This is a genomic window from Flavobacterium sp. XS2P24 (assembly GCF_030010285.1).
GTDB lineage: Bacteria > Bacteroidota > Bacteroidia > Flavobacteriales > Flavobacteriaceae > Flavobacterium > Flavobacterium algoritolerans.
Map to the genome: position 1 here is coordinate 57,672 of NZ_JASCRU010000005.1, position 57,671 is coordinate 115,342.

A 57,671-nucleotide genomic window follows, 5' to 3' on the forward strand; every position below is an offset into this window, starting at 1 on the left:
GAACTATAATAACAGGTGAAGGAGGTAAATCTGCTTCGAGATTTAAGCATGTTGTAAATACCAAAAAGGGGTTAAGAAGGCTTACACCTGTTGAATTAGAAAGGTTGAATATGTTCCCAGATAATCATACTAAATTAGATGGCATTACAGATACTAAAAGAGCCTTTTTTATGGGAAATGCATTAGTAGTTGGGGTTATTGAAAAAATTGGAAAAGTACTTAATAATCAAATAAACAGTAAAAATGAGTAACAACATTTTGCCATATGATGACAGTAGTATTGATTCAATTGTAGGATATGCTTCATTGTTGCTAAATAAATCATTGTCAATTGTTTTGCCAATTACTGATAATGGCATTTTTAAGGGAAAAGGAGGATTCGGTCAAAAAGTGGAAAAACTGTACTTTAAATACGAACCTAATTCAAAGCCAGAACCTGATTTTTACAAGGTTGGGATGGAGTTAAAAACCACTCCTTTAAAAAAAATAAAAAAGGGTTTTGTATCAAAAGAAAGACTTGTTTTCAATATTATAGATTTTGAAAAAGAGTATAAAGAAAACTTTAATACAAGTAGTTTTTGGAGGAAGAACCAACTTTTGTTGTTAATGTTTTATCTGCATGAACAAGAAAAATTAGATATTGATTATATATTCAAAATTATAAGACTTTGGCAATTCCCAGCTACAGATTTAAAAATAATAAAAGATGATTGGACTAATATTGTTCTAAAGATTAAAAATGGAAAGGCGCATGAAATTTCTGAAGGAGATACTCTTTATTTAGGAGCTTGTACAAAAGGAGCTAATAATACTTCTTTGAGATCTCAGCCTTTTTCTGGTGAAATGGCAATGCAAAGAGCCTTTTCATTGAAATCTAAATATCTTAATTTCATTATTGAAAAAAGTTTAACCAATGAAGAAATTTTAATTGACTACGACGAGTATGATAAAATTTTAAATGAGGATAACTCTCTATCTGAACCTAAAGCGGAGTATAAAAGAATAAATTTAAAAGAAGTTGAACCTATTGTAAAATCAATAGATGAATATAAAGAAGGAGAAACTTTTGAAGATTTAGTAATCAAAAAATTTAACCCTTTTATAGGGTTTTCAACAGACGAAATAATTGAAAAACTTAAAATTGATAAACCAACTGCAAAAAATATTTTAAATATTCTCTCAAAATTCATAATGGGAGTTACAAATAAAAAGATTGAAGAATTTGAGAAAGCGGATGTTTTAATGAAAACTATTAAGCTTGAAAATTCAGGGGCATTGAAAGAAAGTATGTCTTTTGGACAAATTCAATATAAAGAAATTGTTAATGAAGAATGGGAAGATTCCTATTGGTACAATACAATAATAAAAAGATTTTTCTTTATTATTTTCCAGAAGGATTTTGAAGGTGTTTTAAGGCTTAAGGGAGTCTTTTTTTGGACAATGCCTGTAAACGACATAGAGGTTTCAAGACTTTTTTGGGAAGACACAAAGGGGAAAATAACTTCTAATGATTTTAATCATTTTATTAAAATATCAGATAAGAGAATTTGCCATGTAAGGCCAAAAGCTATAAATAGTTTTGATTTAATGGAAACACCTTTCGGATCAATGGAAAAGAAAAAAAGTTATTGGTTAAACTCTTCGTACATTAAAGAAGTTATTAAAAACCATTCTTAAATCATCATATGTTAAATTCATAGTTGCTTTTTTTGGATAATTAAAATTCAAAACTAGAAATTGAAACTTGGGTTGATAAACTAACTTCTCGATTTGTAATAAAATTTGATTCAGAGTTTGAAACCGAGAACGACTTCATATATAATTATTTAGAAAATGGATAATCCATTCCCTTCCTTAAATTCGATTTTTCTGCTATTTATTTTCCCAATGTTTTATTAATTGGTTCGGTTTTTTATACTGCAATCGGTAAATTTGAGAATAGAACATTAAATAAATAAAAACATGACAGTACAAATCAACACAGACAACAATGTAGAGGGACACGCACGTTTGAAAGCGTATATAGCGGAGGAATTAGGAACAGCTTTGGCGCGTTTTGAAGATAAAGTTACCCGTTTAGAAGTGCATCTTGCAGACGAAAACAGTGATAAATTCGGAATCAACGACAAACGATGCCTTATCGAAGCCCGTCCAGTAAATATGCAACCTGTAGCGGTTACCAATCATGCCGATACTACAGAGAAAGCATTTCACGGAGCCTTAGACAAAATAAAAAAAGTGTTGGACACAGCTTTCGAAAAACAGAAAGCGTATTAAATAGTTGCCTTTTGGCAAACAAAAAATGACACTGTCTTTATAGGATAGTGTCATTTTTTTTTTGGTTGTTATTCTCTGTAGGAAGAGGGTGTGCTTTTATTTGTCAAACAATAAGGTTGCTAATGCTTCGTCTCTTTTATAGACATCTTCATAGAAATGAACCACGCCGTCCGCATCTACCCAAGCAGTGAAATAACCAATGTATACCGGAATTTTGTTTTTGAGCGTGTACCAATATTCTTCTCCGCCGTTCATCGCGCTTTCTATCTTTTCAGGATTCCATTTCTTGTCATCTTTCATAATCGCGGCGGCTAGTTCTTTTGGCTTGGCGACACGAATGCAACCGTGGCTAAAAGCGCGGTCCTCTTTACCAAATAAACTTTTGGATGGTGTATCATGTAAATAAATCGCATTCGAATTTGGGAATAAAAATTTCACTAATCCCAATGAGTTTTCAGGCCCTGGTCTTTGTCTTACATTGCTGTCTTTCCATTCCATGTTGTGCTCGGCGAGGTAATTTGGATTTTTTTCAATAGCAGGAAGAATCTCTTTCTTTAAAATACTGGTCGGTACATTCCAATAGGGTCTGAATACGATGTACTTCATAGGAGCACTAAAAATAACGGTTTTGTGCATCGCTTTTCCCACCACAACTTTAGAGCGTAATTCTGGTTTTCCGTCTCTGAAAAAAGTCAGTTCATATGCTGGAATATTCACCACGATTAATTCCTTGGATTTGGTGATGTCATTCGAAATCCATCGGCAACGTTCCATATTGACCATTAGGGTTTTAATGCGTTCCGCAACCGTTACATTCATATAATTGATGTGTTCCGGCAGAATCGTTTTGTTCAGCAAATTGCCACTTCTCTTTTTGAATTTCAAAATCCCGGTTGCTAATTCATCATCATAAACGGCACTTTTAGAATCTCGGGAAATATCATCCGTGATAAACAGGCGCGTTCTGATTTGTGCAATGGCTGCGGCACTGTCTCCGGGTTTATAGGATTTGACCGTTGTGTCTATAGCGATGGCTTTCCATCCGCCCTTTTTTTCTATTTTGCGGTATTCCTGCAAGACATCTTTCAGCAGGTAATACTGTTTCAATACACCTTTTTCTTCTTTGTTGATTAAAGAAGGATTGATTAACAATGAATCTAAATAATTGACATACGATTGTCTTTTTCGAGGCAAAAACCATCCTAAATCCTTTGATTTTTGAGTGCTGATTCCATCGTATACTTTTTTCGTGTAGAAAAAGTACAGTGCGGAGCTCAATAACTCGGTGTCAATACTTGCTTTTTGATTGTCCTCCGGATTATCATAAATGTCATCTAATTTTTCCTTGTACGGAATCTCAGTTTCAATTCCTTCCTGACTCAAATTATTCACTTTGTTGTATAGCAAACCTGCAAATTCATTGAGTCCGTCCTTGTCAAACCAGATGTAATGAAATTGATGTTTGCGGTATAATTTTTCTACATCAGCTTGGTAATTTTTCAGTTTTGGATATTTTTCAAAAAAAGTAGTAAGCTGTGTGCTGTCAAAAGCAATTTCAACGGTATTTAAACTGGTTTGATTCTTAGAGGAATCGGGATTATTTTTCTTTTTACAGGAAACAATAGTCAACAGCATTGTAAAAGCAATAATCAGTATTGGGGAACATAACTTTCTCATAGGTTGAATTTTAACGGGTAAAAGAATTCTTTTAAGGCATTACAAAAATACGTCAAATCCCGTATCGTACTACCAGTGCTGCAGAGGCTGTGTTTTTTAAGATTAAAACAGTATCTTTACTTTTAGAGTAAAATTCAATCTTTTACGGGATTTAAGTAGCTGTAAATTAGCTGTTTAATTTTTTTATTTTATTTTTAAACCAAATTTTTTTATCCAATAAATTTCTGAAAATCCAAAAATTATGAAAAAAATAATGTTGTTCTCTTTAAGTATTTTGCTGTTTTCCTCCTTTATTTCTACAGATCAAGACAATACTAAAGAAAAAGCAAACATCAATTCCACTCTTGATGCTTGGCATAAAGCCGCAGCAGAAGCTAATTATAATGCTTATTTTAGTTTGATGACAGAGGATGCTATTTTCATTGGTACCGATGCGACCGAGAATTGGAATAAAAAGGATTTTCAGGCGTATGCAAAACCGCATTTTGATAAAGGGAAAGCGTGGAGTTTTACTGCTTTGGAGCGCCACATTTATTTTGATAAAACGGGTAAAACTGCTTGGTTTGATGAATTGTTGAATACCCAAATGAAGATTTGCCGTGGCTCGGGTGTTTTGGTAAAAATAGGCAAGGAGTGGAAAATAAAACACTACGTTTTGTCTATGACGATTCCAAATGACAACTCGAGTGAAGTCATAAAAGTTAAGGCTTCTATCGAAGATGCCATGATAAAAAGATTGAAATCGAAACAATAAATCCTTTTACGATTTCTGGTAGGATTTCTTTTTTACATAAAAAAACCTCTGCTTTTTAGCAGAGGTTTTTTATTATGAATACATCGTATGATTACCAGATTTTGACTCTTTTCTCAGGAGCCAGATACAAGGAATCGGTAGGTTGTATGTTGAAAGCGGTATAAAACTCAGGAATATTGCGCACTACACCATTAACTCTGAATTTTGCCGGCGAATGTGGATCAGTAGCGATTTGATTTCGCAAAGCTTCATCACGAGTATTATCTAACCAACATTGTCCCCAGCTTAATAACACGCGTTGTTCACCGGTGAAACCTTCTAAAACAGGCGATTCTTTTCCTTCGAGACTCATTTTGTAGGCTTTTATAGCAATGGATAATCCGCCTAAATCGCCTATGTTTTCCCCTTGGGTAAATTCACCATTCACATTAAGATCTGGAAATACTTTAAAAGCATTGTACTGCGCAACTAATGCGCCTGTTTTTTGTTTGAAAGCAGTTAAATCTTCAGGTGTCCACCAATTGCGCAACACTCCGTCACCATCAAAGGTGCTTCCTTGATCATCAAAACCATGACCAATTTCATGCCCTATTACCGCGCCAATTCCGCCATAGTTTGCAGCACCTTCCACTTTTACATCAAAGAAAGGTGGCTGTAGTATGGCTGCAGGAAATACGATTTCATTAAGTGGAGGATTGTAGTAAGCGTTTACGGTTTGTGGAGTCATTCCCCATTCGGTTCTGTCTACAGGTTTTCCTAATTTATTAATTTGTCTGTTGTATTCAAAAGCGGTGGCTTTTTGTTGGTTGCCGTACAAGTCGCCTTTTACGACTTTCAAGGTAGAATAATCTCTCCATTTGTCAGGATAACCAATTTTTGGAGTGAATTTAGAGAGTTTGTCTAAGGCTTGTTTTTTAGTTTCAGGACTCATCCAATCCAGATTTTTTATGCTTTCCCCGTAAGCTTTAAGAAGATTTTTAACCAAAAGTGTTACTTGTTCTTTGGCTTCAGGAGAGAAGTGTTTTTTTACATAAACCTTTCCAACAATTTCACCAAGGCTATTGTTTACTCTGTCAACACCTCTTCTCCATAACGGTTGTTTTACTTGTATCCCGTTAAGGGTTTTGCCATAGAAATCAAAATTTTCATTGTCTAAAGCGGTGTTCAATGATGTTGCCGATCCATGAATGGCATTCCATTTCAGGTAGGCTTTCCAAGTGGTTAAAGGTGTTGTTTTTATGATTGTGTTGAGCGATTTGATGTAATCAACTTGTGCAACGACGATGTTTTGTTGGTTCAGGATTCCGGCGTTCTGTAACATGCTGGCCCAATTAAAATCAGGCATAAGTTGGCTCAAATCTTTAATAGCATATTTGTTGTACAGTTTTACAATGTCACGGGTTTGTTCTTTTTTCATGTGTTGGGCAGCCAAAACAGTTTCTAATGCCATGATTTTTTTAGATAAATCAGGTGCATTGGCTATTCCACCAAGTTGCAACATCTTCTCAATATGGGTTACATATTTTTTTTGAATTTCTTTAGATTTGGCATCTTCAAGCGAGTAATATTCTCTATCGGGCAATCCTAAACCACCTTGCCAAGAAATAAGCATGTATTGGGTTGGATCTTTTAAATCTTCCATTACCGAAACGGAAAAAGGAATGTTGCTTCCGGATTTATTCGCATATCCAAAATAAGCAGCCAGATCAGTATAGTTGTTTATTGCATCAATTTTTTTGTATTCCGGAAGTAAGGGTGTAATTCCTTTTTGATCCCTCGTTTTAGTATCCATGAAGGCTTCATAAAAGTCCCCAATTTTTTGTTCATCGGAACCGGCTGCAAAATCACCTTTGGAAGAAGCTTCAATAATGGCTTTAACGTCTTCTTGTGATTTTTCATAAACCATATAGCCAGCACCATAAGAGGCTTTGTCATCTGGTATTTTTGTATTTTTTTTCCAGGTTCCGTTGACATAGGCATCAAAATTATCACCTGGTTTAGCAGATGTGTCCATGTTTTCCTTGTTAATCCCGGAAAGGAGCAGATCTGATTTTTCAGAAGTGTTAAAAGCACCTAGCAACAAAATGGAAGATACCAACACGAGTTGTGTTTTAATTGGGTATGGTTTTAGTTTCATAAGTTGGATTTTAGAATATAAATGTAATTAAAAAAAGAAACGTTTTTATAATAAATTGATTATTAAATACTTAAAACTAAATTATTTTTAATCTAGAGACTTTAACCATTGGTTTTACTGATTTGTATCGTTTTTTAGATGAAATAGATAAATGTTAAAGCGCTACTACATTGGCACTATATAGAAGTAAAAGTGAATTGTGATGTCTATTTCAATGAAAGTAAAATAGGGTGATAAAACGAGGCAGTCCAAACAATAAGTTTATTTAGAATCATCGGAGAAAAGGAGTTCTGCTAGACGTTCGTCTCTTATGTAGATGTCGTTATAAAAATTAATTTCTCCCGAATCGTTTACCCAAGCGGTGAAATAGCCAATGTGAATTGGAATTTTCTTTTTCAGGATGTAAGGCGTTTCTTTTTCGCCTTTCATGGCCTCATTGATGCGTTCGATTGGCCAATCCGGATCGTCTTTTAAAATCAACAACGCTAGTTCTTTGGCTTTTTCAATGTTAATGCAACCATGACTGTAAGCTCGGTATTCGTATTGAAATAAATCTTTGGAAGGTGTATCGTGTAAATAAATATCATCCGAGTTTGGAAAGACAAACTTAACGAGTCCCAAAGAGTTTCTAGGGCCGGGTTTTTGTCTGGGATTCCCATTGTTCCATTCGATATTATGGGTAGTCATATAGTCTTCGTTTAAAGTCATTAAATCCTTTAATTCATTTTCGACGATACTTTTAGGAATATTCCAATAAGGGCTGAATACTATTTTGGTTATGTTGCTGCTGAGAACAACTGTTTCAGTCATGTTTTTCCCTACAAGTATTTTTGATTCTAATATATTTACGCCATCTTTTTTGTAAAAGAGTTTATAGGATGGGATGTTTATAATGATGTGTTCGTCTGCTATTGTGAGCTTTGGGTCAATCCATCGGCAGCGTTCCATATTTGCTATAATGGTCTTAATGTATTTCTCGATGGGGATATTCATGCGTTGAATGTGCTTGGATGCAATGAGATAATCTGTTTTGTAGCCATTTCGCTTTTTATAATTCAAGATGCCCGCCATTAATTCGGCATCGTACACATTGCTTTTAGAGTCCAGTTTTAAATCACCTGTAACGGCAAGTCGCTGTCTGATTTGTCCAATGGTTTTTGAGCTGTCTTTTGGTTTGAATACTCTTTCCAATGAATCTATTGCTATGGGATTCCATTCGCCTTTTTTCTCTATTTGACGGTATCTTTTTAATACTTCGCGCAGTTTGTAATATTGTCCAAACAGTTGTTCATTCTTGCTTAATAATTTGGGATCAACTAATAAAGAGTCTAAAAGATTTTCATAGGACAGATTCTTTCTGGGTAAAAACCATCCCATTTCATCTGTTTTTTCAATGTCAATTCCTTTGTATACTTTTTTAGCATAAAAAACATACATGGAAGACAGCATGAGTTCTGTTTCAATTTGGGATAAATCATCTGAATTAGTATCATTAAAAACAGCATCAATTTTTTCTTTGTATGCAATTTGGGATTTTAAACCTTCTTCCTCCAGCTTATTTACTTTGGAGTATAACAAATTGGCAAACTCAATGAGCCCTTTTTTATCAAACCAAATAGAAGTGTAATTTCGTTTTTTGTACAAAGCATTAACGTCTGACTGGTGTTTTTTTAAATTGGGATATTTTTTGAAAAAACGGACAACATCAGTGCTGTCAATGGATTTGTCATCAGTAGATTCCTGAAAGACATACAGGGCAAAAGCAATCATCTTAGCCGTCAGATTTTCATTTCTGTTATGGTAAACAGTGACAAGCGAAAAGCCAAATAATATAACTGCTATGGATAAAACATATTTTCTCATGGCATAATTATTTATATAAAGGTAAAGAAATATATTCTTGGTGTAAAGTGAATTAACAATGTGTTTGCTTTCAAATCGCTTATTTTTAGTGTATTATGTTAATTTTCTGATTTTATTTGTTTCAGGAAAATTGAGAAAATGATGAAAAAACAATTGTGTTTATGGAAGACTTTCTTATAAATACGATGCAACCGAAAAAATAATTTTACAATTGCGAAGATTTTCGGAATGATTTTCTTTATTTTTTCTCTGGCAAACCATTCGGTCTTATATATTTCCTTAATTTTGCCGAAATATTCTGAAAAAGTGGGAAGCAAAAATAAATTAAAAAGGTTCAAGGAAAACGAAACATTCAATAACGTTTTTCAGCCAACGAGAGAAGAGGTAGTAGGAGATTTGTTTCCGCTTAAAGGTAAATGGAATTCGGAATTCTTCAAAAATGATAATCCATTAGTGCTGGAATTAGGCTGTGGAAAAGGAGAATATTCAGTAGGTCTTGCCGAAAGATATCCAAATAAAAATTTCGTGGGAATCGATATCAAAGGAGCACGTTTCTGGCGTGGTGCCAAAACTGCTGTTGAAACCGGATTGCATAATGTGGCTTTCATCAGAACTCAAATTGAATTAATCAACCACATTTTTGCCGAAAATGAAGTGGACGAAATCTGGATTACTTTTCCGGATCCACAAATCAAATACAAACGCACAAAACACAGAATGACCAATTCGGAGTTTTTGCAATTGTATAAAAAAATCCTTAAAAAAGAAGGTGTCGTAAACTTAAAAACCGACAGCGAGTTCATGCACGGATACACTCTTGGGTTATTGCACGGTGAAGGACACGAAGTTTTATATGCCAATCATAATGTGTATGTAAATGAGGGAAGTCCGGAAGAAGTGACTGCATTTCAAACTTTTTATGAAAAACAATATTTGGAAATTAACAAAGCAATTACGTATATTCGATTTAAAATTAAAGAATAATTTTGCTTTTTTGATCCTCGTATCTTGCCTATGAATTTAATTACTTCCTTGTTTTTGGGTTTTGTTACTGCTTTTGTAGGGATTACACCTCCTGGATTAATCAATATGACAGCCGCCAAAGTGAATCTGAGAGAAGGAAAGATAAGCGCGTATTGGTTTGTTTTAGGAGCGGTAATTGTAATTTTTTTCCAAGCGACACTGGCCATATTATTTGCCAGGTACATTGAAGGCAGACCGGATGTGATTGTTTTACTGCGAGAAGTAGGATTTGTTATCTTTTCAGTATTAACCATTTATTTCTTGCTGATTGCCAAAAAGCCAAAAGCGAAGAAAGGGAAAATCAAAAAGAAGAGTACTTCTACTCGTTTTTTTCTTGGAATGTTACTCTCTGCACTTAATTTTTTCCCCATTCCATATTATGTTTTTGTAAGTATCACTTTAGCTTCTTATAATTTGTTTGTGTTTGATATTTCACATGTTTTTATTTTTGTAACGGGTGTGGTATTGGGTTCTTTTCTAGTTTTTTATTTATATATCACTTTCTTCCAGAAAATAGAAGATAAAACGAATTATATGATGAAAAACATGAATACTATCATAGGAAGTATAACAGGATTGATAGCTTTAATTACCTTGATTAATATTATTCGATATTATTTGAGGTAGTTTTAAACAGCATAAAAATACCGTTTTATCTGATTTTATAAATATGTCAAACGACAACTTTTTTGAACGTGTGTACGCCATCGCCAGACAAATTCCTTACGGAAAAGTCACTTCTTATGGTGCTATTGCAAAAGCTTTAGGAACTGCTCGTTCTGCTCGAATGGTGGGCTGGGCAATGAATGCTTCGCATAATCTTGAAGATGTTCCGGCGCATCGCGTGGTCAATCGAAAAGGATTGCTCACAGGTAAACTTCATTTTGACGGAACCAATTTGATGCAGCAATTATTGGAAAACGAAGGCATAGAAGTTGTTGATAACCAAATTGTGGATTTCGAAAAACATTTCTGGCAACCGGAAGTTAGGATTGAGTAATCGGTAAGAGTGAATACATCAGGTTTGTAGTGGTCCAAAAGCGATATTTTCTCGAATAACCGCCCTCAATTTCTTCATCAATAAATGCAATACAAATTCTTTATAATAAGAACTTTTCATAGTATCTTTGTAATCTGAAATCAGTTTAAATAAAGATAATATTCTGGCGCTAAAATGCCAATATAAAACAGTAAACTAAAAATGAAATTAGATAGAAAAGACATTCTTAAAGCTTTAGAAACGATTACTATAGCTGGAGAAGGGAAAAATATGGTTGAAAGTGGTGCAATAGCAAATGTGATTACTTTTGGTGATGAGGTTGTAGTGGATTTAGTATTGCACACACCGGCGATGCACATTAAAAAACGTGCAGAAGACGATATCAAAAAAACAATTCTTGAATTAGTATCTCCGGATGCAAAAATCAAAATCAATAGTAAAGTTGAGGTTCCGGACAAACCAGAAATCAAAGGAAAATCAATACCGGGAATAAAAAATATTATCGGAGTTGCGTCTGGTAAAGGTGGAGTAGGAAAATCTACTGTTACTGCAAATCTAGCGGTATCATTAGCAAAAATGGGTTTTTCGGTAGGAATTCTGGATGCCGATATTTACGGACCATCCATGCCAATCATGTTTGACGTAGAAAATGAAAAACCAATCTCTGTAACAGTTGATGGGAAATCAAAAATGAAACCGGTTGAAAGTTATGAAGTAAAAATTCTTTCAATTGGATTTTTCACAGCACCAAGTCAAGCGGTAATTTGGAGAGGACCAATGGCTTCCAAAGCGTTGAACCAAATGATATTTGATGCGGACTGGGGAGAATTGGATTTCATGTTAGTCGATTTGCCACCGGGAACAGGAGATATTCACCTTTCAATCGTGCAATCATTGCCAATTACGGGTGTTGTAATAGTAAGTACTCCACAAGCAGTAGCTTTGGCCGATGCTAAAAAAGGAGTTTCGATGTTCATGTCTGAAGCTATAAATGTTCCTGTTTTAGGAATTATTGAAAACATGGCATACTTCACACCGGAAGAATTACCTGAAAATAAATACTATATCTTTGGAAAAGAAGGTGCCAGAAATCTTTCAGAAGACTTAGGCGTACCATTCCTTGGCGAAGTGCCAATTGTGCAATCTATTCGTGAAGCAGGAGATTACGGTCGTCCGGCTGCGATGCAAACAGGTTCAGTAATCGAAACTGTTTTCGAAGAAATCACTAGAAACGTAGTACAGGAAGTAGTAAGTAGAAACGAAAGTTTACCTGCGACTGAGGCTGTTAAAATTACAACTATGGCCGGTTGTTCCGCAGTAAAAAAATAGAAATTAGAATGGTTGAAATGATTTTTAATCTTTCAATTTTCTAATCTTTCAATCTTTAAATAAAGAAAATGACAACAGAAGAATTATTAGTAGAAGTTCAAAAAGCACTGGAAGAAATCAGACCTTTTTTGAATTCTGACGGCGGTGATATCACACTGATTTCTATCGAAGACGACAAACATGTAAAAGTACGTCTCGAAGGAGCATGCACCAGTTGCAGTGTAAACCAAATGACATTGAGAGCCGGCGTGGAAACCACCATCAAAAAGTTTGCACCACAAATAGAAACTGTTGTAAATATTCTATAATATTTTTGGGCGTGACCCTTTTAAGAAAAAAGGCTACTCGATATAATGGGTAGTTGCCTTTTTTCTTAAAAGCGTCGGGCTATCCGCGCTACTTCGGTAGCTGGCTATTATCCCTCACGCACAAACAATCCCCATTCCAAAAGTATACAATTGATTAACAAACCAATTCCAAATTTAAAAAAATGGATGTATTAATAAAAATTAAAGATAGAGAAGGAGTAGTGCATGAATTACAGGCTCCTACGGATATGGCCATGAACATCATGGAATTATGTAAAGCTTATGAGCTTCCTGTAGAGGGAACTTGTGGCGGAATGGCCATGTGTGCTTCTTGTCAATGTTATGTTCTTAATGATGTGCCTTTACCGGAAATGGGCGATGATGAAGAAGCGATGCTTTCAGAAGCATTTTACGTAAAATCAAACAGTCGTTTAGGCTGTCAAATACCAATCACGGAAAGCCTCGAAGGATTAGAACTGGAGCTGGCTCCGGAAAATTAAAAAAAATGCATCTCGTTTCTATAACAAGATGCATTTTTTAGTTTTGCAAAATAGTAGTCGCTTTTGGTAAAATTCGTTCTACAAATAAAGAATACGCTAATTCCGAAGGATGTAATCCGTCTTGAGCTACTAGATTTTTATTGGTCAAACCTTGTCTGGTGATGTCAGTTATATTTATAAATAGTATCGTATTGTCATCGCAGTATTTTTTTGCAAAAGTATTATACTGATCTATTGCTGTAGAAATTGTTGTTTGATTTCCTGATGCTTGACCAAAAGGAGTATAAGCATAATCTGGAATAGAAACTACAATTACATTCGTTTTATCCCCTTTTGCAAGAGCAATAGCCTTGTTTACTAATTCAGGAAATTCTTTTTCATATAACGAAAAAGGCTTGTTTTGATATTGATTGTTTACACCTATAAGCAGTGTGACTAAATCATAATTAGAAGTTGGATTCTGAGTATTTATAGCCGAAATTAAGTTGGTGGTAGTCCAACCGGTTTGTGCAATAATTTTTAAAGAATAGGTATTGTTCGAATTTAAATTGCCTAAGCTTTTTGATAATTGTGCGGGGAATCTACACGTTTCACAAACACTTTGTCCAATGGTGTAACTGTCTCCAATAGCTAAATAATTATAGGATTTGGTCTGTGTTTGTGGAGCTGTAATTACTGGTGTGGGAGTTGTTTCGGGAATTGGACTTTCAGTGCTGCAACTCACGATAAAAAGCAGTGAAAAGAACGCAACTATTACTTGGAATTGTTTTTTCATTATTTTGAAATTTGATAGAATTCATTTCTAAATAATAGTTACGTTTATTTGAAAGTATTGGTTTTATGCCAATTCAACATTCATCATAATTGTTTCTTCTATAGCATCCCAAAGTCCGATGCGTTTCTCTAAGGCTAAAATGGAAATTTCTTCTACATCAGACCATTTTTGAGCATCCGTTCCACAAAGTTCTGTTATCATTTTCATTGCCATTGGACCGTGATCATCAGCATCTAATTCGATATGTCTTTCGAAATAATAAATGAGTTTGCTCAAATCAGTTTGCGGGAAATTTTCTTGAAAATTTTTCAAAATAGCGGTAAACATACTTGGGATTAAATCTTCTCTTCCAAAGGTAAAAGCAGCCGCAATTTCATGAGATTTTCCTTCGTCAATAACTCTGAAAGTAAAGTCTAAGAAGGCTTTAATATTAGGGTGTAAATTGCTTTTTTTGATGGCGACAAATATGTTTTTAAGCGAATTTACTTCGGATAAAAAATGTTCAATTCCGGCAGTATTTGCTCCACAGGCTTCCATCGCTTCAATATACATTTCATAATGACTTTGGCGACGACCGTCAATTGTCAAATCAGATTCTTCGGCAAGGACTATTTCGTTTATCAAATATCTGGTTTCAGGATTTTCAGTGGCGAACCAAGGAGTTGTTGTACACGTTAATTTAGATTGTAATGCTTTTAATAAAGACATGAAATCCCAAACTGCATACACGTGATTTTCTAGAAAACACTGTAAGTCCTCAATTGTTTTTACTTTTTTATATAAAGAATGTTGTAACAATAGTTCTTTTTGGGGCTGAATGCTATTGTTGATTGTTTCAATATTCATAAGTGGTATTTTTATGTAAATATAAAAAAGCTTCTCGTTTCCAAGAAGCTTTTTCTATCAATTTTATAAATACTTTAATAGTTGTTTATTACTATTTAAATGCCGGAATTCCAGTGATATCCATTCCGGTAATTAACAAATGAATGTCATGGGTTCCTTCATAAGTAATCACAGATTCAAGATTCATCATGTGTCGCATGATAGAATACTCTCCTGTAATTCCCATTCCGCCTAGCATTTGTCTGGCTTCACGAGCAATATGGATTGCCATATCCACATTATTTCTTTTAGCCATTGAGATTTGAGCTGTTGTAGCTCTTCCTTCATTTCTCAAAACACCTAATCTCCAAGTCAATAATTGTGCTTTGGTGATTTCAGTAATCATTTCGGCTAATTTCTTTTGTTGCAATTGAGTTCCTGCAATAGGTTTGTCAAACTGGATTCTTTCTTTTGCGTAACGCAGTGCCGTATCATAACAGTCCATAGCAGCACCAATAGCGCCCCAGGCAATTCCGTAACGCGCTGAATCAAGACAGCCAAGTGGCGCTCCTAATCCAGATTTATTTGGTAATAAATTTTCTTTAGGTACTTTGACATTATCAAAAATTAACTCTCCGGTTGATGAGGCACGAAGAGACCATTTGTTGTGTGTTTCTGGAGTAGAAAAACCTTCCATTCCACGTTCTACGATTAAACCGTGAATCCTTCCTTCTTCATTTTTTGCCCAAACAATAGCAATATCAGCAAATGGTGCATTTGAAATCCACATTTTGGCACCATTCAATAGATAATGATCGCCCATATCTTTAAAGTTGGTTATCATACTTCCTGGATCTGAACCGTAATTAGGTTCCGTTAATCCAAAACATCCCATGTATTCTCCTGTAGCTAACTTAGGCAAGTATTTTTGGCGTTGTTCTTCATTTCCGTATTTCCAAATTGGATACATCACTAAAGAAGATTGTACAGATGAAGTGGAACGAACACCAGAATCACCGCGTTCAATTTCTTGCATAATTAAACCGTATGAAATCTGGTCTAAACCTGCACCACCATATTCTTCTGGAATGTAAGGTCCAAAACCACCAATTTCACCCAAACCTTTAATGATTTGTTTTGGAAATTCTGCTTTTTGAGCATATTCTTCTATAATAGGAGATACTTCACGTTTTACCCATGCACGGGCAGAATCACGTACTAATTTGTGTTCTTCTGTTAGTAAATCGTCTAAGTTATAGTAATCTGGAGCTTGAAATAAGTCTGGTCTCATGGTTAGGTAATTTTTATGTGATGCAAATTTACGTAAAGAAATATAACAAAAGCATCAACAAATGTGATATTTTTTTATTTTTATTGAAAATAACGAATTCCTTAATCAAATAAGTTGTTTTTCAAAACATGATTTTAATGAAAAAAACATTGTCTACTAATTTACAATAAAATCGTTGATTGGTGTTTGGAATTTGTTTAAAATAAGGAGGTTGACCTATTTAGGGAAGATTCTGAATTACATTTTCAAATAAAAATCCTTTGTCAGTTCAATATATTCTGTTGTGTATTGGTGTCTTGAAGTTTCGATAATCAATTCACTAGGAGTAATGATGGCATTTTCATTTCGGCTAAAAGCCAATAAACTGCGCTTGATTTCGGTAGTTGGAGTTCCTTTTACACGAGTGATTTTCAAAGGATATAATTCGTATGCTGCTGCTAAAGCCAAGAAGTTTTCTTCTTCTTTAAAGGGAATTATGACGGAGAAAATACCGTTTTCAGAAAGTAGTAAAGCGGCGGCTTCGATTAAATCTTCAAAAGGCATTGCATCTGCAAAACGGGCTAAATCGCGTTGTTCGTTTTCAGATTTGTAATCGTCAGTATAGAATGGAGGATTGGAAACAATTAAGTCGTATTCGTCTTCTGGTTCTTCTACAAATTCGTCTAAACCGGCATGAAAACAAAATAAACGATCACTCCATGGAGAGTTTTCAAAATTATCTACGGATTGTTCGTAGGCTTCTTCGTCGATTTCCAAAGCGTCAATTTGTTTCGCGTTACTTCTTTGCGCAAGCATTAAAGCGATTACGCCTGTTCCAGCTCCAATGTCTAAAATACTAAATGGATTGTTTTCAATGGGTGTCCAAGCGCCAAGTAAAACGCCATCGGTTCCAATTTTCATGGCACAACGATCTTGTTGGATTGAAAATTGTTTAAAGTGGAATTCGGACATGGAGATTTCAGATTAATGATTAACGATTTTTGACCCGAACGATAGCGAACTGGCGAAGCATTGCAGATTTTAGCAACTGAATACTTTGATTTAGAGTAACGATTTTTTCGATTAACCGAATAAACAAATAACCGATTAAACTTTTCTAAAGATACATTTCAATAAGTCCTTCCGGTAGATCCATGATAACTTTTTTGTTTTCCCTGTCAATTTTTACAAGAAAATGGTCAATCATAGGGATAAGAATTTCTACATCGCCGTTTAAAACTTCAAAAAGGGGTTGGGCGGTAGTGTCATTTATGGATTCAATTTTTCCAACAACGCCAAGGCGCTTGTCTTCAACTTCAAAACCAATTACTTCATGGAAGTAGAATTTATTGCCAGTAAGTTTTGGCAACATATTTAAGGGAAGATATAAATCGTTACCTATGACAGCATCGGCATCTTCTTCGGTATTCATGTCTTCAAAACGAATTCTAAGGAAGTCGTTTTTGTGTAGTGAACTGCTTTCAATAAAAAAAGGAACCAAGTGTTTGTTGCATTCAACAAACACTGATTCCAAGTTTTCGTATAACTCAGGTTCGTCCGTGTCTAAATAGGCAAGAACTTCCCCTTTGAAACTAAATTTTTTAGCGATTTTACCTAAGTAGAAACAATCTTCTTTACGCATCTTCGCCTTCTAAAATTATGCTTCAGTTGTTTCGTTATTTTCTTCTGCAGCTGTAGCTTCTTCAGTTTCAACTTCAGCAACTTCTTCTTCAACAGCAGGAGTTGCAGCAGCAATAGCATCAGCTTCTGCTTGTGCAGCGGCAGCTAAACGTTTTGCGTTAACTTCTTGTTCTGCTTTGAAAGCTTTTGCTCTATCAGCAGCTTGAGCTTTAGTCAAACCTTCTTTTTTAGCATCAACTTTTCCAGCTTTAGCTTCTAACCAAGCAGCTAATTTTGCATCAGCTTGTTCTTGAGTTAAAGCTCCTTTACGGATACCTCCATCAAGGTGGTGTTTCAATAAAGCACCTTTGTAAGAAAGAATTGCTTTAGCAGTATCAGTAGGTTGAGCACCATTGTGCAACCATTTTACTGCGCTATCAAGGTTTAACTCGATAGTTGCTGGGTTAGTGTTTGGATTGTAAGTACCGATTTTCTCTAAGTATTTACCATCTCTTTTTGAGCGAGCATCTGCTGCTACAACCCAGTAAAAAGGTTTTTGTTTTTTACCGTGTCTTTGTAATCTAATTTTTACTGACATAATCTTGTGATTAAATTTTGAGGTACTCGACCTCGATTAATTAAGGGTGCAAAGATACATTTTTTCTCGATAAATACTAATTCGATTGGTATTTTAATGAATAGTAATGTTTTAGGTGTAGCTATTGTTTTTATTTTTAGTCCAATTTCACTTTTTTTTAGGTCTAATGTCATACTTTTGTTGTTCTAAAAGATGCATTTTATGAAAAAATATTTTTTATTTATTGTTGTACTTTTTTCTTTAATCTCTTGTGAAGAAGATATTAGTTTTAATAATCCTTCACTACAGGGCATGAAGGATAATGTGTTTTGGCGAGGCGTACAATCTAGAGCAACACTAGCGACTGATGGATCGTTGCTTATAGAATCCTTTACAGCAAATGAAACACTATCTTTAAAAACTACTTCTACTACTGCTCAAACTTATTTTTTAGGAACCAGTGAGTCTAAAAAAGCAATTTATACTTTCACTGATGCTACCAATGGGTTGGTTACTTTTTCTACCGGTTTTGGGATAGGAGAAGGGCAAATTGTGATAACCGAATATGACGCTATTAATAATACTATCACTGGTACTTTTAAGTTTAATGCCGAAAATGCAAATAGCAACTCGTTAGCCAGTCCACTTGTTAATTTTCAGCACGGAGTTTTTTATAAGGTTCCTGTAGTTCGTTCTCTGAGTCAGTAATCTACGAGGGATTAGTTTTCCCTAACACTTTAATTATTTGCTTTAGAATTTTCGTTTTAATTTTTTTGAAATTAAAATAAAAACATAAATAAGCTAATATATAGTAGATTAGAAAAAAATTAGAGTACATTTGTTCTATTATTTAAATAAGTACATATGAATATTTTTGTTGGAAGCCTTCCATTCAGTATTGAGGAAGCAGATTTAAGAGAGTCTTTCGAGGCTTATGGAGCAGTTGATTCAGTTAAAATTATTACTGATAAATTTACTGGAAGAAGTAAAGGATTTGGTTTTGTTGAGATGCCAAATGATGACGAAGCTCAAAAAGCAATTGATGAATTGAATGGTGCTACTGTTCAAGGACGTGCAATTGTAGTAAACAAATCTGAGCCTAAACCAGAAGGTGAAAGAAGAAGTTTTAACAATAACAGTCGTGGTGGAGATTCACGCGGTGGTTATGGTGGTGGAAACAGCCGTGGTGGAGATAACCGTGGTGGTGGAAACAGAGGAGGATATTAATATTTTTTTCTAGCTATAAAAAAAGGTGTCAATTTTATTGACACCTTTTTTGTTATTTATTATTCTGTTTAAAGCTGAGTAAAAGCTAAAATGAGTGTTGTTTTTTAGGTTGTAATCTTAGCTATTACTCAATTTTTAAACAAAAAACTTTAAGAATTTATAAATTAGCAACTAACCAGTCACCAACCTCACTGGTTTTGTATGCTTTTGAGTCTTTAGAAGCTAAATCCTCTGTTACGATTCCTTGTTCTAATGATTTGTTAACTACCGTTCTAATAGCTTCTGCTTCTTCTTTTAATCCAAAAGCATCTTCAAACATCATCGCTGCAGATAATACTGTCGCTAATGGATTAGCAATATTTAATCCTGTAGCTTGTGGGTAAGATCCATGAATAGGTTCGTACAAAGAGGTATGCTCTCCTACAGATGCTGATGGCATTAATCCCATAGAACCAGAAATTACAGAAGCTTCGTCTGTTAATATATCTCCAAATAAGTTTTCAGTAATTAAGACATCATAAGAGTTTGGCCATTGTACTAAACGCATCGCAACTGCATCAACAAATTCATAGCTCACAGTTACTTCAGGATAGTCTTTTTCCATGGCTTGTACGGTTTCTCTCCACAATCTTGAAGTTTCCATTACATTAGCTTTGTCCACACAACATAGTTTTTTAGTTCGGGTCATAGCAAGTTCAAAACCTTTTTTTGCCAAACGCTGTACTTCGGCTCTGGTGTAAGTGCAGGTGTCAAAAGCGGTTTCCCCATCGTCTTTTCTTCCTTTTTCTCCAAAATAAATTCCTCCGGTAAGTTCTCTTAAGAAAATTAAGTCAGTTCCTTCGATGCGTTCTCTTTTCAAAGGAGAATTATCAATCAAAGAAGGGAATGTAAATGTTGGACGCACATTGGCAAATAAACCTAATTTTTTACGCATCAATAATAAACCTTGCTCTGGACGAACGGGAGCACTTGGGTCATTATCATATTTTGGATGTCCAATGGCTCCGAATAAAACAGCATCAGCAGCCATGCAAATTTCATGAGTTTCGTCTGGATAAGGAACTCCAACGGCGTCAATGGCACAAGCTCCTGTAAGTGCAGGTGTCCAAGTAATTTGATGGTTGAATTTTTTTGCAATAGCATCCGAAACTTTTACAGCTTCATTGATTACTTCTGGTCCAATTCCGTCTCCGGCTAAAAGGGCTATGTTAAATTTCATTAGGTCTATTTTATATTAATGTATTTCTATTTATTATTGGGCTGCAACCACATTTAACATTTTCTGGGTTGCTATAATTGCGGCAACTGTTTGGTCTGAATCTAAACCTCTTGTTTTAAATTCTTTTTCATTATTTGTCCAGGTAATTATGGTTTCGCATAAGGCGTCAGAACTACTTCCTGGAGGAATTCGTACAGCATAATCAATCAACTTGGGCAATTCTAAATTTTTGCTCTTATATATTTTTGCCAATGCATTCATGAAAGCATCAAATTGTCCATCACCTTGCGCGTGTTCTTCAATTATTTCTCCGTCTATTTTTAAAGATAAAGTGGTCGATGGACGCATGCCTTTTGCATGAGATAATATATAGGATTCAACAACAATTTTTTCTTGATAAGTTTGACTGTCTAATACATCAGAGATGATATAAGGTAAATCTTCTTTGGTAACCGTTTCTTTTTTGTCGCCTAATTCGATAATCCTTTGGGTAACTAACTTTAGATCCTCAGGGTTTAATTGTAGGCCTAATTCCTGAAGGTTTTTTTCAATATTAGCTTTTCCGGATGTTTTTCCTAAGGCGTATTTTCGTTTTCTTCCAAAGCGTTCTGGAAGTAAATCATTAAAATATAAGTTGTTTTTATTGTCACCATCGGCGTGAATACCAGCAGTTTGTGTAAATACATTGTCGCCAACGATAGGCTTGTTGGCAGGAATTCTATACCCGGTAAAAGTCTCTACTAATTTACTTACTGAGTATAATGATGATTCTTTTACACTAATTGCTATTTGTGGAAAAAAGTCATTGATTACAGCAACAGTACTTTCAAGCGGTGCATTTCCTGCGCGTTCTCCCATCCCATTTACGGTTACGTGGAGTCCTTGAATACCAGCTTTTACAGCTTCCATTACATTTGCGATGCTTAAATCGTAGTCGTTGTGTGCATGAAAATCAAAATGAGTTTCAGGGTATCTTGCTATAATTTTCGAAATAAATTCAAAAGTTTCAGAAGGAATTAAAACGCCTAAAGTGTCTGGTAATAAAACTCTTTTGATGGGTTGTTTGGTCAAAAAATCTAAATATTGAAACACATATTCAGGCGAATTGCGCATTCCGTTACTCCAGTCTTCCAGATAAACATTAGTCTCAATATTATTTTCTGTAGCCAAAGCAATGGTTTCAGCAATTTCTGTAAAATGCTGTTCTGGCGTTTTTTTTAACTGATGTGTTAAATGGTTAAGAGATCCTTTGGTCAATAAATTCTGGACTTTAGCTCCGGTTTTTTTCATCCAATCTATGGAAAGTCCGCCATCGACAAAGGTTAAAACTTCGATTCTATTGGAGTAATTTTTTTCGTTAGCCCAAGTCATAATCCCTTTTACACCTTGAAACTCTCCTTCGCTAACACGTGCCGAAGCAATTTCAATTCTATCAATATTTAATTCTTCCAACAATAATTGTGCAATGGTTAGTTTTTCTGCAGCAGAAAAGGATACTCCCGAGGTTTGTTCCCCGTCACGGAGCGTCGTATCCATTATTTCAATTTTTCTTTTTTCCATTATAAATTTGATGCTAAAAGTGGTTTTGACTTCAGTGATTTGAAATCTTGCTGTTGTGTTTTATAAAAAGGTAAAAGCAGTTATCTGGCTTAACAATACTATTGAGCTTAAGATAACTGCTTTTTATTGTTTGTTTTTAGTAAGGAAGTGTATTGGCAAACCCAACAATCTCTTCTTTGATGTTTTGTAAATAGTCAATATCATCAAAACCATTCAACATATTATTCTTTTTGTATCCATTGATGTCAAAAGATTCTTTTGCGCCAGTTGCTAACAAAGTAATAGTTTGTTCTTGTAAATTGATTTCCAATTCTGTTTTCGGATCAGCTTCAATAGCGTTGAAGATTGTTTCGGCAAATTCCGGACTCACTTGTACCGGTAAAACACCAATGTTTAAGCAGTTTCCTTTGAAGATATCAGCAAAGAAACTTGAAACTACAGCACGAAATCCATAATCGTAAACTGCCCAAGCTGCGTGCTCTCTTGAAGAACCCGAACCAAAGTTTTTTCCGCCAACTAATATTTTCCCGCTGTAAGTCGCATCATTCAATACGAAATCTGCTTTTGGAGTGTCATCTCCGTTGTATCTCCAGTCTCTAAAAAGGTTGTCTCCAAAAGCTTCACGTTTGGTAGCTTTCAAGAAACGTGCTGGGATAATTTGATCGGTATCCACATTTTCTATTGGTAGTGGCACTGCACTACTGGTAAGGATATTAAATTTATCGTATGCCATTTGATTTTTGATTTTTGATTAACGATTTCTGATTTTTGATTTACCGTGAGGAAAATGTAATCTTAAGCGCTAACTAATATTATTTTATATTCTATAATTTAAACTGAATGTTGTGTCGATTTTAACGAAATCTGAAATGCTACGCCAATTCGCTGAAGCTCGGGTCAAAAATCGTTAATCTACATTCTGAAATCTTTTAAAATAAATCTCTAGGATCTGTTAGTTTTCCGGTAACTGCTGCTGCTGCGGCCATAATTGGGCTTGCTAATAATGTTCTTGAACCGGGACCTTGACGACCTTCGAAGTTTCTGTTGGATGTGCTTACTGCATATTTTCCGGCAGGAACTTTATCATCGTTCATCGCTAAACAAGCCGAACAGCCTGGCTGACGCAATACAAAACCAGCTTCAGTAAGAATATCTAACAATCCTTCTTCTTTAATCTGAGCTTCCACTACGTGAGAGCCTGGAACTAACCAAGCGGTAACATTATCTGCTTTTTTTCTTCCTTTTACAATTTCTGTAAAAGCTCTGAAATCTTCAATTCTACCATTGGTACAACTTCCCAAGAAAACAAAATCAATTGGTTTCCCAATCATTACGTCATTTTCTTCAAAGCCCATGTAGGCTAAAGATTTTTTATATGTTTCGGCGCCACCTTCTACTTGGTTGGCGTTTGGAATATTTTTTGAGATACCAATTCCCATTCCAGGGTTCGTACCGTAAGTAATCATTGGTTCAATATCTGCAGCATTGATGTTTAATTCTGCATCAAAAATAGCATCAGCATCCGTTTTTAACGTTTTCCAATATGCAACTGCTTTTGTCCAAGCTTCACCTTTTGGAGCGTATAATCTTCCTTCTAGGAAATCAAATGTTTTTTGGTCAGGAGCAATCATACCACCACGAGCACCCATTTCAATACTCAAGTTACAAACCGTCATGCGACCTTCCATAGACATGTTTTCGAAAACATCTCCTGCATATTCTGCAAAATATCCTGTACCTCCAGAAGTAGTTAATTGAGAAATAATATAAAGTGCAACGTCTTTTGGACCCACACCTTTACTCAACTCACCATTTACGTTGATACGCATTTTCTTTGGTTTCGGTTGCATGATACATTGTGTCGCCATCACCATTTCAACCTCAGAAGTTCCGATACCAAAAGCAATAGCTCCAAAAGCACCATGCGTAGAAGTATGAGAATCTCCACAAACAATAGTTGCACCCGGTAAAGTAATTCCGTTTTCAGGACCTACTACGTGTACGATTCCATTTTTTTGATGACCTAATCCCCAGTGAGAAATGCCATATTCTGCTGCGTTGTCTTCCAATGCTTTTAATTGATTGGCGGATAAAGGATCAGCAACAGGTAAGTGTTGGTTTATTGTTGGTGTATTGTGATCGGCAGTTGCAAAAGTGCGCTCAGGGTATAAAACTGTAATACCTCTTTCTTTTAAACCTAAAAAAGCTACAGGACTAGTAACTTCATGGATGAAATGACGGTCAATAAAAAACACGTCTGGTCCATCTTCAATTTTACGCACCACGTGCGAATCCCATACTTTGTCAAATAATGTAGTACTCATTTTAATATGTTTTTAATGTATTTTTTTATAGCCAAGTTGGCTAAGATGATAACAATGAAAGCAAAACTAAAAAAAGAATCAAGTCTTTATTTTTTAATATTGCATTATATACGATACCCAAAATCGTATTAGTGAATTTCTTTGCTGATTTTTATCTTTTGGGTTTCTTTTTTATAAGTGTGATTCTTTATTTAGAGACGATAAAAAATCAATTTCTTGCTGTTTTTGATATTTGTAGAATCGATAAAAAAAGCTTTTAAAAAGCTATTATATTTATGAATATCTAATTAAACGGAATTAAAGTCAACTATTTTTTAATTTTAAATTCACTATTTTACTTTTATTGAGACTGTTTTTCGATGTGATTTTCTTAGTTAATGGCATATTTTTTAGTTGTATTTCAGTATTTTTTTTTGATGAAATACTACGACATCCAAAAAATCATTACGGACTCTTTTTATCTTTTTAACAAGATACTATCAAGCTGATTTGTTGAAAGTGATTGTAGTTTTAATAGGAGAATAGTACTGGAAAATAAATTTGTTTTTTGTTAATAACTTACTTCTATTCTACCCTAAAAAAAACTAAATTTGAAATTCATTTTTTGCGATTTTTTAAAATCACAAACACTTCAAATCCAGATATGTACTTAATATTCGATACCGAAACTACAGGATTACCAAAGCGTTGGGGCGCTCCCATTTCAGATACGGATAACTGGCCGCGTTGTATTCAAATCGCTTGGCAGTTGCACGATAATATGGGAAAACTCATCGAGCATCAAGATTATTTGGTAAAACCCGAAGGTTTTAATATTCCGTATGACGCGGAACGAATTCACGGTATTTCGACTGAATTGGCCGAAGCCGATGGTATTTCGTTAGCGGAAGTTTTAGAAAAATTCAATATTGCTTTAGGCAAAGCTAAATTTATTGTAGGTCAGAATTTAGGTTTTGACATCAATATTATGGGTTGTGAGTTTTATAGAATGGGCGTTGAAAGCCAAATGAGTTCGATGCCTATTTTAGATACCTGTACAGAAGTAACCGCATCTTTATTGAAATTGCCGGGTGGTCGAGGAGGAAAATTCAAGTTGCCTACGTTGACGGAATTACACTCGTATCTTTTTAACAAACCTTTCGGTGAAGCGCACAACGCTACTGCCGATGTCGAGGCAACTACACGTTGTTTCTTGGAGTTAATTCGTCGTGATGTTTTCACAAAAGAGGAACTGGATGTTCCAGCAAGTTATTTTCAAGACTTTCAAAGTAAGAATCCAAGCGAGATTAAGCTCATTGGTTTAAAACATATCAATCTCAAGGAAGCTTCTGATAAAATCCGTCAGCAGTTTGGCGAAAAACAAGCACCAGCCGTTTCAAGAGCAGAACTTTCTGAGAATAAAAAAGTACTTATTGATGCGCCTTTTGTGCATTTGCACAATCATACGCAGTTTTCGGTGTTACAATCTACGATTAGCATTGCGGCATTGGTAAAAGCGGCGGCACAACAAAAAATGCCTGCGGTTGCCATGACGGATCATGCGAATTTGATGGGTGCTTTTCATTTTGTCCGTGATATTTTATACCATAATAAGGCGGCTGAAGCCAAGAATAAAGCGGCAATCGAAAATGGTGAAGAGCCTACCGAAGTTCCGATGAAACCAATAGTAGGTTGTGAATTTTTTGTTTGTGAAGACCATAAAAATAAGTCGGTTAAGGATAATGGATACCAAATAGTACTTTTGGCGAAGACCAAAAAAGGCTATCATAATTTGGCTAAAATGTCTTCCATCGCTTATACGGAAGGGTTTTATTATGTGCCAAGAATCGACAGGAAAGTCATTCAGGAATTCAAAGAAGATATTATTGTTTTGTCCGGAAATCTTTATGGTGAAATACCAAATAAGATTTTAAATATTGGTAAAAACCAAGCTGAAGAAGCTTTGCTTTGGTGGAAAAACGAGTTCAAGGAAGATTTTTACATTGAAGTGATGCGTCACAATCAGGAAGATGAAAATCGAGTGAATGCGTCTTTGATTTCATTGGCCAGAAAACATGATGTCAAGATTATTGCGACAAACAACACCTTTTATATAGACAAGGCAAATTCAAATGCACATGATATTTTGCTTTGTGTGCGTGATGGCGAAAAGCAGACAACACCAATAGGTCGTGGTCGTGGCTATCGTTATGGATTGCCTAATCAGGAATATTATTTCAAGTCGGGAGACGAAATGAAGCAGCTTTTTGCGGATTTACCGGAGGCTATTTCGAATCTTTCGGAGATTGTGGATAAAATTGAAATTTTCGATTTGGCTCGTGAAGTTTTGCTTCCAAAATTTGAAATCCCAACAGAATTTAATGATCCTGAAGATGAAAAAGACGGTGGTGTACGAGGAGAAAATGCGTATTTGAGGCATCTTACTTTTGAAGGAGCCCGAAGACGATATCCTGTAATTACCGAAGAAATTCAAGAACGATTGGATTTTGAATTATTGACGATATCTAATTCCGGTTATCCGGGTTATTTTCTGATTGTACAGGATTTAATTGCCGAGGCGAGAAGTATGGGAGTTTCTGTAGGGCCGGGAAGGGGTTCTGCGGCAGGATCGGTAGTGGCATATTGTTTGAAAATAACCAATATTGATCCGTTGATGTACAACCTGCTTTTTGAGCGTTTCCTGAATCCGGATCGTGTGTCACTACCCGATATTGATATCGATTTTGATGATGAAGGGCGAAGTAGTGTAATGGATTATGTGATCAGGAAATACGGTTCGAAACAGGTGGCGCAGATTATCACCTATGGTAAAATGGCAACAAAATCAGCGATTCGTGATACGGCTCGTGTACTGGATTTACCTTTATTCGAAGCGGATAAAATTGCAAAATTGATTCCGGGAATGATGCCGTCCAAGTGGAATTTAGCGCGCTTTTTGAATGAAGATGAAAACCTGATTAAGAAGGCGGTTCGTCCCGAAGAATATGATAAAATAAAGGAATTAATAGGTCTTGCGAATGAAGGTGATTTGGGTGGAGAAACCATTCAGCAAGCCAAAGTTTTAGAAGGAAATCTAAGAAATACAGGGATTCACGCTTGTGGTGTGATTATTACGCCAAGCGACATCACCAATTTTGTTCCTGTGGCTACCGCCAAAGATTCGGATTTGTATGTGACTCAATTTGATAACTCGGTGGTGGAAAGTGCAGGTTTGTTGAAGATGGACTTCTTGGGTTTGAAAACCCTAACCCTGATAAAAGATACCGTCAAATTAGTAAAATACAGAACTGGAATAGACCTGAATCCCGATGAGTTTCCAATTGATGATTTGAAGACGTATGAGCTTTTTCAACGAGGAGAAACAGTAGGGATTTTCCAATATGAGAGTCCGGGAATGCAGAAATACATGAAGGAATTGAAGCCGACAGTATTTCCTGATTTGATTGCCATGAATGCTTTGTATCGTCCGGGACCGATTGCCTATATCCCGAGTTTTATTAAACGAAAAAACGGGGAAGAGCCAATCGAATATGATTTGGATGACTGCGAAGAATTGCTGAAAGATACCTACGGAATTACCGTTTACCAAGAGCAGGTAATGCTTTTGTCCCAGAAACTGGCGGATTTCTCGAAAGGGGATGCCGATGTTTTGCGTAAAGCGATGGGAAAAAAAATGATTGATGTTTTGGCTAAAATGGAGCCAAAATTCATTTCGCAAGCGATGGCAAAAGGACATGCCAAAGACAAGTTAGAGAAGATTTGGAATGACTGGAAAGCTTTTGCTGAATATGCATTTAATAAATCGCACTCGACTTGTTATGCTTGGATTGCGTACCAAACGGCCTATTTGAAAGCGAATTATCCTGCTGAATATATGGCTGCGGTGCTTTCGAATAACATGAATGATATCAAGCAGGTTTCGTTTTTTATGGAGGAATGTAAGCGAATGGGACTGCAAGTTTTAGGACCTGATGTGAATGAGTCGTTTTATAAATTTACCGTAAATGATAATTACGCGGTACGTTTTGGAATGGGAGCGATAAAAGGAGTTGGTTCCGGAGCTGTGGCAACAATTGTTGAAAATAGAAAAGATGGAAAATACAAATCGATTTTTGATTTGACCAAACGTATTGATTTGCGTGCGGCGAATAAAAAAGCATTGGAAAATCTGGCTTTGGCCGGAGGATTTGATTCGTTTTTAGGGACCACGAGAGCGCAATATTTTCATGATGATGGTGATGGGATTACTTTTTATGAAAAAGCGATTCGGTATGGATCGAAGTTTCAGGAGAATGAGAATTCCTCTCAAGTAAGTTTGTTTGGAGATACCAGTGAAGTGCAAATCGCAGAACCTATTGTGCCGCCTTGCGAGGATTGGAGCACGATGGAAAAACTCGCAAAAGAAAAAGAGGTTGTTGGTATTTACATCTCGGGACATCCGCTGGATGATTATAAATTTGAAATGAAATATTTTTGTAATGCCAAGCTTGAAGCACTTAAAAATATGGAATTGCATGTCAGTAAAAACCTGGCATTTGGAGGAATTATCAATAATGTGCAACACCGTGTAGCGAAAAATGGAAAAGGCTGGGGTATGTTTACTCTGGAGGGTTATGACGAAAGTTATGAGTTTAGAATTTTTGGGGAGGAGTATCTAAAGTTTCGTCATTTCTTTATTCAAAATAATTTTACGTTCATGAAAGTGTTGGTAAAAGAAGGCTGGACTGACCGTGATACTGGTAAAAAAGGGGAACCAAGATTGCAATTTGTAGAAGTAAAACAATTGCAGGATGTATTAGAAACCTTTGCTAGAAAATTAGTTGTGCTTTTGAATATTGCAGATTTGGAAGCTGATTTTATTCATAGATTAAGCCATCTTTTTCAGGATAATAAAGGAGATAATACAGTGACTTTTGAAATCATGGAGTTAGAGAAAACGAAGAAACTCGTTGCTGTTGCTCCTGTTGAGATAGAAAATGAAGAAGTAGCTTTTGTCGATGAAAATGAAGATTCTGAAATGGAAACTCTCGAAATTCCGGAAACAAGTACTGAAGAAAAAGTAGAAGAAGTCGAAGAAATAAAAGTGGTGACCAAACTAACCATGGCCAGCAGAAAACTAAAAATCAAGATTTCGAATGAATTGTTAGTGGAACTGGAAAAAATGCAGATTAATTTTAAGTTGAATTAGAGCAGAATGCCTTAGCCCTGATGGAAGCGGCATCCTTTCCTTGTTTTCTTTAGACAAGGAAAGATACAGCGTACAGCGGGAAGTAGCTCCTGATTATTGCAATCCTAAATGGGTTGAAATGGAGTGATAAGAATTGACGATATATTAATAGTCAAAACTAATTTATGAATGGCGTTTGATTAGTTTTTAATTTCTAAATTTGTACTCGAGTTTGAGACTTTAAATATTCAAACGATAAACTTAAATAAAAATAAATATGGCATTAGCAATAACAGATGCTACTTTTGAAGAAGTAGTTTTGAAATCAGACAAACCGGTAATGGTGGATTTTTGGGCAGCATGGTGTGGACCTTGTAGAATGGTAGGGCCAATCATTGACGAATTAAGTGCTGAATACGATGGTAAAGTAGTCGTAGGTAAAGTAGACGTTGATGCAAACCAAGAATTTGCTGCAAAATACGGAGTGAGAAATATTCCAACAGTATTGGTTTTTCATAACGGAGAAGTAGTAGGGAAACAAGTAGGAGTTGCTCCTAAACAAACTTACGCTGATAGTTTAGACGCTTTGTTGTAATCGGTAGATTATGATTTATATAGAATCTGAAAAGATTCAAAAAAAAGGTTTGGCGAAAGTCAAGCCTTTTTTTGTGGGATTTACCGCGTTTCAATCAGGCATATAAAAAACAATGCAGATTAACAGATTAAAAATGATTTTAAAATTAGTGAATCAAAGGTGGTTCTATTTTCTTTTCAATCTTTAAATTTTTAAATCGTTCAATCTTTTAATATATTTGGAATATGAAAATCGAATCGCAAATAGAAAAAATTTCCAGTTTTCAGCATCTTGAATTGCTGGCTAATCAGGTTGTGGAAGGTTTTATTTCAGGAATGCATAAAAGTCCGTTTCATGGATTTTCGGCAGAATTTGCGGAGCATAAAGTCTATAATGTTGGCGAAAGTACCAAACACATTGATTGGAAATTGTTTGCCAAAACGGATCGTTTGTACACCAAACGATTTGAGGAAGAAACTAATTTGCGGTGTCATCTTATTATTGATAATTCCTCATCAATGCATTATCCGAAACTAAAAGGCGGTCAGCAATTTTTTGAGAATAAGATTGGCTTTTCGGTTTTGGCTTCAGCGGTTTTAATGAATCTTTTAAAGAAGCAACGCGATGCTGTGGGAGTAAGTGTGTTTTCGGATACATATGAGTACTATGCGCCTGAAAAAGGCAGTGATCGCCATCATCGAATGATCTTAAATACACTCGAAGGGCTTTTACAGAAACCTGCAACTAAGAAAAGTACTGATACAATTACATTTTTGCATCAAATAGCCGAGAAGATTCACCGCCGTTCGATGATTGTCTTGTTTACGGATATGTTTCAGTCCGGTAATGAAGAAGCGTTGTTCAATGCGCTACAACATTTGAAACACAACAAGCATAAAGTGGTCTTGTTTCATGTTGTCGATAACAAAACAGAGTTAAATTTTGACTTTGATAATGCTCCAAGGAAGTTTATTGATGTGGAAACGGGAGAAGAAGTAGCGGTTTTTGCCGATAATGTCAAAGAAGAATACGAAAAACAGACAGAAAGTTACTTTAAGAAACTCGCTTTGACCTGCTCACAAAATCGAATAAAGTACATTCCGGTAAGTGTTGGGGAAAGTTTTGAAAAAATTTTAATGACATACTTGGTTGAAAAACAAAACTTTGGATAATAAGGTTAAAATTTATCAATTATTTTTTCAAAAAACGCTTGTGTAAACGGAAATCTATTGTATCTTTGCCACCGCAATAACGCAGAGGTTTGGTAGTTCAGTTGGTTAGAATACATGCCTGTCACGCATGGGGTCGCGGGTTCGAGTCCCGTCCAGACCGCAATATTGGGGAAAGCCTTTCGTAACAGAAAGGCTTTTTTGCCCCTATAAAGTATCTAAAGTTAGTTGTGTTGTTTGCTACGAATTTGTAACTCGTAGCGGGTTTAGTAGTTAGACCAATGAAAAGCTTTCCACTTTTGTGGATAGCTTTTTTGATTTAAAAAGAAGCTGGTTTGGTAGTTCAGTTGGTTAGAATACATGCCTGTCATCTCGTCTTTTGGGACGAGACAGGTTCGAGTCCTCTCGTTCCAAAAACGAGACTAGTAATAAGAAGCTTTTCGTAACTGAAAGGCTTTTTCTTTTAGATATAGTTCTTAAAAGCTAATGATACATTAAAACAACTCGGATTTATAGTTCCAGACAGTCCATACAAACAAACCCAAATACATTACGCAAACCACAAATTTCATAAAGCTGGAAGCCAGAAAACCTATAAAGGAACCTGCGGCTGCTTTCAAAGCCCGATTGCGGTCTTTAAAATCATAAATAAGTTCTCCTATTAGCGCGCCAACAAAAGGACCGATAATGAACCCAAAAGGGATAGGAGCAAGAATTCCAATAATCAGACCGAGGTTAGTTCCCCAGACGCCATAAGAGCTTCCGCCAAATCTCTTGGTTCCTTTAGCCGGAATCACGTAATCTAAAACCGATATGATAACAGTGACTAACAATGCAATTCCTAAAATCCAATAATTTGCTGGAACAGCATTCGTAAAATAAAGTAATGCCAATCCAACCCAACTGATGCTGGGTCCGGGTAAAACGGGTAAAAAACTACCAAAAATGCCCAAAATAACACACATGAAACCAAGAACCAAAAGCAGTACATCCATAAATTTATTTTTAGTAATTTTGAAAACACAAAAGTAACACCTGGCCAGCTTATGAAAGATATTAAATTAATAGTTTCATTTTCGATTATCTTCTTTTTTACTTTTTCTTTTTGTGCCGTAAATGCTCAGGAAAAAATTGTAAAAAGCAACGATATGATTTTAAAGGAGGCTATTTACAACGAGAATAGAGTAAAAGTATTAAATTTTTCGATGAAAGAGTTTGACAGGCTTTTTTTTGAGTTTTCCGATAAAAAATCAAATCCAAATTTAGTATTGACAAAAGAGGAATTCTATAAATACACCATTCAGATTGCTATTTTTTCAGATAGATTGGCAGCTTTGTATCCGGATCAAAAAGAAGTCGCCGCCGAAAACAAAAAGAAATGGTTTGCTGAAAACTATGAAGATTATTTGCTTTCGAAGGCCTCTCCAAAAAAATAATTGTATTTTTATAGAATATTAGTCCAATTCAAAAACAAAACCTTGAAGCAGTATTACCTCTTTTTAGTATTTATATTTTTTAATTCCTGTCAATACTTTGACAAGCAAATTCCTTCGGAAAAGGAATTGTTGCAAAAGGAACTGAAATCAATCAACTGGAAAGAAGTCGATGAATACCCATCGGTAGTGGATTGTGAAAAAACAGAGAATAAAAAACAGCGTCAACAGTGTTTTTTCGAAGTTTTAACGTTGCTGATTCAAGAGAAATTGAGCGTTGACACCCTCTCGATTCTCTATCCTGAACTGGATACGATTGAAGTAAAGGTTACTGTTTTTCCAAATGCGACCATACAATTCGAGCCTCAATTTCCAAAAGATTCGGTTGCCTACGACAAAATCAAAATTGACAGTATTCTTAAAGCACGTTTGGTTGATTTCCCAAAAATTAACCCCGCCATAAAACGCGGAATTCCCGTAAAAACCCAATTTATACTTCCGGTTATTCTAAAAGTAGAGTAGTTTTTCTGGAGCTGCTTCCAGCTGTTCACTGTATCTTTTTCTTTTTTAAAGAAAAAAAGAAAAAGGATGCCGTTTCCATCTGGGCTAGGGCATTAGTGTAAGTTAAAATTTTCTCCCTTTCCATTCGTATTTTCCAAACAAAGAATACAAAGCTACGCTCACACTAAAAAAAGGATAGAACAAACTGCTCAAAATCAAATACTGTATTTTGGTTTTGGTTAAAAATTCATTGGCTTTGTAAATCAAAACGGTATCAACTGAAAACTTCAAAGTAAATAATAAAAAGACATTCTGAAAAGCAGTTAAACCGAAGACCCAAAAACCAAGAACGAAAAGCCAACTCAGATTTCCCGCAAATACTAACAGCCCCAATCCTTTTCCGAAAGAACTTTGATACGAACTTGTTTTGGATGCCCAACGTACGCGCTGATAAAACAACGATTTCCAATCGTTTAATGGTTTTGTAGTGATAATTGTATTTTGAGATTTTAGATAATGAACTTTTTTAGGAAACTGGGCAGTCGCTTTTTGCAACAAGAAAACATCATCACCGCTGGCAATTCCATCGTTTCCTTCGAAACCGTTCAGCTTTTTAAAAAACGATTTGGTATACGCAAAGTTGGCGCCATTACACATAAACCCTTTGTTGATTCCAAAACTTCCAATTGTTGCTCCTTGTAAACTCGACAAATCCAACTGCTGGAAATGATGCAAAAATGAATTGCTACAATCATACGTTACCGCTCCGGCAATCATAGCAACATCATGAAGCTGAATATAATTGTCCAAGGTCAATAGCCAGTTTGTATTTATTGTACAATCGGCATCGGTGGTGATAATCCAGTCCGTATTTACAATTTGCATTGCGGTTACAATCGCATCTTTCTTGGGCGAATTCGTAACTCTGTCGTTATTTATAACCGAAACTTTAAACTTTAAACTTGGAATTTTAAACGCTTCTTCAGAAAAATCATCAACCAAAATCACTTCGAACAATTCCATTGGATAATTCAACTTCGACAAACTCTCTAATAGAATGGGTAAATTTTCGGCTTCATTCCGGAAAGGAACAATAATCGAGAATTTTGTTTTTGGCGTTAAGCCAATATAATCAATAGCATTTACTTTGGTGAAACCATAAATCAAGAAGGCAATCGCAACGCAATACAGGATTATTACGAAGTATAAAACAAAAATCATATTGGATTTTTAGTTTTAAAATTCAAAACATAATAACTGCCAATTATTACCGGCAGAACTACATTCAGAAACCACATAAGTGTGGTTATAAAAATTACTATCCATTCGTTTACGCCAAGAATTCCGAAGAAATATACAGCCACACTTCCTTTTACAGCAAAGTCCAAAAACTGAAAAGTAGGCAAAGAGGAAGCTAGGAAATAAACGCTTGTAATCGTGGCAATGGCTATTAAATATGGTAAGTCAACATCAAAAGCCAGGAACAAAAAGTAATATTGGTGCGAAAAAACCAGAAAACGACAAATGCCTAAAAAGATATTTTTTTGATGAATAGTTTTTGGGATTTCATTGATTTTATGAATCAGTTTTTCAATAGAATAGCCCTTAATGTTTATTTTTTTCAAAGAAAACAAGATTCCAAATGCCAAAAAACAAATTCCAAACAGAATCATAACGGTTTTTGTAGTAATCACATTGTATTGTGCATTGAAATACAACAACCCGAAAATTCCAAAAATAACGGTCAATATCATTTGGATTCCGTTGCAAATCAGGTTCAAGAAAATCACTTTTTTAGTGTTTGATTTATCAAAAAACAATGCTTTTCCGGCATATTCGCCCACGCCGTTTGGCGTGAAAAGTCCCGCGGTTAATGCACCAAGGACTTGTTTTGTTGCTTCGCCCAAAGATATTTTATGGATAAATCCAACTAAGTTTTGCCATTTCAATATTTCAAAAAACCGATTCAAAACACTCAATAACAAAATAAACGCTATTCCGCCAATGGACTGGTTTTTCTGGAATAAAACAATGAATTTTTGCCAATCCAGTTTGTCGTTATTGGCCAATTGATTGTAAATAAAATAAAACGCACCGCCCACAATCAAAAGTTTGATTAGAAGTACGAGGAATTGCTTAGTTTTGTGTGGAATTGTAATCATTGTTACAAAGAAACGAAAACTTTGAACTTCGAACTTTAAACTTTAAACAAATCTTTTGTCAAACGAACGCATCATATTAGGAATTGACCCAGGAACAACGATTATGGGTTTTGGATTGATAAAAATTGTCAATAAAAAAATGGAATTTTTGCAATTAAATGAGTTGCAATTATCCAAATACGACAATCATTATCAAAAACTGAAAATCATTTTTGAACGCACGATTGAGTTGATTGATACGCACAATCCAGATGAAATTGCAATTGAAGCACCTTTCTTTGGTAAAAACGTACAGTCGATGCTGAAGTTAGGACGTGCGCAAGGTGTAGCAATGGCAGCGGGACTTTCGAGAGATATTCCTATAACTGAATATGAGCCTAAGAAAATAAAAATGGCGATTACCGGAAACGGAAACGCCAGTAAAGAGCAAGTTGCCAAAATGCTTCAACAACTTTTAGGACTGAAAGAATTACCTAAAAATCTTGACAGTACCGATGGATTGGCAGCTGCAGTTTGTCATTTTTTCAATTCCGGAAAAGTGGTTGGTGCCAAAAGTTATACTGGTTGGGATGCTTTTGTGAAGAATAATGAAAATAGAATTAAAAAGTAGAATTTATGTCAGATAGTATACATTTTTTGGGGGATAATGCGATAAATAAACCTGAAGAAGATTTGTTTAATTTTAAACATTATGCTGAAAAAGTTCAAAAATTAATTCAATTAAATTCTGGTAATACAGAACCTATTACTATAGGTATTTATGGGAAATGGGGAGAAGGTAAAACTTCATTTTTAAATTTAATCGAAAATAAAATTGATCACTTTGAAAAAAAAGAAGGAGATAAAGAATATTTAAAATTTCATTTCAATCCTTGGAGATATTCCAGTGAAGATGAGATGTTATTCGATTTTTTTGACTCACTATCAAAAAAAATTTATGTAAAGGAAAATACAAATCTTCAAGAAGTTGGTAAATGGATTTCAAAGTATAGTAAATACTTAAAAGCTATAAAAATTTCTGCGACTGTTGGAATTCCAAAAATTTTTAATAGCAAAGTTTCGTTTGATGTTAATGAGATTTTTCAAGCTTTAGGAGAGGATTTGGAAGGTGATAAATTAACACTTGATTCATTAAAAGATAAAGTAAATGAAGCAATAAAGAAAGTCAATTTTAAAGTTGTCGTTTTTATCGATGATTTAGATAGGTTGGATAAAGAAGAGATTTATACTATTTTAAAATTAATTAAGTTAAACGCTAACTTTGATAATTTTATTTTTATAGTTAATCTAGATAGTGAACAAGTAGCAAAGGCAATAAAACATAGGTATGGTGACGAAATTTTAGATGGAAAGTTGTTTTTGGAAAAAATCATTAATATACCTATTAATTTACCAAAGATTGAGAATGAAGATTTACAATTTTTCTTTGAAACAAAATTTAGCAAGTTGATTAACCTGCTTGTTTTTAATGATTTTGAAAGCAGAAAAAATGAAGTTGATGAAATTAAACAAGGTTTTTCAGCACAATTTTTCAAATCGCCTAGAGAAATCATAAGAGTGTTAAACGGTTTTTTTATAGGTGCATTTTCATTGGGAGATGAAATAAATTTAAGAGATTTATTTTGGATAGAGTGGCTTAAAATTAAAAACGTGAAACTATATGATAAAATAAAATCGTATAATTCATCTGATTCAGAAAGTTTTTTTACTGGTCAAAATGAAATTATTGATTTTAATGATAAGTTTGATATGGACGCTGGTAAAACTGTTAATCGCGGTGAGTATTTGAAAGGAACAAGGGAAAAGTTAATAAAGGAATTTGAAGAATATAAGTGGATTGTCGATTTGCTATTTCCAAATCAAAATAATATAGGACAAGGAATGAAATTTGTTTATGATACGAATCTAAATATTAATTCTACTTTGCATTTTGACAAATATTTTTCATATCATACTGAGAGGAAGGTGAAAAACACAAACCTTTTAAAACTCAAAGAGCAAATAATTAATAAAAAATCTTCTGATTTATTAATAAGTATTAAAGAATTATTTTCAAAAAAAATTGAAAATCAAAAGTCTTTATATAGCCTTGAGAATGTTATAAAATCAATGAACATAATTGAAAATAGAAATTTTTTATTTGATTTTTTATTCAAAAATATTGATGTAATTCCAGAAACTCAAAAAGATATGTTTGAACAGGATTATAGGTCAAGAATAATAAAATTAATAGGCAGACAATTAAATGATGATAAAGAAAACAATAATGAAAAAATCACTATTGAATTAGCTAATAATTTATCCGATTTAGATCAGCTTTTAAATTTTATAATTTCTTTTGATGAAAAAAAATCATTTAAAAAAAATATAGAACTTCTTTTTCTTAAAAAATCAAAAGAGCGATTAGGTGACGAAATTGCTTTCTACAAAGATTCTGAAAAAATATTGAATAGATGGTTTTTGGATTTTTGGCATAAATATGAGCCTGAAGTGTTTAAAGACTATATTGACAAAAGCCTTACTAATATCGATAATATAAAACATTTAATAAGAAACTTTTCAGTAATATTTAATGGCAAGAAGTTTGGGGCTTTGTCAAAAGAGAAGTATGATTATATGGGAGAAATCATCAATTCAGATTTTCTTTTTTCTAAAATTCAAGAATTTGATAACAAAATGATTGAAACTGTTGATATTAGTAAATTTGAATTTGATAATTATGATGAGTCAACATTAGAATTCAATATTAAGCAATTTATTTATTGGTATAAAAAAGAACAAGAATTAAAAGAACAAGAATTATATCTTGCAGCTTTTGGAAAAATTAAACCATGAGCGGAATCTATATTCATATCCCTTTTTGCAAACAGGCGTGTCATTACTGCGACTTCCATTTTTCGACTTCCATGAAGAAGAAAGAAGAAATGGTTTTGGCTATTGCCAAAGAAATTCAAATGCGCAAAAGTGAGTTTGAAAATGAAGATGTCGAAACCATTTATTTTGGTGGAGGAACGCCAAGTGTTTTAACTTCTGAAGAAATTAATTTTTTGATTGCTGCAGTTTATAGCAATTATTCTGTGATTGAAAATCCCGAAATCACACTGGAAGCCAATCCTGATGATTTGTCAAGCGAACGAATAATTGAATTGTCTAAAAGTAAAATTAACCGATTAAGCATTGGGATTCAGTCTTTTTTTGAAGAAGATTTACAATTGATGAACCGCGCTCATAATTCGGCGGAAGCCAAAAAATGTTTGGAAGAAGCTACCAAATATTTTGACAATATTTCCCTCGATTTGATTTATGGAATTCCGAGAATGAGTAACGAAAAATGGAAACAAAACATTGAAACAGCACTGTCTTTTGGGATTCCGCATATTTCGAGTTATGCTTTGACGGTAGAGCCAAAAACCGCTTTGAATAAACTGATACAAACCGGAAAAATTGCCGCGCCTAAAGACGAAGTTGCCCAAGAACATTTTGCTATTTTGGTCGAAACGCTTGAAGCCAATGATTTTATTCATTATGAATTGTCAAATTTTGGAAAGGCTAATTATTTTTCCAAGAACAATTCAGCGTATTGGTTGGGGAAAAAATACATTGGAATTGGTCCTTCGGCACATAGTTATGATGGCGTTTCGAGAAGTTGGAATGTGTCGAATAATTCTCTTTATTTAAAATCTATTCAAGAAGACAAATTGCCCAATGAAATAGAAATTCTTTCGACAGCTGACCGATGTAACGAATATGTTATGACAGGTTTGCGAACGATTTGGGGCGTTTCTTTGGATAGAATAAAAACGGAATTTGGGGATGAATATTTGGACTATCTAAATAAACAAGTACAGAAGTTTCTTAATGATGATTTAGTTTTTATCGAAAACAATATCTTGAAACCAACACCGAAAGGAAAGTTTTTGACAGATGGAATTGCATCAGATTTATTTTATTTAAATTTGGAATAATTATTTAACCGCAAGGTTCGCAAAGGTTTACGCAAAGTTCACAAAGATTTATTAGTATGACTGAAAATGAATTATCAAGAATTGTATTTGATTGTGCTTTGAGAGTCCATAAGGGACTTGGACCGGGATTATTAGAGAGCGCCTATGAAGAATGTCTATATTATGAACTAAAGAAATTGGGTTTGAATGTTGTAAAACAAAAATCCTTGCCTTTGGTATATGAAGAAGTAAAATTAGAGATTGGTTACCGAATTGACATTATTGTTGAGGATAAATTGATTTTAGAAATAAAATCGGTGGATGCTTTAAATGATATTCATTTTGCTCAATTATTAACGTATCTGAAATTGACTGATTGTAAGCTAGGTTTACTTATAAATTTTAATGTTGTTTTGATAAAAGATGGAATAAAACGAATTGTAAATAATCTTTAATCATGATTTTGTGAGCCTTACGCAAATCTTTGCGTCATTTGCAGTAAAAAAAATATGAAAGTAAAAATCAACAATTTCGTCGTCTATTTGTCAAAAGGCGTGGAAATTAATCTTTAAATTTGACTTTGCGAGCCTTGCGTAAACCTTTGCGACCTTTGCGGTAAAAAAACTATGAAAGCAAAAATCAACAATTTCGAAGTCAACCTATCAAAACCCATTGATATTTCGATTCCGTTGACAAATACAGACGAGAATCCAATTGCTTGGTACATTGACAAGCCAGTAATTGAACCGGTTGTTTTTGGAGATTGGATAGGGAAAGTTTCTGAGGGAAAATCGTCTACTAATTTTAATAATATTTTCTTCAATCCACACGGACATGGAACGCACACCGAATGTCTGGGGCACATTACACGAGAATTTTACAGTATTAATCAGTCGTTGAAACAGTTTTTCTTTTTGGCAGAATTGATTTCGGTTGTGCCGGAAATACAAGGAGAAGATTTGGTGATTACTTTGGATAGCATCTCGACTGCGCTCGATTTGACATTGAAGTTAGGTATTCCAAGAGAAGCCATAATTATTAGAACGCTTCCGAATTTTAAAATAAAAAAATCTTTAAAATATTCCAATACGAACCCGCCTTTTCTGGAGGAAGATGCTGCACGTTTCATTCGCGAAAGCGGAATTCAGCATTTATTGATTGATTTGCCAAGTGTCGATAAAGAAAAAGATGATGGAAAATTATTGGCACACAAAGCATTTTGGAATGTAAAAGATGTTAACAATCTGAATACTGATGCACGATTGGATTGTACGATTACGGAAATGATTTTTGTTTCTGACAAAGTGAAAGACGGCAATTATTTGCTGAATTTACAAATCGCATCTTTTGAGAATGATGCGAGTCCTAGCAAGCCAGTTTTGTATGCTATTTTAAATGATGAAAAAATAATTTCATAAATGAACTTAGAAACATATTACGAATATTGCTTGTCTAAAAAAGGAGTGACGGAACATTTTCCTTTTGACGAAGATACATTGGTATTTAAAGTGGGTGGAAAAATGTTTGCATTGTCGTCTTTAAGTCAATGGGAAAAAGGACAACCGTCAGTCAATTTGAAATGTGATCCGGAGCACGCCCAGGAATTACGCGCTGAATACGATGACATTCAGCCGGGTTTTCATATGAGTAAAACCCATTGGAATACAATTGCGATAAATGCATCAGTTCCAGATGTGCTTGTCAAGGAGTTGATTGATCATTCCTATGAATTGGTTTTCAAAAGTTTAACAAAGAAATTGCAGAGTGAAATTCAAGAATTAGAAAATTAGGCATTACTTTTGCGAAAGAATTCAGAATAAAAATTACAAACACATACTGAAATAAATTCAGCATATCATATGAAAGAACAATTTAAGAAGTTTTTAAACGAAGAACAAGACCCAAAAGCTATTGAAAAAATCGCTTCAAAATTGAGTGATTTATTGATGAAAAATGAAGAAATCGGATATATTGCTGTTCAAAAAAAACCAGCGATTACCGTTTTACCGGATAGTATTGTGATGACGAATAAGAGAATTATCATTTGTCAACCAAAAAATCTGGGACTTTCAATGAATTTTATTGATTATACTTGGGACGAGATTGAAGGAACTTTTGTGAAAGAAAATATTCTGGGTTCAGAGTTTTCTTTTACAACCAGAACTAATATGGAAGTTTCTATTGATTATATTCCTAAAATTCAGGCTAGAAAGATTTTTACGTATGCCAAAGAACAATTGGATATACTGAAAGTTGGGTCTGTATTAAACGCAACCATGATGGATGAAGTTCCGGCTGCTCCAATGGAAGAGGTTGAAATTATTGAGGAAATGGAAACGGAAGAAGTGACTAGTTTTGCTGAAATAATGCCAATTTTACAACCAAATTTCACTGCTGAAAATCAGGAATTCGAAGCCATTTCAACAAGCCCAAAAGACAAATCTTTAAGTGATTTATCTCAAGACGAACTTTTTGAAAAACTACAGAATTATAAAAAATTATTGGACAACGGATTGATTTTACAAGGCGAATATGATGCTTTCAAAAAAGAAATTTTGAGTCATATGTAGTTTCGTAAAGAGCGCTAAGGAATAAATAATAAAAAACCCGACACTGATAGTAGTCGGGTTTTGTTTTTATTATAAAGTTCTTTTCTGTTTTTCTACAAAATTATTGGATTGTAATTCTAATAAATCAGTAGCATTTTTTCGTTGCAAATCATATAATTTCTTATCATCAGCAATGTCTCCGTAGACTTTATCGTGCATCGTTGCACTTGTTTTTACTAGCAACGTGCGTTGGTATTTGTCTTGTTCAATTGTAGCTTTTAAAGCCGTTTCTAAATCTTCTAATTTATAATCGTATTCACCTTTTGGAGAAAGTAATTTGGCAATAATAGGAGAAGTTTCAATGGCTAAAAACAAGAGCATAATAAAAAACGAAGGCAGCCAAGGTAATTTATCCAAGGCATTGATTCGTGCCATTAAACCGTCAAATCCATCAATAATAAGCTGTGTTTCGGTAACTTTCTTGTCTAAATCGGTTTGCAGCGTTTTAGTGTTTTTCTCCATTTCAGCAATTTTAGCCAAGTTGGTTTTTTGTAAGGTGTCCAATTCTTTTTTGGCCAAATCATGTTTGGCAATTTTTTCTTTAAAAACCGGCCCTTTACCTAATTTTTTGGTTCCTGCAGTTCCTTCGGCCTCTGTGATATACGTTTCATAAAGTGTATTAACTTCTTTTTCTTTCTTAGTAATTTCCGATTTCAAACCTGCTATTTCAGCTTTGTTCTTGTCTAAATCGGACTTGAAATAATTCGCCACTTCCTTTTTGTTATTCAAAGCCATGGCATTTTTCTCTTTCAATAAAACGGTATTGATTTCCTTTTCGAAAATTTTAATTTCCAATGGTTTTGAGATCACTATTGCAATGATTACCGCTAAAATAATTCGGGGAGTTGCCTGCAGAAATTCACTTCCAAATTGGTCTCTTTTTCGAATAGTGGAAACAATAAAACGGTCCAAATTAAAAATAAGTAAACTCCAAACGATACCAAAAGCGATTGCGGGATATATACTGTCAAAAACGGTAAATAGTGCGTAAGAACTGGCAAGAAAAGCCATGACGGCGGTGAAGAAAACAGTGGCGCCAATACCGACGTATTTGGTTTGTTCGCCTTCGGAACAGCCTTCAAGAAGGTCTTTGTCGGCTCCAGAACAAAGGATAAAAAATTGTTTTAACATGATTGATTTTTTTGATTGATTGATGATTACAAATTTAACGCCAAAAAATCAATATTGGTATAAATAGTTGATATGTTTTTAATTACCGATTTTTATATATAAAAATAGAGCCGCTCTTTACGAACGGCTCTATTGGTTTTGAATTAATATTAACTTAAGCTAATGGTGCTCCTGCCATAATTTCGGCGTTGGCAAATTCTTCGAATTTGGCGAAGTTAGCTTTAAATTTTTGAGCTAATTCAGCCGCTTTTTTATCGTATAGTTCAGGGTCTTCCCAGGTATTTCTTGGATTTAATATTTCACTAGGAACATTTGGACAGGTTTGCGGTTTTGCAATTCCAAATACTTTGTGATTTTCGTAAGACACATCGTCTAATTCTCCATTTAATGCAGCGGTAATCATAGCACGTGTGTATTTTAATTTCATTCGACTTCCTATACCGTAAGGACCGCCTGTCCAACCCGTATTGATTAGCCAAACTTTTACATTGGCATCTTTCATTTTTTTACTCAACATTTCAGCATATTTTGTTGGGTGCAAAGGCATAAATGGTGCGCCAAAACAAGCCGAAAAATTAGGCTGAGGTTCTGTAATTCCAGCTTCTGTACCAGCAACTTTTGCCGTGTAACCAGAAATAAAGTGGTATGCAGCCTGCCCCGGAGTAAGTTTAGAGATTGGAGGCAATATTCCAAATGAATCGGCAGTTAAGAAAAATATATTCTTTGGATTTTTCCCAATAGAACCTGGCTGAATGTTATCAATGTGGTAAATAGGATAGCTTACTCTGGTGTTTTGTGTGATTGAAATATCTTCAAAATCAACTTCATTAGTGTCTTTATTTAGGACTACATTTTCTAGGATTGCTCCTTTTTTTATAGCTCTAAAAATATCTGGTTCGTTTTCTTCAGAAAGGTTGATGACTTTTGCATAACAACCGCCTTCAAAGTTGAAAACTGTATTTTCATTAGTCCAGCCATGCTCATCATCACCAATTAATTTTCTGTTTGGATCCGCAGATAAAGTTGTTTTTCCAGTTCCTGATAATCCAAAGAAAATAGCAGTATCTCCGTCTTTTCCAACATTGGCACTACAGTGCATTGGTAACGTGTTTTTGAAAACTGGTAAAATGAAATTCAATGCAGAGAAAATCCCTTTTTTCATTTCACCTGTGTAACCGGTTCCGCCTATCAAAACTACTTTTCGAGTAAAGTCAAGAATTGCAAAATTGCTTTGACGCGTTCCGTCTATAGCAGGATCTGCCATAAAGCTAGGCACGCAAAGTAAAGTCCATTCTGGGTCGAAGTTTGCTAATTCGTCCATTTCTGGTCTCAAAAACATATTGTAACAAAATAAATTTGCCCAAGGAGTTTCTGTGATTACGCGAATATTTAATCTGTAATTTGGATCAGAACATACGTATGAATCTCTTACATAAACCTCTTTGTTGGACAAATAGGAGGTTACTTTATTATAAAGTGCTTCAAAAGCATCTGATTCAAAAGGGATATTTACTTTTCCCCACCAAACTTGATTTTCACTGATGCTGTCTTTTACTATATATCGGTCTTGAGGAGAACGGCCAGTATATTCGCCTGTATTTACTGCTAATGCACCGGTTGAGCTTTCAATTCCTTGACCTAATTTTATTGTTATGTCGTGTAATTCTTCAGGGGATAACTGGTAATGAATTTTTGCATTTTCAATTCCTAATTCTTTTAACGAAATCGATTGCGAGAAAAGCGTGTTATTGTCCATAAATTTATTGTTGTGTAGTTTCTTTTTTATAGACTGCAAAAGTAGAAATTATATTTTAGATAGCCTTTGATTCTTCTAATTTTGTGATTTTTTATTCATAATATTCATCAATAAAACGCCCCAGCCCAGTATTAATAGGAGTCCGCCAATAGGAGTAACGAATCCTATAATTTTAAAATCAAAAGAAGTAAGGTCGTTTGTCGCTAATAGATAAATAGACCCAGAGAATAAAATTACTCCAAAAAGAACTAAAAAATAGATTACTTTTTTTGTTTTTTGAGGGATATCTTTCATTAGTCCAAAAAACAATAAAAATAGCGCATGGTACATTTGATAGCGTACTGCGGTTTCAAATGTAGATAATTGTTCAATAGACAGTACTTTTTTTAGGGCATGTGCGCCAAAAGCACCAAGAATTATAGCAATCATTCCTAAAATAGCTCCTGTTGAAAGTATCCTTTTGTCCATGTTAGTGTTGTTTTTATTGCAAAAGTATCTGATATCTCTTTAAATTAAAAACGTTTTATAAGATACTTTTTTAGTTGTAGATTGATAATAAATCAGGTTTTACAACTCACATAATTTTTTTCGCAACACTATTTGTTATAAATACAACAATTTTGTATGTTTGTGTTATAATTATAAAAAATGAAAACAATTTTAATCATCGGGGCAGGAAGATCAGCTTCATCTTTGATACATTATCTTTTAAGTAAATCAGAAAAAGAGAACTTGCATCTTATAATTGGTGATTTGTCATTGGCATTAGCTAAAAAAAAGACAAATAATCATCCCAATGCAACGGCGATTGCCTTAGATATTTTTGATAAAAATCAAAGAAAAGAAGCGATTCAGAAAGCCAATATTGTTATTTCAATGTTGCCGGCTCATTTGCATATTGCGGTAGCTAAGGATTGTATTGTTTACAAAAAGCATTTGGTTACCGCTTCCTACGTGAGTGATGCCATGCAGGAATTAGATGCTATGGCCAAAGAGAATAATCTGATTTTCATGAATGAAATTGGATTGGATCCTGGAATTGACCACATGAGTGCGATGAAAGTGATTGATGATATTAAGGAAAAAGGCGGAGAAATGCTTCTTTTTGAATCCTTTTGTGGCGGACTTGTAGCTCCGGAATCCGATACGAATCTTTGGAATTATAAATTTACCTGGGCACCACGAAATGTTGTTCTTGCCGGTCAAGGTGGCGCTGCCAAGTTTATTCAGGAGGGTACTTATAAATACATTCCGTATTGTAATTTATTCCGTAGAACCGAGTTTTTGGATGTTGAGGGTTATGGTCGATTTGAAGCGTATTCGAATCGGGATTCCTTGAAATATCGAAGCGTGTATGGTTTAGATAATGTACTTACTTTATATAGGGGGACGATTCGGAGAGTTGGTTTTTCTAAAGCTTGGAATATGTTTGTTCAGTTAGGAATGACAGATGATAGTTACATCATGGAAGATTCTGAAAACATGAGCTACAGAGAATTTGTAAATTCTTTTTTACCATATCATCCCACGGATTCTGTAGAAATTAAAACGCGTTTGATTCTAAAAATTGACCAAGATGACATCATGTGGGATAAATTGTTAGAATTAGATTTGTTCAATCGGGATAAAAAAGTAGGATTGAAGAACGTTACTCCGGCTCAAATTTTAGAGAAAATACTCAGTGACAGTTGGACACTTCAACCTAAAGATAAAGATATGATTGTCATGTATCATAAATTTGGATACGAAATACATGGCAAGAAAGAACAAATAGATTCAAAAATGGTTTGTATTGGCGACGATCAAACGTATACAGCTATGGCAAAAACAGTGGGTTTACCTGTTGCCATGGCGACTTTATTAATATTGAATGGTAAAATTACGACTCCGGGAGTTCAATTGCCTATTCGTAAAGAAGTCTATGTGCCTATTTTGAAAGAATTAGAAGAATATGGTGTTGTTTTCAAAGAACAATCCATGTCGTATTTAGGGTATAATCCTGATAAAGAGTTTAGTTAGTAGTTTTTTTTAGATTTTTAGTTTGATAAATCCGCTCCTTTTGAAGCGGATTTGTTTTTTTACAATTACGCCTTTCCAGATTGAATAGTTATTGGTAAGCTATACATTACTCTAACAGAAACTCCGTTCATTTTTCCGGGAATCCATTTCGGGCACATTTTCAAAACACGAATGGCTTCTTCACCGGTTCCAAAACCAATATCTCGTATGTTTTTTATGTCGCTTAAACTTCCGTCTTTTTCTATAATAAAGGTGATGTATACTTTTCCTTTTAAGTTAGGTTGTTCTGGAGTTTTAAAATTATTGCCGACAAATTGATAGAATTTCATCATTCCCCCCGGGAAATCTGGTTTTTCGGTTATTCCAGCAGTATTGTAGACTTCATTTTCCCCTTTTTGGACAAACTGATTTTCTGTATCGTACGCATCAATTTCAATTACTTCAGGAGCTCCTTTACTTAAAATCCCTAGAAGTTCCTCGTTTGTAGGCAATTCTTTTTGCTTGGATAGGATAGAAGGTATAGCTCTCTTTTCTACAGGAGTTAGTTCATTGTATTTTTTTTCGCTGGCAACCTTTCCTTTTTCATCTTTGATTTTAAAAGTAGTTTTGTCGTAATACGTTTTAATTAAATTTTCAGATTTTTTAGGAGTAGTTTCTTTTTTTACATTGGTTTCTTGTGCAACGACTTTCGTACACAATAAAAACAATAAGGCAGTTACTACAGGAATTAGCATTGCTTTTTTTAATAAAGCTTCTGTTTTTGATGTGGTTTTTGTCATCATGAGTAATCGTTTTTTAGTTATTAAATAATTCAAATTACTGGCCAAGTAAAAAGTTTGGTTCTCGTTCGCTTTCGATAGCAATAAAGATTGGTAGAACGGAACGTTGTTATAGGAGTTCACTACTTTCTCATCGGCAAGAAATTCGTGATTGAGTTGTATGGCTTTTTTGTAAAAAATAAAAATGGGGTTGAACCAAAAAACGGTTTTCAATAGTTCGATGAATAAAATATCCAAAGTGTGTTTTTGGGTTACATGAGTGAGTTCATGCGTGTACAATTCAGCTTCAATTTGACGGTTGTTGTATTCCGCTTCGTTGATGAAAATCGTATTCAGGAAAGTGTGTGGCAACGTTTTTTCGGGAACCAAAATCAATTTGGCATTCTTATAGTCAATAGGTGTATTCGACTTCATTTTAGACGAAATCTTATTGATATTGCTGATAAAACGTATCGCCAAAATAAGTGTTACTAAACCATACAAACTCCATAATCCTATTGCCAGATAGTTAGTTTCCTCCAGTATTACAGCGTTTCCTTGCAGTATCTGGATATTTCCCGGATTGACTGTAGGTTGTGTTATTTCCTGAATAACTTCAATAGTTATAAATGGAAGTATCATCGAAAAAACAAGACTGAACAACAAGTAAAACCTATTGAAAACGTGTATTTTTTCTTTTTCCAAAAATAGATAATACACTGCCAGTAATACGCATAAAGTAATTGTCGATTTGATTAGAAAGTCGCTCATTTTTTCTTTTTTTGAATTTCACTGTCTATTATTTTCTTAAGTTCTTCCAGTTCCGTTTGGGACAAATTGGTTTCGGTGGTAAAGAAAGAAGCAAATTGTGATGCCGAATTGTTGAAGAAATTACTAATCAATCCGTTGACATGTTTCGAGAAATAATCGGTTTTCTTGACCAAAGGATAATATTCCCGTGAGTTCCCAAATTCATTGTAAGCTACAAATTGCTTGTCAATCATTCTTTTTAATAAAGTAGCGATGGTTGTGGTAGCGGGTTTTGGTTTTGGATAGGCTTCAAGCAAGTCTTTCATGAAGGCTTTCTCGAGTTTCCAAAGGTGTTCCATTACTTGTTCTTCGGCGTTTGTTAGTTGTTGCATGTTTATTTAATTTCTATTTCGGAAAGCGATTCCCCGTTATTGTATTTCTTTATCGTTATTAGTTTTCCATCTTCATTAAAGAAGTTCCAGTCACCAAAATAAAACCAATGCGCGTACTTATCGCTCGTTTCCATTTTTGTTTTTCCTTTGGACTGTATTTTTCCATTTTTATGATAAAAAGTAGTGTTGCAGATGTTGTCTTTGTATTTTTCTCTTTTAATGATTTTACCATTTAAGTGATAACTCCATTTTTTTATGGGATCACCTTTTCGATATTTCCCAACCGATTTATAATGGGAACTGTCTTGTGTGTATTGTTCAATCCAAAGTCCTTCTCTAAGTTTATTTTTCATTTGATTGGTTTTGCAACCAAATAATAAAAATACCAAGCCTATTACAATTACAGTTTGTCGCATAAAATGATTTTGTTCTACGAAAATAGAGTTTGCTCTACAAATGTAGAATATAAAATGAAATAAACAAATTTTAAATAAAAATATTCTGGTTGTCAGCGGTTTGCGTTAAGGATGGAAGTGGAAATCCTTTTTATTTTTGTTTTAAAAAATAAAAAGATTGAGAACGTACAGCCTGACCACGCTGGAACGATAGTGGAAGCGTGGGAACGCCCCAAAAAAAATCCGCCCTGTGTAGAGCGGATTTAGTATTTAATGAAAGGAATTTATTTTGACAACTCCACGAAATATTTGTAAAATAACGGAATGGTTTCAATTCCTTTTAGGTAATTGAAGATTCCGAAATGTTCGTTTGGCGAGTGAATGGCATCGCTGTCCAGACCAAATCCCATTAGAATAGTCTTGCTTTTCAGTTCTTTTTCGAATAACGCTACGATAGGAATACTTCCTCCGGAACGCACCGGAATTGCTGGAACGCCAAAGGTTTCGGTGTATGCCATATTTGCGGCTTTATAGCCAATGCTGTCTATCGGGGTTACATAACCTTGTCCGCCATGATGTGGTTTTACTTTTACGGTAACGCCAGCAGGAGCAAGGCTTGTGAAGTGTTTCGTGAAAAGTTCGGTGATTTGTTCCCAGTCTTGATTTGGAACCAAACGCATCGAGATTTTAGCGAAAGCTTTGCTGGCAATCACCGTTTTAGCACCTTCTCCTGTGTAACCACCCCAAATTCCGTTGACATCTAGCGTAGGGCGAATGGAATTTCTTTCGTTAGTTACATAACCGCTTTCGCCATAAACGTCATTGAGGTCCAATGCTTTTTTGTAATTGTCTAAATTGAAAGGTGCTTTGGCCATTTCAGCTCTTTCTTCAAGTGATAATTCTGCTACATTATCATAGAAACCAGGAATGGTAATGTGGTTGTTTTCATCATGAAGTGACGCAATCATTTTAGCCAAAGCATTGATTGGATTGGCAACAGCACCACCATAAAGTCCAGAATGCAAATCACGGTTTGGTCCCGTAACTTCCACTTCTACATAACTTAACCCACGTAATCCGGTTGTGATTGAGGGTTGCTGATTTGAAATCATTCCGGTATCTGAAATTAAAATCACATCGTTTTTTAGTTTTTCCTGATTGCGTTCTACAAACCAACTCAAACTTTTGGAGCCAATTTCCTCTTCGCCTTCAATCATGAATTTTACATTACAAGGCAAAGTGTTTGACTGAACCATATATTCCAATGCTTTTACGTGCATGTACATTTGGCCTTTGTCATCACAAGATCCACGGGCAAAAATAGCGCCTTCGGGATGAATTTCTGTTTTCTTGATTACAGGCTCAAAGGGAGGAGAAGTCCACAATTCCATTGGGTCTGGTGGTTGAACATCATAATGTCCGTATACTAAAACGGTTGGTAATGATTTGTCTATGATTTTCTCCCCATAAACGATTGGATAACCCGGAGTTTCACAAATTTCAACAAAATCACAGCCTGCTTTTTCTAAACTTGCTTTTACGGCATCTGCTGTTTCAAAAACATCATGCGAATAAGCTGTGTCGGCACTTACGGATGGAATTTTTAATAATTCGACTAACTCGTTGATAAAGCGATCTTTGTGTTCTTGAACGTATGCTTTAATATTTTCCATTATTTGAATTTTGTTTATATTTCAAAAGTACAAAAAAGAGTATGAATATTTTTTGTCAAATTTACTTTGAAAATTGGAAGTTATGTTTATCTTTGCACCCACAATTGCGCGGATATGGTGAAATTGGTAGACATGCCAGACTTAGGATCTGGTGCCGCAAGGCGTGTAGGTTCGAGTCCTATTATCCGCACTTTAAAAACCCATAAATCGTTTATAATTAACGTTTTATGGGTTTTTTGTTTGTGATTTTGCCGAAATTTTGCCGAGAATATTATTTTTTATTTTTTACTTTTGAAAAACAAAGTTTAATTAAATGAATCATCATTTCTTCTTGTTCTTTTGTTTTAAAGAGTTTCTTCAATACTTTTTCAGTTTTCAATTTTAATTTATCTACGATTAAATCATTCAATCTTTGAAGTTCATAATCCGAAAGATGAATGGCAATATTAAATACGGTTTCGGCTTTCATTTTTTCTATTGTTTTAAATACAGCTGTAAAATTTAGTACAATGGATTTCTATAAATATATTCGTCTGACAGTTGATTTAGTTCTACTTTTGTTATCACTTTTGATGCATATATCCATTTCTTAATATGTGATTTTTTAAAATATAATCGTTTACTAGCTTTGAAGTATGGGATTTTTTGTTTGTGGGTTAATCTATAAATAGTTGGTTTAGATAAACCAATAAAACTAGATAATTGTTCTATGTTCATAAAGTCATCATCAATATTTGATGATGTATTGAGTATTTCAATGGCTTTCTCAATGTTGTCTAATTTCTCTAAGATAATTTCAAAAGGATTTTCCATTTTTATGGTGAAATTATGCAAAATTCGTTCTACTTCTAATCTTAAATATTGAAGTTTACTTGTAACTTTATTATCTTATTAGTCAATTTATTTTAATTATGCTTTTAAGGACTTCTGTTTTTTTATAGTATACTCGGTTTCCAAAGCCATAGCTGGTAAGTTTTCCAGTTCTAGTGTGCTTCCAAAGTGAAGTTCTTTTAATTTTGAGGAGTTCACAAGTTTCATCAGCTGATAACAACGTATCAGAATCATTAAGAGAGGATACATTGAGCTTTTCAATGGCTTTTTCAATGCTGCTTAATTTCTCTAAAATGATTTCAAAAGGGTTTTCCATTTTTGATAGTAAAATTAAAGCGGAAATTTGAAAAACTTAATTTATTAGATAGAAAATACGGCATCATTGCTAAAATTTTCATTCTCATTGTATTTTACGTAGCCCAATTGGTTAGTAATCAATTTTGTTTTACCAATAGTGAAATCTGATATGTTGCAATGATGATGGCCATATATCCAATAGTCAATTGCATTATTTTCTATAACTAATGACATTTCCGAACCAAAAGCTTCATTAATATTGCTATTAGCATACTTCTCTGGATAGTTGATAAAAGTTGGCGGATGATGGGTTATTACGACCGTGGGAGTGTCTGTTTGGGTTTGGAAAGTGTCTTCTAAAAACAACCTGCTTTCCAGATGGAGCTGGTTATAATTTTGAACCGTTAATCTTTTTTCATTTTTCCAAATTACTCTGAAATCTGAAAGGCTTTGTTCAATAATAAATTGTTTTTCTGCCGAAATGTGTGACCATAATGTTGAAAATACTAATCTTATTCCATTAATGGTTTTCACTCTATTATTTAGTAAAGTTACATTGCCTCTTATTTTTTCTTCAAAAGAACCACTTCTTTTGGAAATATCCAAATTGTAGTATTCGTGGTTGCCGGGAATCCAAAACGTTTGCTCAAAATGATTTGATACATAATCAAAGAATTTTTGATGTTGGTGAAGTTCTTTAAAAAGCACTATATCCCCTGCCAAAATTAGAATATCTCCTTTGGGGATAATAGGGTTTTCCAAAACCCATTTACGGTTGCCAAAAAATTCTAAATGGAGGTCAGAGCAATATTGGATTAACATATAAACACTATTTTTTTAAATCGCAATAATTTTTGATTATTATACTTTCTATGAAAAAAAACAATCATTTAATATCTATAATAATTAGTGTTCGCCTTTTTCTCCTCTAGCTCCTCAATATCTTTATTATTTAATAATTTATCTTCTTTTCTTACTAAAGGATCATACCAGTCAATTTTATCTTTTGCCCAATTTATCCAATTTCTAAGTTCTGGATCATTAGAATTATTTGCGGCAGCATTATCTTCAACAGTTTTTATATAATTTCTTAATTTAGTCACTTTGTCTAATCTTTCTGCATTAGCCAGTAAGAATTTAAAATTAGCTAGTTCAAGTTGCTTTCTTTGTTCTAGTTCCTGTTTTATTCTTAATTCTTCATCATATTTTAATCTCCGAATTCGAGATTCCTCTTCTCTTATTTTTATCTCCTGTGCATCAATTTCTAATTTTGTAAGGATTTTAGCTAGTTGCTCTTCTATCTTTAATTTGCCGTCCCTCCATTCTTTTTCTCTTGACCAGTTTCCAGTTTTTAAAACAAAAACACCGTTAGGGACATACTTATACTGGTCACTATAGCCAATTTCTATCAAAAACTCTTTTTGTCGTCTCTCTAAGTTGTATTGGTATTTCAGTAACATTGATAATTGTCAATGTAACATCGTTCATTACTTTAACAGAATACCCTCGATACTGAATTAATTTGATTAATGCATCCATAAAACAAAGTGCTCTTTCCTCATTTTCTGGTTCAACACTAATGGATAGAATATTATCTCCTCTCTTATAATCCCAGTTCTTCTTTTTCTTGTTAATAAAATAATTTTTTGTAGCAACAATTAACTTGTCTGGTTTGTCTAATGTTTGACTTACAATTAAAGGAGCATTTTTATCTTCAAGAATTTGTTTTGTCAAAATTGTTACCGGAGATTGGTCCTGATTAACTTCAGATACTTCTTTTCGTATTTCAAGTTGTATTTTATCCTCTCCTTTAAATTCAGTCGGAAGTTTATCGATTATTACGGATTTATTAAAATTAATTTTTTGCCAATATCCATTTCTTGGAATAGGAATATTCATCCTTATGCAAAGTTTTCTAAAGCCATTATCTGATAAAGCGTATTTTTTCGAAAGAGAGGTCATCGTTTCTTTCCAAACTAAATCATGTAGTTCTTTGCGAGTGAGAGTTACTTTTTCCATTTTGAGTAATCATTAGTAAAATGAAATTAAGAAAATTTACTCAAATAATACCTCTTCTAGCTCTTCTTTTAATTTTGATTTAAGTTCCTCAAAATTATCAAACATTAACTTACGCTCTTTTAATGATTCTGAAGTAATATTCTTATAAATAATACTCAATTTGCAAGTTTCAAATATTTATAGAAGTTATTGACTGCAAGTGGATCTTTAATTTGAATTGAGTTATGATTTGTATTCCCATTTGAGAGAATAGTTTTAGGGTAAATCCCAATTACTTACAATACTTATTAAGTCTGCTTTAGACGTTCCTTGTTTGAATATTGCGTTTCCAATTATATTTTTTTCACTTCCTAATTCACCAATTGAAAAATAACTATTATTAATTTCATTATCACAATTTATTAAACCAGTTATACCCTTTTTATAAATCTTGACTTCTAAACAACATTTTTTTCTGTCTTTGCTATTTAATTCTTTGATTAGTACCCACAATCTTTTAATTATTTCTTTTTTCATCGTTACTTTTTACTGATATAAATGTAAAGGTTATAAATACATTATTCATATTTTAATAATCAAAGCTTAATTACATTTGGGGTAGGCTGAATTGTTCGCATTTGTATTTTTAATGAATTACTTTTTCTAAGATACCTGTTCCAATATTTAAATCAAGTTTGCCCATATTATCCAAAACATTAACAAACCCTAATTTGCAAAGATTTGCATTATCACGTCCTTTGTGGAATTTACCAAAAGAAGTTGTTATTTCTTTTGAGCTAGGATAGAGCAGCATACTTTTTTCAGATTTCCAATACATGTTGTAAACATACATTTGTTTGAGGTCATCATCATCAGGCTCTACAAATTCCTTGATTTTCCATTTAGTATCAATTATAAAATGTTTCTCTTTACTTTCTCCATTATCTAAATATGTTTTTGATAACACGATGTCCGGCTTAATCAATTTGTCATTCCAGAATTTATCCCGATTTTGAAAATTTACTTTTATAGTTGGATCATCCACTTTTAAAAGCATTCTATAAATATATTCTTCCCAGAGCTTATTCATATCAAATAACAAAGCCAACATATTCTCATCACCTCCTTTAATATCAGGGGAATAATTGAGTAGAATCATTTTAGCTATTTTTATCGCTTCACTGTAAGGAGCCGTTTTTCTGTTGGAAGTTAGCTTGTCAAAGTGGGATTTGTTGATTTGTATTTCTTTTACTTCAGGAAAGCTTAGCAGCAATCTGTTAACACCATCAATTAAATATGTACTATTTGTAATTGTTTTTAAAACTTGCAGAGCTTTGAACAGAATTTGATTAATCAAATGATCATAATCATAAACCTGATGAGTGGTATAAAAGCGTTCTTGATGAACTAAGTTATGTTGAATGTTTTTAGCAAAATCTATCCTTCCTTTTAATGCCTTGACATTACCACTATCTTTACTGTATTTTTTAATTATTCCTTGTTGCAGTAATTGCCCCACTTCACTAAGAAACAACTCAAAATACAAGTCTAATAGTGAATTATACCTTTTTCTTAATGCTGCTTCAGATACCGCATTTATTTTTATTTTCTTGCAATGGGCAAGCATATTTAGCAACACTTTATGCCAAATATCTTTTTCATTTTCATTAGATGTATTGGCTTTATCGGCTTTAGGTAATATCTCAATTGTAGTACTTCCAATTTGGATAACCCCAACATAATTTTTGAACTTTACGCCATGTCTAATTCCCTCAAAATAAATATTTTTGTTTGCATCGTTATATTGCCATAATTTGTCAATGATTTTATCTCCCAATTCCTCACCTTTTACACAAAGGGATTTGGAAGTTAATTTATCATGTTCAAAAACACGGATTAGTCTACTCATGATCTATATTTCAGAAAATTTCCAATCCTCTTCATTTCTAATTTTGAATACTGATTTTTGCTTCAAATCTTCTTGAATATCAGTATCATATTCGTCAAATTTAGCAAAGCTAAAACTATGATTTACTTTTTCTACAAAACTAGAACCTAATACCAAGCCTATTTTACCAAAATCACCGAAGAAATACTCTTCCAATAAAGGAATAATTTCATTCGTGAATGAATGGTGTAAAGAAACGGAGTCATTCACTTTCAAAAAATAGGAATGACCTATTCTATGATCTTTATCGATTAGTTTTTCAATTCTAGTATTGATTGTTTTTAAAAGAGTCTCTAAATCAATTCCGTCAACAATTCCATTCACTTTACCGGACTTGCTTTCTGTTTTAATAAGATTTGGTTTAGGTTCCATTTCTACAAAACTAAATCGTCTTCTCAAAGCTGAATCTAATGACTCTACGCTTCTATCGGCAGTATTCATGGTACCAATGATAAAAAGATTTGCAGGTACTCCAAATTTATCTTTGCTGTATGGTAATGTAACTTCTAAAGCTTCATCTTTGCCTAACCGTTTGTCATCTTCAATTAAAGTGATAAGCTCTCCAAATATTTGCGATACATTTCCACGATTAATTTCGTCAATGATTAAAACAAATTTTTTATTTGAATTATCAATATCTTCTATTTCGACAGGGTATCGCTTTTTAATGTATTCTCCTATTGATGTTGTATATGGCTTCCAATCTCTAATAGTACCATTAACAACATAATCCCTTGACATTTCTTTGGTAACCCCCATATTTGTTCCCTTTTCTGTTTCGGGTATTGCTACAGCGGTTTCGTTACTATTAATAATTACCTTAAATTTTTTTTTGTGGGTTGGAGTTTCTAAAAATATAGAACCTTTGGTCAAAACTTCTTCTATAAACTTTGAATAGGCATCGTCAAAATTTTTAGATGTTTTTTTTGCAGAGGCTTCTTTACAAAGCTTTTTAAAAACCCCTTCCTTTATTTCATAAGTTACTTTTTCGTTTTTTGTCTCGGGTTTTATACCTTCAATAAAATCTTCATAACTCATACTTTGATGAAACGTAGTAAATACAATTTGACCAGTCTCAACCAAACGTTTGTATTCCACTTTAATTAAATCACGATTTTGTTTTAGATCAAAATCAGGATTTGCAATAGCTATTGCTTTATTAATAGTGTTATAAGTCTTTCCAGTTCCAGGAGGACCATAAAGAATTTGATTTAAAGGCTGTATTTTCATATTGTTGTCTAATGAATTTGAATCTAGAAATATATTTTTAAACTCTGACCGGATTATGGCTCCAAAATTTGATTCTAAGTAATTAAGAGCATCAGCTAATTTTGAAAATAATTCTTCTTCGTCAAAATCATAACTCTCATTAAAAGCTAAACTTAATTCTTTATGTTTACTTTCATGTTCTTTATTCCAACGAACTTGATTGTTTATATAAGGAGTAATTAGGTTTTCAAACTTCTTTTTGTATTTCTGATCAAAATGAATTTCAACAAATATTTTGTTCGGATATTTATCCCTTGTTATTAATTCGTAATGACAGAATCCCCTTCTACCAATTTTTTCTTCGGCGTCATTAATCCAAACATATTTAGGATGTGTTTCTTTAAAACTAAATTTTATAATCTTAGTTTTTTCTTCATTTATAAAGACCTTAAAGTCTTCAATTATTTGAGCAAATCGTGTATCGATTGATTTATTATTACTTTTCAAATCAAGTTTAACTTTCTCTCGTAAAATTGCCCATTCTAGAATATCTGTTAGAGTTTTTGACCAATTTGGATTGATATCATCAATTACAGTTACTTCATTTGTATTTACATTAAAAGATTTAAAACTATTTTCAACTTCTTTTTCTTTCTTTTTACCTTTACCAACTGTCATTCTATAGGACTC

Annotated in this window: 57 protein-coding genes and 2 tRNA genes (2 of these 59 cut by a window edge); 27 read left to right on the forward strand and 32 right to left on the reverse strand. The window is 34.0% G+C overall.

What is annotated here, in order from left to right; all coding sequences use genetic code 11:
* From dcm to QLS31_RS05880, 3 genes are all read left to right on the forward strand, one after another.
* A protein-coding gene (dcm, locus tag QLS31_RS05870) for a DNA (cytosine-5-)-methyltransferase (RefSeq protein WP_282743088.1) crosses the window boundary here: on the forward strand, window positions 1–251 show its 3' end. 994 nt of this gene lie to the left of the window's left edge; 251 of the gene's 1,245 nt are visible here — the last part of the coding sequence; its start codon lies off the left edge, out of view; the stop codon is at window positions 249–251.
* Entirely contained in the window at window positions 244–1,677 is a 1,434-nt protein-coding gene (locus tag QLS31_RS05875; RefSeq protein WP_282743089.1) for a MutH/Sau3AI family endonuclease, read from the forward strand. Before dcm ends, QLS31_RS05875 begins: the two co-directional genes overlap by 8 nt.
* A 285-nt stretch (window positions 1,678–1,962) precedes the next feature.
* Complete coding sequence (locus QLS31_RS05880) at window positions 1,963–2,277, forward strand: HPF/RaiA family ribosome-associated protein (protein WP_099713737.1); 315 nt, start codon at window positions 1,963–1,965, stop codon at window positions 2,275–2,277.
* A 96-nt stretch (window positions 2,278–2,373) separates the two neighbouring features.
* On the opposite strand, the gene QLS31_RS05885 is transcribed toward QLS31_RS05880, so the two are convergent.
* The gene (locus QLS31_RS05885) at window positions 2,374–3,954 is read right to left on the reverse strand and encodes a L,D-transpeptidase family protein (RefSeq protein ID WP_282743090.1); all 1,581 of its coding nucleotides are present in this window, start codon (window positions 3,952–3,954) and stop codon (window positions 2,374–2,376) included.
* 241 nt (window positions 3,955–4,195) lie between these two features.
* Between QLS31_RS05885 and QLS31_RS05890 the strand changes: the two genes are divergently transcribed.
* Entirely contained in the window at window positions 4,196–4,708 is a 513-nt protein-coding gene (locus QLS31_RS05890) for a nuclear transport factor 2 family protein (RefSeq protein ID WP_282743091.1), read from the forward strand.
* 91 nt (window positions 4,709–4,799) lie between these two features.
* Here the strand turns inward: QLS31_RS05890 and QLS31_RS05895 are convergent, their stop codons facing one another.
* Both QLS31_RS05895 and QLS31_RS05900 read right to left on the reverse strand, forming a co-directional pair.
* Entirely contained in the window at window positions 4,800–6,845 is a 2,046-nt protein-coding gene (locus QLS31_RS05895; RefSeq protein ID WP_282743092.1) for a M13 family metallopeptidase, read from the reverse strand.
* Window positions 6,846–7,106: 261 nt separating this feature from the next.
* On the reverse strand, window positions 7,107–8,708 hold the full coding sequence (locus QLS31_RS05900) for a L,D-transpeptidase family protein (RefSeq protein WP_282743093.1): 1,602 nt from the start codon (window positions 8,706–8,708) through the stop codon (window positions 7,107–7,109).
* Between the two features lie 306 nt (window positions 8,709–9,014).
* Between QLS31_RS05900 and trmB the strand changes: the two genes are divergently transcribed.
* From trmB to QLS31_RS05930, 6 genes are all read left to right on the forward strand, one after another.
* The gene (trmB, locus tag QLS31_RS05905; protein ID WP_099716209.1) at window positions 9,015–9,692 is read left to right on the forward strand and encodes a tRNA (guanosine(46)-N7)-methyltransferase TrmB; all 678 of its coding nucleotides are present in this window, start codon (window positions 9,015–9,017) and stop codon (window positions 9,690–9,692) included.
* Between the two features lie 30 nt (window positions 9,693–9,722).
* Window positions 9,723–10,358 (forward strand): LysE family transporter, encoded by a 636-nt coding sequence (locus QLS31_RS05910; RefSeq protein ID WP_099713732.1) that lies wholly within the window; start codon window positions 9,723–9,725, stop codon window positions 10,356–10,358.
* A 43-nt stretch (window positions 10,359–10,401) separates the two neighbouring features.
* Window positions 10,402–10,731 carry an MGMT family protein gene (locus tag QLS31_RS05915; RefSeq protein WP_199074752.1) on the forward strand — a complete coding sequence of 110 codons (330 nt, stop codon included), beginning with the start codon at window positions 10,402–10,404 and terminating at the stop codon, window positions 10,729–10,731.
* 201 nt (window positions 10,732–10,932) lie between these two features.
* Window positions 10,933–12,060 (forward strand): Mrp/NBP35 family ATP-binding protein, encoded by a 1,128-nt coding sequence (locus QLS31_RS05920; protein ID WP_282743094.1) that lies wholly within the window; start codon window positions 10,933–10,935, stop codon window positions 12,058–12,060.
* 68 nt (window positions 12,061–12,128) lie between these two features.
* Window positions 12,129–12,368, forward strand: a complete 240-nt coding sequence (locus QLS31_RS05925; RefSeq protein ID WP_091172742.1) for a NifU family protein — start codon at window positions 12,129–12,131, stop codon at window positions 12,366–12,368.
* Window positions 12,369–12,550: 182 nt separating this feature from the next.
* The gene (locus QLS31_RS05930) at window positions 12,551–12,868 is read left to right on the forward strand and encodes a 2Fe-2S iron-sulfur cluster-binding protein (RefSeq protein WP_073205174.1); all 318 of its coding nucleotides are present in this window, start codon (window positions 12,551–12,553) and stop codon (window positions 12,866–12,868) included.
* Window positions 12,869–12,905: 37 nt separating this feature from the next.
* Here the strand turns inward: QLS31_RS05930 and QLS31_RS05935 are convergent, their stop codons facing one another.
* The 6 genes from QLS31_RS05935 to QLS31_RS05960 form a co-directional block, all read right to left on the reverse strand.
* Window positions 12,906–13,643, reverse strand: a complete 738-nt coding sequence (locus tag QLS31_RS05935; RefSeq protein ID WP_282743095.1) for an SGNH/GDSL hydrolase family protein — start codon at window positions 13,641–13,643, stop codon at window positions 12,906–12,908.
* 63 nt (window positions 13,644–13,706) lie between these two features.
* Complete coding sequence (locus QLS31_RS05940; protein WP_282713563.1) at window positions 13,707–14,489, reverse strand: DUF3050 domain-containing protein; 783 nt, start codon at window positions 14,487–14,489, stop codon at window positions 13,707–13,709.
* A 91-nt stretch (window positions 14,490–14,580) separates the two neighbouring features.
* Window positions 14,581–15,759 (reverse strand): acyl-CoA dehydrogenase family protein, encoded by a 1,179-nt coding sequence (locus tag QLS31_RS05945; RefSeq protein WP_099713728.1) that lies wholly within the window; start codon window positions 15,757–15,759, stop codon window positions 14,581–14,583.
* A 237-nt stretch (window positions 15,760–15,996) separates the two neighbouring features.
* Entirely contained in the window at window positions 15,997–16,710 is a 714-nt protein-coding gene (locus QLS31_RS05950) for a methyltransferase (RefSeq protein ID WP_282743096.1), read from the reverse strand.
* Window positions 16,711–16,855: 145 nt separating this feature from the next.
* On the reverse strand, window positions 16,856–17,380 hold the full coding sequence (gene rimM / locus QLS31_RS05955) for a ribosome maturation factor RimM (protein WP_282713559.1): 525 nt from the start codon (window positions 17,378–17,380) through the stop codon (window positions 16,856–16,858).
* 15 nt (window positions 17,381–17,395) lie between these two features.
* Window positions 17,396–17,956, reverse strand: coding sequence for a 30S ribosomal protein S16 (locus QLS31_RS05960; protein ID WP_282743097.1), 561 nt, complete (start codon window positions 17,954–17,956; stop codon window positions 17,396–17,398).
* A gap of 201 nt (window positions 17,957–18,157) precedes the next feature.
* On the opposite strand from QLS31_RS05960, the gene QLS31_RS05965 reads away from it, so the two are divergent.
* Both QLS31_RS05965 and QLS31_RS05970 read left to right on the forward strand, forming a co-directional pair.
* Window positions 18,158–18,643: a DUF6252 family protein gene (locus QLS31_RS05965; protein WP_282713557.1), complete on the forward strand. Its 486-nt coding sequence runs from the start codon at window positions 18,158–18,160 to the stop codon at window positions 18,641–18,643.
* Between the two features lie 156 nt (window positions 18,644–18,799).
* Complete coding sequence (locus tag QLS31_RS05970) at window positions 18,800–19,162, forward strand: RNA-binding protein (protein ID WP_099713722.1); 363 nt, start codon at window positions 18,800–18,802, stop codon at window positions 19,160–19,162.
* A gap of 157 nt (window positions 19,163–19,319) precedes the next feature.
* Here the strand turns inward: QLS31_RS05970 and leuB are convergent, their stop codons facing one another.
* The 4 genes from leuB to leuC form a co-directional block, all read right to left on the reverse strand.
* Complete coding sequence (gene leuB / locus QLS31_RS05975) at window positions 19,320–20,381, reverse strand: 3-isopropylmalate dehydrogenase (protein WP_282743098.1); 1,062 nt, start codon at window positions 20,379–20,381, stop codon at window positions 19,320–19,322.
* A 33-nt stretch (window positions 20,382–20,414) separates the two neighbouring features.
* A complete protein-coding gene (locus tag QLS31_RS05980; protein WP_282713555.1) occupies window positions 20,415–21,941 on the reverse strand; it encodes an alpha-isopropylmalate synthase regulatory domain-containing protein in 1,527 nt (508 codons plus the stop codon).
* A 136-nt stretch (window positions 21,942–22,077) separates the two neighbouring features.
* Window positions 22,078–22,674 carry a 3-isopropylmalate dehydratase small subunit gene (leuD, locus tag QLS31_RS05985; protein WP_099713719.1) on the reverse strand — a complete coding sequence of 199 codons (597 nt, stop codon included), beginning with the start codon at window positions 22,672–22,674 and terminating at the stop codon, window positions 22,078–22,080.
* A 196-nt stretch (window positions 22,675–22,870) separates the two neighbouring features.
* Entirely contained in the window at window positions 22,871–24,265 is a 1,395-nt protein-coding gene (gene leuC / locus QLS31_RS05990; protein WP_282743099.1) for a 3-isopropylmalate dehydratase large subunit, read from the reverse strand.
* 643 nt (window positions 24,266–24,908) lie between these two features.
* Between leuC and dnaE the strand changes: the two genes are divergently transcribed.
* The 4 genes from dnaE (at window position 24,909) to QLS31_RS06010 (ending at window position 31,338) form a co-directional block, all read left to right on the forward strand.
* Entirely contained in the window at window positions 24,909–29,453 is a 4,545-nt protein-coding gene (gene dnaE / locus QLS31_RS05995; protein WP_282743100.1) for a DNA polymerase III subunit alpha, read from the forward strand.
* 256 nt (window positions 29,454–29,709) lie between these two features.
* Entirely contained in the window at window positions 29,710–30,027 is a 318-nt protein-coding gene (gene trxA, locus QLS31_RS06000; RefSeq protein ID WP_099713717.1) for a thioredoxin, read from the forward strand.
* 224 nt (window positions 30,028–30,251) lie between these two features.
* Entirely contained in the window at window positions 30,252–31,178 is a 927-nt protein-coding gene (locus tag QLS31_RS06005; protein WP_282743101.1) for a DUF58 domain-containing protein, read from the forward strand.
* A gap of 86 nt (window positions 31,179–31,264) precedes the next feature.
* Window positions 31,265–31,338: transfer RNA gene (locus QLS31_RS06010), tRNA-Asp, on the forward strand.
* Between the two features lie 331 nt (window positions 31,339–31,669).
* On the opposite strand, the gene QLS31_RS06015 is transcribed toward QLS31_RS06010, so the two are convergent.
* Window positions 31,670–32,170 carry a DUF456 domain-containing protein gene (locus tag QLS31_RS06015; RefSeq protein WP_282743102.1) on the reverse strand — a complete coding sequence of 167 codons (501 nt, stop codon included), beginning with the start codon at window positions 32,168–32,170 and terminating at the stop codon, window positions 31,670–31,672.
* A 51-nt stretch (window positions 32,171–32,221) separates the two neighbouring features.
* Here QLS31_RS06015 and QLS31_RS06020 point away from each other — a divergent pair, with 51 nt between their 5' ends.
* Together QLS31_RS06020 and QLS31_RS06025 are read left to right on the forward strand one after the other, a co-directional pair.
* Window positions 32,222–32,611 carry a hypothetical protein gene (locus QLS31_RS06020; RefSeq protein ID WP_099713712.1) on the forward strand — a complete coding sequence of 130 codons (390 nt, stop codon included), beginning with the start codon at window positions 32,222–32,224 and terminating at the stop codon, window positions 32,609–32,611.
* 42 nt (window positions 32,612–32,653) lie between these two features.
* Window positions 32,654–33,130, forward strand: coding sequence for a hypothetical protein (locus QLS31_RS06025; RefSeq protein WP_282743103.1), 477 nt, complete (start codon window positions 32,654–32,656; stop codon window positions 33,128–33,130).
* A 102-nt stretch (window positions 33,131–33,232) separates the two neighbouring features.
* Here QLS31_RS06025 and QLS31_RS06030 read toward each other — a convergent pair whose 3' ends face one another.
* On the reverse strand, window positions 33,233–34,330 hold the full coding sequence (locus tag QLS31_RS06030) for a glycosyltransferase (protein ID WP_282743104.1): 1,098 nt from the start codon (window positions 34,328–34,330) through the stop codon (window positions 33,233–33,235).
* On the reverse strand, window positions 34,327–35,271 hold the full coding sequence (locus QLS31_RS06035) for a hypothetical protein (protein WP_282743105.1): 945 nt from the start codon (window positions 35,269–35,271) through the stop codon (window positions 34,327–34,329). Before QLS31_RS06035 ends, QLS31_RS06030 begins: the two co-directional genes overlap by 4 nt.
* A 55-nt stretch (window positions 35,272–35,326) precedes the next feature.
* On the opposite strand from QLS31_RS06035, the gene ruvC reads away from it, so the two are divergent.
* The 7 genes from ruvC to QLS31_RS06070 all read left to right on the forward strand — a co-directional run bounded on the left by ruvC (window position 35,327) and on the right by QLS31_RS06070 (window position 41,785).
* Window positions 35,327–35,881 carry a crossover junction endodeoxyribonuclease RuvC gene (gene ruvC, locus QLS31_RS06040; RefSeq protein WP_282743106.1) on the forward strand — a complete coding sequence of 185 codons (555 nt, stop codon included), beginning with the start codon at window positions 35,327–35,329 and terminating at the stop codon, window positions 35,879–35,881.
* Between the two features lie 5 nt (window positions 35,882–35,886).
* Window positions 35,887–38,106: a P-loop NTPase fold protein gene (locus QLS31_RS06045; protein ID WP_282743107.1), complete on the forward strand. Its 2,220-nt coding sequence runs from the start codon at window positions 35,887–35,889 to the stop codon at window positions 38,104–38,106.
* Window positions 38,103–39,236, forward strand: a complete 1,134-nt coding sequence (gene hemW, locus QLS31_RS06050) for a radical SAM family heme chaperone HemW (protein WP_282743108.1) — start codon at window positions 38,103–38,105, stop codon at window positions 39,234–39,236. Before QLS31_RS06045 ends, hemW begins: the two co-directional genes overlap by 4 nt.
* Window positions 39,237–39,292: 56 nt before the next feature.
* Complete coding sequence (locus QLS31_RS06055) at window positions 39,293–39,670, forward strand: GxxExxY protein (RefSeq protein ID WP_099713708.1); 378 nt, start codon at window positions 39,293–39,295, stop codon at window positions 39,668–39,670.
* A 171-nt stretch (window positions 39,671–39,841) separates the two neighbouring features.
* Window positions 39,842–40,633 (forward strand): cyclase family protein, encoded by a 792-nt coding sequence (locus QLS31_RS06060; RefSeq protein ID WP_282743109.1) that lies wholly within the window; start codon window positions 39,842–39,844, stop codon window positions 40,631–40,633.
* A complete protein-coding gene (locus QLS31_RS06065; RefSeq protein WP_282717565.1) occupies window positions 40,634–41,005 on the forward strand; it encodes an MmcQ/YjbR family DNA-binding protein in 372 nt (123 codons plus the stop codon). It begins immediately after the preceding gene.
* A 69-nt stretch (window positions 41,006–41,074) separates the two neighbouring features.
* Window positions 41,075–41,785 (forward strand): PH domain-containing protein, encoded by a 711-nt coding sequence (locus tag QLS31_RS06070; protein ID WP_282743110.1) that lies wholly within the window; start codon window positions 41,075–41,077, stop codon window positions 41,783–41,785.
* A 69-nt stretch (window positions 41,786–41,854) separates the two neighbouring features.
* Here QLS31_RS06070 and QLS31_RS06075 read toward each other — a convergent pair whose 3' ends face one another.
* The 3 genes from QLS31_RS06075 to QLS31_RS06085 all read right to left on the reverse strand — a co-directional run bounded on the left by QLS31_RS06075 (window position 41,855) and on the right by QLS31_RS06085 (window position 45,179).
* Complete coding sequence (locus QLS31_RS06075; protein WP_282743111.1) at window positions 41,855–42,955, reverse strand: DUF4407 domain-containing protein; 1,101 nt, start codon at window positions 42,953–42,955, stop codon at window positions 41,855–41,857.
* Between the two features lie 154 nt (window positions 42,956–43,109).
* Entirely contained in the window at window positions 43,110–44,711 is a 1,602-nt protein-coding gene (gene pckA, locus QLS31_RS06080) for a phosphoenolpyruvate carboxykinase (ATP) (RefSeq protein ID WP_282743112.1), read from the reverse strand.
* Window positions 44,712–44,786: 75 nt separating this feature from the next.
* Window positions 44,787–45,179 carry a DUF423 domain-containing protein gene (locus tag QLS31_RS06085; protein WP_282743113.1) on the reverse strand — a complete coding sequence of 131 codons (393 nt, stop codon included), beginning with the start codon at window positions 45,177–45,179 and terminating at the stop codon, window positions 44,787–44,789.
* 180 nt (window positions 45,180–45,359) lie between these two features.
* Here QLS31_RS06085 and QLS31_RS06090 point away from each other — a divergent pair, with 180 nt between their 5' ends.
* Window positions 45,360–46,730, forward strand: coding sequence for a saccharopine dehydrogenase C-terminal domain-containing protein (locus QLS31_RS06090; protein WP_282743114.1), 1,371 nt, complete (start codon window positions 45,360–45,362; stop codon window positions 46,728–46,730).
* Window positions 46,731–46,795: 65 nt separating this feature from the next.
* Here the strand turns inward: QLS31_RS06090 and QLS31_RS06095 are convergent, their stop codons facing one another.
* From QLS31_RS06095 to QLS31_RS06110, 4 genes are all read right to left on the reverse strand, one after another.
* A complete protein-coding gene (locus QLS31_RS06095; RefSeq protein ID WP_282743115.1) occupies window positions 46,796–48,259 on the reverse strand; it encodes a M56 family metallopeptidase in 1,464 nt (487 codons plus the stop codon).
* Complete coding sequence (locus tag QLS31_RS06100; protein WP_099713699.1) at window positions 48,256–48,630, reverse strand: BlaI/MecI/CopY family transcriptional regulator; 375 nt, start codon at window positions 48,628–48,630, stop codon at window positions 48,256–48,258. Before QLS31_RS06100 ends, QLS31_RS06095 begins: the two co-directional genes overlap by 4 nt.
* A 2-nt stretch (window positions 48,631–48,632) precedes the next feature.
* Window positions 48,633–48,983 (reverse strand): hypothetical protein, encoded by a 351-nt coding sequence (locus QLS31_RS06105; RefSeq protein ID WP_282743116.1) that lies wholly within the window; start codon window positions 48,981–48,983, stop codon window positions 48,633–48,635.
* 326 nt (window positions 48,984–49,309) lie between these two features.
* Complete coding sequence (locus QLS31_RS06110; RefSeq protein ID WP_282743117.1) at window positions 49,310–50,698, reverse strand: dipeptidase; 1,389 nt, start codon at window positions 50,696–50,698, stop codon at window positions 49,310–49,312.
* Between the two features lie 108 nt (window positions 50,699–50,806).
* Between QLS31_RS06110 and QLS31_RS06115 the strand changes: the two genes are divergently transcribed.
* Window positions 50,807–50,888: transfer RNA gene (locus QLS31_RS06115), tRNA-Leu, on the forward strand.
* An 81-nt stretch (window positions 50,889–50,969) separates the two neighbouring features.
* On the opposite strand, the gene QLS31_RS06120 is transcribed toward QLS31_RS06115, so the two are convergent.
* The 9 genes from QLS31_RS06120 to QLS31_RS06160 all read right to left on the reverse strand — a co-directional run.
* The gene (locus tag QLS31_RS06120) at window positions 50,970–51,167 is read right to left on the reverse strand and encodes a hypothetical protein (protein WP_282743118.1); all 198 of its coding nucleotides are present in this window, start codon (window positions 51,165–51,167) and stop codon (window positions 50,970–50,972) included.
* A gap of 32 nt (window positions 51,168–51,199) precedes the next feature.
* Window positions 51,200–51,511, reverse strand: coding sequence for a helix-turn-helix domain-containing protein (locus tag QLS31_RS06125; RefSeq protein ID WP_282743119.1), 312 nt, complete (start codon window positions 51,509–51,511; stop codon window positions 51,200–51,202).
* 82 nt (window positions 51,512–51,593) lie between these two features.
* Window positions 51,594–51,845, reverse strand: coding sequence for a helix-turn-helix domain-containing protein (locus QLS31_RS06130; protein ID WP_282743120.1), 252 nt, complete (start codon window positions 51,843–51,845; stop codon window positions 51,594–51,596).
* Window positions 51,846–51,889: 44 nt separating this feature from the next.
* Window positions 51,890–52,648: a metallophosphoesterase gene (locus tag QLS31_RS06135; protein ID WP_282743121.1), complete on the reverse strand. Its 759-nt coding sequence runs from the start codon at window positions 52,646–52,648 to the stop codon at window positions 51,890–51,892.
* Window positions 52,649–52,716: 68 nt separating this feature from the next.
* Complete coding sequence (locus tag QLS31_RS06140; RefSeq protein ID WP_282743122.1) at window positions 52,717–53,238, reverse strand: hypothetical protein; 522 nt, start codon at window positions 53,236–53,238, stop codon at window positions 52,717–52,719.
* Window positions 53,219–53,845: a hypothetical protein gene (locus QLS31_RS06145; RefSeq protein WP_282743123.1), complete on the reverse strand. Its 627-nt coding sequence runs from the start codon at window positions 53,843–53,845 to the stop codon at window positions 53,219–53,221. The genes QLS31_RS06140 and QLS31_RS06145 overlap by 20 nt, the downstream gene beginning before the upstream one ends.
* Window positions 53,846–54,100: 255 nt before the next feature.
* Window positions 54,101–54,361 carry a hypothetical protein gene (locus QLS31_RS06150; RefSeq protein WP_282743124.1) on the reverse strand — a complete coding sequence of 87 codons (261 nt, stop codon included), beginning with the start codon at window positions 54,359–54,361 and terminating at the stop codon, window positions 54,101–54,103.
* Window positions 54,362–54,470: 109 nt separating this feature from the next.
* Window positions 54,471–55,733, reverse strand: coding sequence for a restriction endonuclease (locus tag QLS31_RS06155; RefSeq protein WP_282743125.1), 1,263 nt, complete (start codon window positions 55,731–55,733; stop codon window positions 54,471–54,473).
* A gap of 3 nt (window positions 55,734–55,736) precedes the next feature.
* Window positions 55,737–57,671 carry the 3' portion of an AAA family ATPase gene (locus QLS31_RS06160; RefSeq protein WP_282743126.1) on the reverse strand. Its footprint extends 318 nt past the window's final position, so the window shows 1,935 of its 2,253 coding nt (coding positions 319–2,253); its start codon lies beyond the right edge, outside the window — the gene reads right to left on this strand; it ends in the stop codon at window positions 55,737–55,739.

What these genes read in the sequence shown, in the direction of transcription:
- QLS31_RS05875 (WP_282743089.1), top strand. Translation starts at nt 244, where the DNA reads ATGAGTAACAACATTTTGCCATATGATGACAGTAGTATTGATTCAATT.
- QLS31_RS05880 (WP_099713737.1), top strand. Translation starts at nt 1,963, where the DNA reads ATGACAGTACAAATCAACACAGACAACAATGTAGAGGGACACGCACGT.
- QLS31_RS05885 (WP_282743090.1), bottom strand. Translation starts at nt 3,954, where the DNA reads ATGAGAAAGTTATGTTCCCCAATACTGATTATTGCTTTTACAATGCTG.
- QLS31_RS05890 (WP_282743091.1), top strand. Translation starts at nt 4,196, where the DNA reads ATGAAAAAAATAATGTTGTTCTCTTTAAGTATTTTGCTGTTTTCCTCC.
- QLS31_RS05895 (WP_282743092.1), bottom strand. Translation starts at nt 6,845, where the DNA reads ATGAAACTAAAACCATACCCAATTAAAACACAACTCGTGTTGGTATCT.
- QLS31_RS05900 (WP_282743093.1), bottom strand. Translation starts at nt 8,708, where the DNA reads ATGAGAAAATATGTTTTATCCATAGCAGTTATATTATTTGGCTTTTCG.
- QLS31_RS05910 (WP_099713732.1), top strand. Translation starts at nt 9,723, where the DNA reads ATGAATTTAATTACTTCCTTGTTTTTGGGTTTTGTTACTGCTTTTGTA.
- QLS31_RS05915 (WP_199074752.1), top strand. Translation starts at nt 10,402, where the DNA reads ATGTCAAACGACAACTTTTTTGAACGTGTGTACGCCATCGCCAGACAA.
- QLS31_RS05920 (WP_282743094.1), top strand. Translation starts at nt 10,933, where the DNA reads ATGAAATTAGATAGAAAAGACATTCTTAAAGCTTTAGAAACGATTACT.
- QLS31_RS05925 (WP_091172742.1), top strand. Translation starts at nt 12,129, where the DNA reads ATGACAACAGAAGAATTATTAGTAGAAGTTCAAAAAGCACTGGAAGAA.
- QLS31_RS05930 (WP_073205174.1), top strand. Translation starts at nt 12,551, where the DNA reads ATGGATGTATTAATAAAAATTAAAGATAGAGAAGGAGTAGTGCATGAA.
- QLS31_RS05935 (WP_282743095.1), bottom strand. Translation starts at nt 13,643, where the DNA reads ATGAAAAAACAATTCCAAGTAATAGTTGCGTTCTTTTCACTGCTTTTT.
- QLS31_RS05940 (WP_282713563.1), bottom strand. Translation starts at nt 14,489, where the DNA reads ATGAATATTGAAACAATCAACAATAGCATTCAGCCCCAAAAAGAACTA.
- QLS31_RS05945 (WP_099713728.1), bottom strand. Translation starts at nt 15,759, where the DNA reads ATGAGACCAGACTTATTTCAAGCTCCAGATTACTATAACTTAGACGAT.
- QLS31_RS05950 (WP_282743096.1), bottom strand. Translation starts at nt 16,710, where the DNA reads ATGTCCGAATTCCACTTTAAACAATTTTCAATCCAACAAGATCGTTGT.
- rimM (WP_282713559.1), bottom strand. Translation starts at nt 17,380, where the DNA reads ATGCGTAAAGAAGATTGTTTCTACTTAGGTAAAATCGCTAAAAAATTT.
- QLS31_RS05960 (WP_282743097.1), bottom strand. Translation starts at nt 17,956, where the DNA reads ATGTCAGTAAAAATTAGATTACAAAGACACGGTAAAAAACAAAAACCT.
- QLS31_RS05965 (WP_282713557.1), top strand. Translation starts at nt 18,158, where the DNA reads ATGAAAAAATATTTTTTATTTATTGTTGTACTTTTTTCTTTAATCTCT.
- QLS31_RS05970 (WP_099713722.1), top strand. Translation starts at nt 18,800, where the DNA reads ATGAATATTTTTGTTGGAAGCCTTCCATTCAGTATTGAGGAAGCAGAT.
- leuB (WP_282743098.1), bottom strand. Translation starts at nt 20,381, where the DNA reads ATGAAATTTAACATAGCCCTTTTAGCCGGAGACGGAATTGGACCAGAA.
- QLS31_RS05980 (WP_282713555.1), bottom strand. Translation starts at nt 21,941, where the DNA reads ATGGAAAAAAGAAAAATTGAAATAATGGATACGACGCTCCGTGACGGG.
- leuD (WP_099713719.1), bottom strand. Translation starts at nt 22,674, where the DNA reads ATGGCATACGATAAATTTAATATCCTTACCAGTAGTGCAGTGCCACTA.
- leuC (WP_282743099.1), bottom strand. Translation starts at nt 24,265, where the DNA reads ATGAGTACTACATTATTTGACAAAGTATGGGATTCGCACGTGGTGCGT.
- dnaE (WP_282743100.1), top strand. Translation starts at nt 24,909, where the DNA reads ATGTACTTAATATTCGATACCGAAACTACAGGATTACCAAAGCGTTGG.
- trxA (WP_099713717.1), top strand. Translation starts at nt 29,710, where the DNA reads ATGGCATTAGCAATAACAGATGCTACTTTTGAAGAAGTAGTTTTGAAA.
- QLS31_RS06005 (WP_282743101.1), top strand. Translation starts at nt 30,252, where the DNA reads ATGAAAATCGAATCGCAAATAGAAAAAATTTCCAGTTTTCAGCATCTT.
- QLS31_RS06015 (WP_282743102.1), bottom strand. Translation starts at nt 32,170, where the DNA reads ATGGATGTACTGCTTTTGGTTCTTGGTTTCATGTGTGTTATTTTGGGC.
- QLS31_RS06020 (WP_099713712.1), top strand. Translation starts at nt 32,222, where the DNA reads ATGAAAGATATTAAATTAATAGTTTCATTTTCGATTATCTTCTTTTTT.
- QLS31_RS06030 (WP_282743104.1), bottom strand. Translation starts at nt 34,330, where the DNA reads ATGATTTTTGTTTTATACTTCGTAATAATCCTGTATTGCGTTGCGATT.
- QLS31_RS06035 (WP_282743105.1), bottom strand. Translation starts at nt 35,271, where the DNA reads ATGATTACAATTCCACACAAAACTAAGCAATTCCTCGTACTTCTAATC.
- QLS31_RS06045 (WP_282743107.1), top strand. Translation starts at nt 35,887, where the DNA reads ATGTCAGATAGTATACATTTTTTGGGGGATAATGCGATAAATAAACCT.
- hemW (WP_282743108.1), top strand. Translation starts at nt 38,103, where the DNA reads ATGAGCGGAATCTATATTCATATCCCTTTTTGCAAACAGGCGTGTCAT.
- QLS31_RS06055 (WP_099713708.1), top strand. Translation starts at nt 39,293, where the DNA reads ATGACTGAAAATGAATTATCAAGAATTGTATTTGATTGTGCTTTGAGA.
- QLS31_RS06060 (WP_282743109.1), top strand. Translation starts at nt 39,842, where the DNA reads ATGAAAGCAAAAATCAACAATTTCGAAGTCAACCTATCAAAACCCATT.
- QLS31_RS06065 (WP_282717565.1), top strand. Translation starts at nt 40,634, where the DNA reads ATGAACTTAGAAACATATTACGAATATTGCTTGTCTAAAAAAGGAGTG.
- QLS31_RS06070 (WP_282743110.1), top strand. Translation starts at nt 41,075, where the DNA reads ATGAAAGAACAATTTAAGAAGTTTTTAAACGAAGAACAAGACCCAAAA.
- QLS31_RS06075 (WP_282743111.1), bottom strand. Translation starts at nt 42,955, where the DNA reads ATGTTAAAACAATTTTTTATCCTTTGTTCTGGAGCCGACAAAGACCTT.
- pckA (WP_282743112.1), bottom strand. Translation starts at nt 44,711, where the DNA reads ATGGACAATAACACGCTTTTCTCGCAATCGATTTCGTTAAAAGAATTA.
- QLS31_RS06085 (WP_282743113.1), bottom strand. Translation starts at nt 45,179, where the DNA reads ATGGACAAAAGGATACTTTCAACAGGAGCTATTTTAGGAATGATTGCT.
- QLS31_RS06090 (WP_282743114.1), top strand. Translation starts at nt 45,360, where the DNA reads ATGAAAACAATTTTAATCATCGGGGCAGGAAGATCAGCTTCATCTTTG.
- QLS31_RS06095 (WP_282743115.1), bottom strand. Translation starts at nt 48,259, where the DNA reads ATGAGCGACTTTCTAATCAAATCGACAATTACTTTATGCGTATTACTG.
- QLS31_RS06100 (WP_099713699.1), bottom strand. Translation starts at nt 48,630, where the DNA reads ATGCAACAACTAACAAACGCCGAAGAACAAGTAATGGAACACCTTTGG.
- QLS31_RS06105 (WP_282743116.1), bottom strand. Translation starts at nt 48,983, where the DNA reads ATGAAAAATAAACTTAGAGAAGGACTTTGGATTGAACAATACACACAA.
- QLS31_RS06110 (WP_282743117.1), bottom strand. Translation starts at nt 50,698, where the DNA reads ATGGAAAATATTAAAGCATACGTTCAAGAACACAAAGATCGCTTTATC.
- QLS31_RS06120 (WP_282743118.1), bottom strand. Translation starts at nt 51,167, where the DNA reads ATGAAAGCCGAAACCGTATTTAATATTGCCATTCATCTTTCGGATTAT.
- QLS31_RS06125 (WP_282743119.1), bottom strand. Translation starts at nt 51,511, where the DNA reads ATGGAAAATCCTTTTGAAATTATCTTAGAGAAATTAGACAACATTGAG.
- QLS31_RS06130 (WP_282743120.1), bottom strand. Translation starts at nt 51,845, where the DNA reads ATGGAAAACCCTTTTGAAATCATTTTAGAGAAATTAAGCAGCATTGAA.
- QLS31_RS06135 (WP_282743121.1), bottom strand. Translation starts at nt 52,648, where the DNA reads ATGTTAATCCAATATTGCTCTGACCTCCATTTAGAATTTTTTGGCAAC.
- QLS31_RS06145 (WP_282743123.1), bottom strand. Translation starts at nt 53,845, where the DNA reads ATGGAAAAAGTAACTCTCACTCGCAAAGAACTACATGATTTAGTTTGG.
- QLS31_RS06150 (WP_282743124.1), bottom strand. Translation starts at nt 54,361, where the DNA reads ATGAAAAAAGAAATAATTAAAAGATTGTGGGTACTAATCAAAGAATTA.
- QLS31_RS06155 (WP_282743125.1), bottom strand. Translation starts at nt 55,733, where the DNA reads ATGAGTAGACTAATCCGTGTTTTTGAACATGATAAATTAACTTCCAAA.